Genomic DNA, 55,310 nt, shown 5'->3' with positions numbered 1-55,310 from the left:
AACATGGACCTCACGCCGCAGGCCATCACCGCGTTCATGCTCGGCCTGAACAACAAGATTTCCACCTTCGCCCTGCAACGGGAGATCAACGAGTTCCGTGGCGAGCCGATGCTGGCGATCCTGCCCGGCGTGGCGCTGCAAGAGCTGTGGAGCATGATGGGCACCGCCGAAAAAGCGCTGTTCGTGATCTCACTGTTCGTGGTGCTCACCGGATTGATCGGCATGCTCACGGCGATCCTTACCAGCCTCAACGAACGGCGCCGCGAAATGGCGATCTTGCGTTCGGTGGGCGCACGTCCCTGGCATATCGCGACACTGCTGATCTTCGAGGCCTTCGCCCTGGCGTTGTCTGGCGTGGTGGCGGGGGTTGGCTTGCTCTACGTGTGCATCGCCGCCTCGCGCGGGTATCTGCAGGCCAACTACGGCCTGGACCTGCCGATGTCGTGGCCCAGCGAATATGAATGGACGCTGCTCGCCGGTATCCTGGGCGCCGCGCTGTTGATGGGCAGCGTGCCCGCGTGGCGCGCCTATCGGCAATCCCTGGCCGATGGCCTGTCCATACGTTTATGAGGAAGGCCTTGATGCGTCGCATCCTGTTTGCATTGTTTCTGCTGATCGCCCTGCCCGCGTGGGCCGCCGAGCCCAAAGAGCTGACGTGGTCGGAGCTGATTCCACCGGATGCCGAACCGGAAGTGCCGAACATGCAGCCGCTGCACAACCTTTCCAGCATGGCGGATGCGCTGGAGTCGGCGCCGGCTGCCAAGCAGGAAATGCCCAACGCGCCAGTGGTGCCTGCGCTCAACGGCCAGCACATTCGCTTGCCCGGTTACATCGTGCCTCTGGAAGTCAGTGAAAACGGGCGCACCACCGAATTCTTGCTGGTGCCGTATTTCGGCGCATGCATCCATGTGCCGCCGCCGCCGTCGAACCAGATCGTGCATGTCAAAAGCGAAATCGGCGTGAAGCTCGATGAGCTGTACCAGCCGTACTGGATTGAAGGTGAGATGCAGGTCAAACCGTCCACCAGCGAGCTGGCCGATGCCGGTTACCAGATGGAAGCCGAGAAAATTTACATGTACGAGCTGCCTGAATAAGGCTGATCGCCCTTTCATTGAGCTGAGTCAAAAGACCGGACGGAACGATCTTTACCATTGGACGTACAACTTTTAAACGTCCTTTGGAGCTCCCATGAACAAGTCTCTGCTCGGCGCGTCCCTCTTCGCGCTCGCCCTCGTCGCCCCCGTTGCACACGCTCACGAAGCCGGCGACATTCTGGTGCGCGCCGGTGCAATCACCGTGAACCCGAAGGCGGACAGCGGCCACGTCAAAGTTGACCAGGGCCCGTTGGCAGGCACCAACCTGGGCGGCAAAGCGACCATGAGCAGCGACACCCAGCTGGGCCTGAACTTCGCCTACATGCTGACCAACCACGTCGGTATCGAACTGCTGGCTGCCACGCCGTTCGAGCATGATGTGAAGATCAAAGGCACCGCCCTGAGCCCCGCCAACGGCAAGCTCGGCACCCTGAAACACCTGCCGCCAACCTTGAGTGTCGTGTACTACCCACTCGACAACAAGTCGGCCTTCCAACCGTACGTGGGCGCCGGTATCAACTACACCTGGATCTACGACGAACACGTCGGCAGCCGTGCCCAAGGCGCAGGTTTCAGCAACTTCAAGGCTGAAAACTCCTGGGGCTGGGCCGCGCAGATCGGTGCGGACTACATGATCAACGACAAGTGGATGATCAACGCCCAGGCGCGCTACATCGACATCAGCACCAAGGCCACCGTGGAAAACAATGGCGTGGCGCCTGGCACCCGCGCCAAGGTCAATGTGGACGTGGACCCGATGGTTTACATGGTGGGTATTGGCTACAAGTTCTAAACCACACTGCCCCCCCTGTAGGAGCCGGCTTGCCGGCGATAGCATCACCACGGTTTAACTGAAAGACCGAGGTGTCTGCATCGCCGGCAAGCCGGCTCCTACGCGTTTGGGGTCAGGTATGGCGGTAGAACCGATCCAGCAACGCCGGCAACCCCGCCCGCCATGCCCGTGGCTTGATGCCGAAGGTGTGGAGGATTTTCTTGCAGGCGAGCACCGCGTGTTGCGGTTCTTCGCTCGCATCCGGCCGGGCCGCGTGCGCCTGGGCGGTAGGGGATTCAATCGCCAGCGGGTGAAAGTTGCGCGCTTCGGTGAGGATCGCCTGGCCCAGCGCCAACGGCGTGGTCGCCTCTTGGCCGGCGTAGTGATAGGTGCCCCATAGCGGCGCCGCGCAATCGAGCTGCTTGAGCACCGAGATGATCACCCGCGCTGCATCGTCCACGGGCGTCGGGTTACCGCGACGGTCGTCCGCCATCAGCAATTCATCCGGTTTCTCGGCACGAGCCAAAAAGCGCCCGAGGGTGCCATCGACACTGTCATCCAGCAGCCAGCCAAACCGCAACAACACATGTTGCGGGCAAGTGGCGCGCACACTCTGTTCGATACGCCACAACGCCTGGCCGCGCAGGCCCAGGGGCACCGGCTCGTCCTTTTCGCTGTAGGCGGTGGCGCGGGAGCCATCGAACACGCGGTAGCTGGACGGTTGCAGCAGGGTAATGTTGTGGTGCTGGCACAACTCGGCCAGGCGTTCGATAGCGAACTCCTGGGCGGCCAGACGGGTTTCGCTGACCGCTTCGGCCTGGAACCAGTCGAAATAGTAGGCGAGGTTGATCAACGCATCGGGACGGGTGTCGTCGAGCAATTGGGTGAGGCTCGCGGCATCCCAGCCGTCTTGGGGCGGTTTGGGTGCGAGGAAACCGATGTCTTCCTCTGCACCGAGGCGAATCAGCGCCTGCCCGAGGGCATTCCCGCCGCCCAGTAACATAAGGCGCATTCGCATAGATTGAGCAGGCCCGGTCTGTTTGGAACGAAGGTTTTCTGGTCTTGGCCAGAATCGTTGCATTTTGCGGGTTTGTAGCGCAACCGTCACGGATTAACTGTCTTCGCGCCCGCCTCCGTCGGTTCATGCTCAAGGGCCGCCCGCGCAGGCACCATGACCTGCTGTGGATAAGTTTGCGCGAAATGCACCTCGTCACAGTTATCCACAAGCTTTTTCAGGCGCTGGTTGAATGCACGGCTTACTGCATATTGCCCGCCCGACACCGTGCGAAATTGCGCCGTGAGCACCACGCCGTTGAGGTCCATCTTGTCGACGCCGAACACCTCCAGCGGTCCTTGCAGGTTGTACTTGAGGAACACATCATCCCGGATTGACTGCCCCGCCTCGCGGATCAGCTCCACCGCCTTGTCCACGTCCGTGTCGTAGGTGAACTGCACCGAGAAGAACGCGTAGGCAAATTGCCGCGATTGGTTGGTGACCGCCTTGATCTGTCCGAACGGCACCGAATGCACAAAACCCTTGCCATCGCGCAGTCGCAGGGTGCGGATGGTCAGGCCTTCGACGGTGCCGGCGTGGCCGGAGTCAAGCACCACCCAGTCGCCGATGGACAGCGTGTCTTCGATGATGATGAACAGCCCGGTGATCACGTCCTGCACCAGTTGTTGCGAGCCAAAACCAATGGCCAAGCCGACCACACCTGCACCGGCCAGCAGCGGCGCGACGTTGATGCCGAGGTTGGCCATGGTGGTGATCGCACAAATCACCACCAAAATGATCTTCACCGCATTGCGCAGCAGCGGCAGGATGGTTTTCACCCGCGTGCTCGGTTGGCGACTGGAGCGCTTGTTGACCGGCGGTTTCAGCGCTTCCTGGATCGCCGTGTCGAGCACCACCCAGAACAGCCAGGTCATCAGCAGGATCAGGCCGATGCTGCTGAGGGAATCGCTGATGGCCCGGCCCACCGAGTTGCGCTGGGCGAACTCGAACAGCGACACGCCCCAGATCCGCCCGAGGATTTCGATAAACGCGATGGCCATGACAATGCGCAGGATCGCGTGCAACAGGCTGAGGAAGCGTTCCTTGTACGCACTGCTGCGTTGGATCGCCACTTGGCTGCGCGACTTGAACAGGTGTTGCAGCACGGTGCTGAGGAACACCGTGCCGATCAGCAGGATCGTGGTGAACAGCGCACAACGCAGGACTTTCTGGTTGTCGTCACCGGCGCCGATCAGGTTGATCGCCGACACCAGCACCATCAACAGGATCGGCCAGTACCACAGGCCGGAAAATATTCGCAGCGACTGTTGCAGTGCCGGGTGTTTTAAGCGCTGAGCCAGTGGCCGATTGCGGATCAGATGGGCGACCGGACGACGCAGCCGGATCACCAGCATGCCGAAAATCACCGCCGCAAACAGCCCGGTAAACACGGCAATGCTGCTGGTGATATTGCCGCCCAGCTGACGGGCGATTTGTGGGCTGGTCAGCGCATCGCTAAGGGCGGCGAGGAAGCCGATCAGGAACAGCGGTTTGGGGCAGTAGCTGCGAATGATCCGTACCGCCGGGCGCTTGTGTCCGACGTTGAACATCACAATGACGCACAGCAGCATTGATGTGGAAAAGATGCCGCTACTGGTGGCGTAGGCAAAGCACAGCGCCAGCGCTCGGCCCACGGAGGTGGGTAGGAAGTGACTGACATACAGGGTCAGCGGCAGGCATATCAACGCGGGAACCGTATAGGGGATCACATACCCGAGCACCGCCAGCAGGCGTCCGCGCCGCTCGAAGAAGGAACGGCGGCCCAGGCGCTGTACGATAAATCGCCCCAACAGCGTCATCGCCACAAATGCGCCGACCCACACGCCGGACAGCAGCAGGAAATCCCCCGCCACACTCCAGGGGGAGCGTGCTGTGGTCTGGTCGACCAGCCGCCCCACCTCGTCGGCCGCTCGGTCCGCGCGCAGGCGCCACTCGTCGATCAGGTTCTGATTGAGGTCGAGCTTTTGCTGTACGTCATCAATGCTGGAACTGATCGCCCCCAGCAGCCCGCCCTCCACCAGCAATTCCGGCTTGGCCGGCGCTTCAGGTTCCGGCGCGGTGGCCGCCGCTTGCAGCGCGCCACTGCCGCAAAACAGCAGCGCGCCGAGCAGTAATGCAGTCTTGAGATTCAGCAAAACACCGAGCTCCTTCAGAAGGGTCTGTAAGGAACTGACGGGTTTGCGCTTTGATCGTTCCCCTTCAGCGGCATCTTTATGCCGTCTGTAGGACGCTGGAAACTTTCCGTCAAAAATCACAGTCAGCCATAAACGGGGGCCAGGCCCCCACTTCTTTCACAGGAGCAATCATGGCTGCGATTCCCGACTGGGTGCCCATCACCCCCAGCGTCGCCATCACTCGCTTCACGGTGCTGACGGTCAATATCCACAAGGGCTTCACCGCCCTGAATCGACGTTTCATCCTGCCCGAGCTGCGTGAAGCGGTGCGCAGCGTGGGCGCGGATATGGTGTTTTTGCAGGAAATCCACGGCACCCACGAACGCCATCCACAGCGCTTCAGCGACTGGCCGAACATGCCGCAGTACGAATTCCTCGCCGACAGCATCTGGCCGCAGTTCGCCTACGGCCGCAATGCGGTCTACCCCCACGGTGACCACGGCAACGCGCTGCTATCGAAATTCCAGATCGTGCGCTACGACAACCTCGATATTTCCCAAAGCGGCCATGAAAACCGTGGCCTGCTGCATTGCGTGCTGCGCCTGCCGGGCACGGGCCAGGAGATCCATGCGATCTGCATTCACCTGGGTTTGCGCGAGGTGCATCGCCAGCAGCAATTGCGTTTGATCGAGCAGCGTATCAGCGAGATTCCAGCCGATGCGCCGCTGGTGGTGGCCGGTGATTTCAACGATTGGCGCCAGAAGGCCGACCTCAGCAAGGCCGGCCTGAAGGAGGTGTTCGTCGAGGTTAACGGCAAGCCCGCACGCACCTTCCCGGCGCGCCTGCCGTTGTTGCCGCTGGACCGGATTTACGTGCGTAACTTGAAGGTGCATAACCCTCGTGTGCTGACAACGCGGCCCTGGTCTCATTTATCAGACCATGTGCCGCTGTCGGTGGAGATCGAGCTATGAACGTGGCCGTTGAACATATCTCCACCGACCAGCCTCCGGACGAAGCCAAGGCCCGCGACCTGGACTACGGCTGGCAGAGGGGTAACCAGGTCGAATTGCTGGAGAACGGCGAGGCGTATTTTCCCAAGGTGTTCGAAGCCCTGCGCGCGGCCCGCCGGGAAATTCTATTGGAGACCTTCATTCTTTTCGAAGACAAGGTGGGCCATGAGCTGCACGGTATCCTGATCGAGGCCGCGCAGCGTGGAGTCAAGGTGGTGGTGAGCCTCGATGGCTTTGGCTGTGGCGAACTGAGCCCATCGTTTCTGGGCGAGTTGGCGGACGCAGGAGTGACGGTGCAGATGTTTGACCCGGCGTCCAAGACCTTGGGTATTCGCACCAACTGGTTTCGTCGCCTGCACCGCAAGATTGTGGTGGTGGATGCGGAAATAGCGTTTATCGGCGGGATCAATTTTTCTGCCGATCACTTGGGGGACTTCGGCCCCGAAGCCAAGCAGGATTACGCCGTTCAAGTGATAGGACCGGCAGTGGCCGACCTCCATCATTTTGCCCTGGCGCAAAGTGGTCGCCAGTTGCGCACACGACGTGGCTGGCGACGGCGCCAGCAGCGGCCTTCGCTGTGGTCTACCGACCAGGGTGATGGCCTGGTGCGCTTGATTTACCGCGACAACGTGCAGCATCGCGATGACATTGAAGAGGCGTACATCCACGCGCTGAGCAAGGCGCAAACACGCGTGGTGATCGCCAACGCCTACTTCTTCCCCGGCTACCGCCTGCTGCGGGAAATCCGCAACGCTGCGCGCCGTGGCGTGCAGGTGCAACTGATCATGCAGGGCCAGCCCGACGTGCTGCTGGCCAAGCTGGCGGCGCGGATGCTCTACGACTATCTGCTCAAAGATGGCGTGGTGATCCACGAATACTGCCAGCGCCCGCTGCACGGCAAGGTGGCGTTGGTGGATGACGAATGGAGCACCGTGGGTTCGAGCAACCTCGACCCGCTGAGCCTGTCGCTGAACCTGGAAGCCAACGTGTTGATTCGTGACCGCGCGTTCAATCAACAACTTTACGAACGCCTGGAAACACTCGCCAAAGACCACTGCCAGACCATGCCGGAGAACCGCAAGCCGCGCCTGTGGCTGTGGCGGTTGACCGTGGGCTTCCTGGTGTTTCATGTGATGCGCCACTTCCCGGCGTTGACGGGCTGGCTGCCGGCGCACAAGCCACGCTTGAAACCCATCGAGAGCCAGGCCAATGACCGCTGAATCCCGATTCAAGCGCTGGAAGAAACCGCTGACCATCGCCTTCTTCCTGGTGCTGATCGTGCTGTTCACCCTGCTCGCGCGGCGCATCGATTGGAGCGAAGTGGTGCAGACCCTGGGCGACTTCAAGGTGCGCACACTGGTGATCGCAGGCGCGCTAACGCTGTGCAGTTTTCTGGTGTACGCCAGCTTCGACTTGATCGGCCGCACCTACATCCGCCAGAACCTGGTGTGGAAGCAAATCCTGCCGGTGGGCATCATCAGCTACGCGTTCAACCTCAACCTGAGCGCGTGGGTGGGCGGCATCGCCATGCGTTATCGGCTGTATTCGCGCTTGGGCGTGAGCACCGGCAATATCGCCAAGATCCTCGGCCTGAGCCTGGCCACCAATTGGTTTGGCTACATGGCGATTGCCGGGGTGGTGTTCAGCAGCGGTCTGGTGACCATGCCGCCGGGGTGGAAGGTCAGCACCACTGCCTTGCAAGGCATTGGTGCGTTGTTGGTGCTGGCCAGCCTGGGTTATCTGGTGGCCTGCCAGTTTTCGAAGAAACGTGCGTGGACGATTCGCGGCATGGAAATCAACCTGCCGTCAGTGCGCATGGCGTGCTTGCAGTTGCTGCTGGGCGCGTTGAATTGGTCGCTGATGGCGGCGGTGATTTTCACCCTGCTGCCGGCCAAACTGGACTATCCACTGGTACTGGGCGTGTTGCTGATCAGCGCGATTGCCGGAGTGCTCACCCATATTCCGGCAGGGCTGGGCGTGCTGGAGGCGGTATTTATTGCACTGTTGCAGCATGAGGCGTCGCGGGGCAGTTTGCTGGCTGGGTTGATCGCGTATCGGGCGATTTACTTCATCTTGCCACTGCTGATCGCGCTGGTGATGTACCTGGGCGTAGAAGCCAAGGCGAAGGCGTTGCGGGTGAAGAAGACACCCGCCTGAGCCCTTACTGGGACTGGATGATGCTCAACCGCTCGCCCACCACCATCTCGGTGATCCAGTCCACCAGGATTGAGGTGTAGGCCTGCTGGGACACCGGATCGCTGAGGGAATGGTCGGCGCCGTCGATGATTCGGTGGGTCAGGGAGTGGGTCTGCTGGCACGCCGCGCGGTAGCTCATGATGGTGGCGTGGGGCACGTGGTCATCGGTTTCCGATTCGACGATCAACACATCACCGGTAAACGCCGAACACGCGTGCAAGGCGCGATTGGTTTCGGCGTGGACCAACGTACTGCGGTAATCCATCAGGTCGGCCTTATCCAGATCACGCTTGGGTTTGAGCCATTCCTGATCGCGGTACAGCGCCGGTACGCGCAGCGCCAGCCAGCGCACCGGGCGCAATGAGGTGAGAATCGCCGCGAGGTAGCCGCCGTAACTGGTGCCCACCACTGCCACCGCCGAGGTGTCGATGGCCGGGTGGGACAGCAGTCGGTCATAGGCCGCCAGCAGGTCGCGCAGGTTGTCTTCGCGGGTGACGCGGGACAATGGAATGCCCGTGCCGGCGTGCCCGCGCAGGTCGAAGGTCAGGCATACACAACCCAAGCCGGCGATGCCTTTAGCCCGCTCGAGGTCTCGCTCCTGGCTGCCGCCCCAACCGTGCACAAACAACACGCCGGGGACTTTGGACTTGGGACTGAGGAAGGTGCCGCTCATCTGTTCGTCGTCGATATCGATCGCAATGCTTTCGCTTCTAGCCGTCATAAGAGGTAACCGTCACGTACTTGAGAAGAAACTCGCTGCTTTCCGCCGGGCCGCGATACACCTCGATGGCATTGGCCGGCAGCGGTTGGTCCACATAGGTTTCCACCGAGGACACATGGATCGCACGCAGGCCAGGGTTGTTGATAAAACTTTGCAGAGCTGCGACTTCGGCGCTGCTCGCCCCGCCCATGCGCCAGGACTGTTCGAGCACGCCGCTGCGGCGTTGGCCATTACTGTCGAGGCCTTGGGCGATGTCGTAGTTGCGTCGCGATGCGTAGAAGCCGGGGTAAGCTTCATCCGCAACAGTGTCGAAGACCTGGGCTTGCTCGATGGCTTCGCGTACGTCGTCGGCCAGTTCGAGTTGCAACAGGTCTTCGTAATAGCCGGGCACGACCAGCAGGTTGGAACCGCCGTAGACCTCTTCGCCCTGCCCGTCTTTCGTCAGGTATTGCTCGCCGCAGTAGCTGAACACGTGGTCGCCGATAAAACTTTGGCCAACACTGTGAGTGACCACATCGTGCAGGTCCTGCTCCAGAACAACCCCTTCGTTAAAGAGTTTCGCGGCGTCGGATCGCGCCAGCACGGCCTCGAATTCATCCAGGCTGTGGATAACTTCCTGGCCTCGGCCCGCGCAGGCGTGCACGGGTTTCAAGCGGATGGGGCCGCTGTGGAGCAAGCGTGTGGCTGCGAGCCGCGCGTCTTCCAGTGCGAAGACGCTCAAGCCGTCCAGCACGACATTGCGTACACGCTCGCAGAACAACGCCGACCAACCTTCCGGCGCTTTAGCGTCAGGGCCGAGCAAGCCATGACTGATGGCTTTGGTGCAGATGAAGTCGTGGTCGACGTAACCGCCCCACAGATCCTCCGGTCCCTTGATATTCAGCGCTCGGGCCTGGGCCGGGCCGACGAGAGTCTGTGTGGGCAGCAGGTACAATGCCCGCCCCGCGTGCAGATCAGCGTCGTAGCTGCCGCCGAATTTGAGCCCGAGAATCTGCGCCAACCAGCGCGCCAGGGCGCGATTGGTTTCGACCTCATGCCGAGGCGCACCCTCACGTGTGGAGTGCGCAACCACCAGCTTCTTGCGTTGAGTCGGGGTCATGCGTCCCCCTTGGCCATCCCGCCATGTGTGTAGAGAGAACGTTGCAGAGATCAGGCCAAGGCGCGTTCGGACGGGATTGCATTCAAATCAATCGGTTGCCGAAAAACCGATGGCAGTTGGCCTGCTTTATTCTGCACGACGACCCGTTAACGCGGCGGCGTTCTGCACGATTCACACACCGAAACGGCTGCGGTAGTCGCTGGGCGAAAGACCGGTGATCTTCTTGAAGGTAGCGCGAAAGGCACCGGGGTCCTGGTAACCCACGGTCCATGCGATATGGTCGATGGTGCCGTTGGTGAACTCCAGCATCTGCCGCGCCTTGCCCACCCGCAAGTGCTGACAGTACTCGGTGGGTTTCAAGCCCGTCGCGTTGCGAAAGCGCCGCAGGAAGGTGCGCTCTTCCAAACCCGCTTCCTGGGCCATTACCGTAAGGGAAACATCCACCGCGCCACTGGCTTGAAGCCAGTGCTGAACCTTGAGGATGGCCGCGTCACCGTGGCCGAGTATCGGCGCGAAGTTGCTGCGGCATTGGCTGGCGCTGTCACTGTGCTCGATCACCAGGAAACGCGCGGTATCGGCCGCGATGCTCGGCCCCATCAGGCGATCGACCAGCCGCAGGCCGAGTTCGGACCAGGCCATCAAGCCGGCGGTGGTGATCAGGTCGCCGTCATCGACGATGGGCTTATCCGCCTCCAGGCGCACCGCCGGGTAACGGACCGCGAAGGATTTGGCGGACGACCAATGCGTGGTTGCACTGCGTCCGTCGAGCAAGCCGCTGCGCGCCAGCATGATCGAGCCAATGCACACACCGCCCAGTACCGTGCCTGCCGCGTGTTGCTGGCGGATCCATTCCAGCAGCGCGGGCGGCGCCTGGTCTTCGGTGAATTCACCTATCGACGGCGGCACCAATACGGCCATCATCGGCTGGTCAGGGCCGGGATGGCTGCTGAATACGCGCGCCGGTTTGCCGGTAACATCTACCTGCCAATGGCTGACCCGCAGCAACGGCAATTGCGCGGACTGATGCTCGGCGGCGATGCGGTTGGCCACGCCGAACAGGTCGGTCAAGCCATGCACGGCCGCCAACTGCGCACCTTGGTAAATCAACACGCCCAGCTCGACGACCGCCATTGTCAGTTTTCCCCCTGTTATTGTCGGTGCAGCCAATCCCCGGTGCGGGCGCCAGCTAAGATACTGGGCCCATCAACCCATCACGAGGCAACACACATGGCCAAGCAAGCGCTCATCCTAATCGATATCCAGAACGACTACTTCCCTCAGGGCAAGTGGCCACTCGACGGCGTGGACGCCGCGGCAGACAAGGCCGCGCAAGTGCTGCAGGCGTTTCGCCAGGCGGGTGATGCGGTGATTCATGTACGCCATGAGTTCACCTCCGAGGACGCGCCATTCTTCACGCCGGGTTCCGACGGTGCGCACCTGCACAGCAAAGTGCTGAACGAAGGCAATGAGCCGGTGGTGCTTAAACACTTTGTGAATGCGTTTCGCGAAACCAACCTGCGCGAACTGCTGGAGCAACGCAGCATCACGGACCTGGTGGTGGTCGGCAGCATGAGCCATATGTGCATCGACGCGGTGGTACGTGCAGCAGCGGACCTGGGCTATAAGGTCACGCTGATCCATGACGCCTGCGCCACGCGGGATCTGGAGTTCAATGGCAAGGTGATCCCGGCTGCGCAGGTGCATGACGCTTATATGGCATCACTGGCGTTCGGCTACGCAACCGTAGTATCGACCGATGAGTTTCTCGCCCCCGTGTAGGAGCCGGCTTGCCGGCGATAGCGTGACCACGGCCTACGCAGTGGCAATGATGAACAGGCGCGGAAACGGCAGCAGCACAGTGCCGTCAGCCAGGGCTGGATAGGCCTGAGTAATTCGCGCCTGATATTCCTGCAGGAAGGCAGCTTTTTCGCTGTCAGTCAAAGGGGCGAGGAAGGGTCTCAGGGCCGACGCCTTGAACCACTCCACCACCGCTGCGTGATCCGCCAATGGGTGCTGATAGGTGGTGCGCCATACATCGACGGTACTGCAATGTTTGCTCAGCAGTTCGTAGTAGTAGCTCGCGGTGTGGCGCTCGTTGTGTTTGACCGTTCCGATCTTGGCCGACCACGGCCCCTCGGCCGCGACTTCGCGGGCGAGCCGGTGGGCGGGTTCGTCGAGGTTGTCCGGGGTTTGCACTGCCAGCGTGCCACCCGGCGCCAACTGGTGGACCAGATGCGGGTAAAGCGTGGCGTGGTCCGGCAACCATTGCAGGGATGCATTGGCCAGGATCACATCGAAAGTTTGCGCAGGTTTCCAGTCACCGATATCTGCCAGTTCAAAGTTCAGCGCCGGCAGCCTTTTGCGGGCGTCGGCCAGCATGTCGTCGGAGCTGTCCATGCCGGTGACGTGCGCTTGCGGGAAGCGTTCGGCCAGCACCTCGGTGGAGTTTCCGGGGCCGCAGCCCAAGTCCACGGCGGTGCGGACGTCAGTGTTTGGAATGGCCGCCACCAGGTCGCGAACGGGACGGGTGCGCTGCTGTTCAAACATCGTGTATTGCTTGGCAGACCAGGTCATCACGGCTTCCTTCTTTTTGAGGTTGGCCACAGCCTAAATCTTGTGAGGCATGAGAACAAATGCCAGGATTGACGCCATCCCATACTTGAAAAGTATCCCTATGCTGGAGCTTCGCCAACTCAAGGCCTTCGTTGCCATCGCAGAAGAAGGCTATATCACCCGCGCAGCCGAACGCCTAGGCATGCAGCAGCCACCGTTGACGCGGATGTTGCAAAGCCTTGAGGCCGAATTGGGTGTAGTCCTGATGGAGCGCCTGCCCCGTGGCGTGCGCCCCACCACCGCCGGGCTTGCGTTGCTGGATGAGGCGCGGGAGATCCTTGTGCACGCTGAAGGGATTGCAGAGGTGGTACGCCGTGCCGCACGCGGTGAACGTGGCCGGCTTGCCATCGGCTTCACCAGCTCGGCGGCGCTCCATCCTTTTGTGCCGAGTGTGCTGCGGCTGTTTCGCGAAACCTTTGTCGGCGTCACAGTGGTGCTGGAGGAAGCTGGCACCGGCGAGCTGCTGGACGCATTGGTACACGAAAAACTCGACGCGGCGTTTATCCGCTCGCCTCTCAGCGGGACCCAGTCGCTGCAGGACGAACCCATCCTGGTGGAGCCGATGCTGCTGGCGCTGCCCACCGATCACCCGCTGGCGCTTGGTGCAGGCTCTCCCCTACCCTTGAAGGCACTGGCGACCGAATCCTTCGTGCTTTATCGCCGCCGCGTGGGGTTGGGGTTGTATGACGCGATTCTGGTCGCGTGTCGTGAAGCGGGGTTCAGCCCGCAAGTGGTGCAGGAAGCCCCACGCATGACTGCGACATTGAGCCTGGTGGCGGCGGGACTTGGCGTGTCCATCGTGCCAGCGTCGATGCAGCGGTTGCGCGGGGACGGCATCGTGTATCGGGAGCTGACGGAGTGCCAGAGCCTGGTGGCGCCGCTGCACCTGGCGACGCGGATAGGGGATGCATCGTCGGTGCTCGAGAGATTCCGAGCGTTGGTGATCAGCACGGCTTCAAAAGACGCATCCCATCCCGACACGCCGCCCGCGAAACTGGACTAGTCTTTCGTTTTCGACCCACTCAAGCTTCGCGTTCTGTTGGTCGTCAATGCAGATGCCAGCGCAGTGTCCACGGACGAATTTACTGGCTAACCCCCCATTAAATACGTTCAAGTTGGAGCTACGCCATGGCTTATCTTAAAACTCGCGAAGGTAACGATCTCTACTACAAGGACTGGGGCAGCGGCCAACCCGTTGTGTTCTGCCACGGATGGCCGCTCAATAGTGATAGTTGGGAATCGCAGATGCTGCATTTCGCCAACAACGGTTTTCGCGCCATTGCACATGACCGCCGAGGGCATGGCCGTTCAAGCCAGCCGTGGGACGGCAATGATATGGACCATTACGCAGATGATTTAGCGGAGCTGATCGAGCATCTGGATCTGACAAATGTAATCCTTTTCGGTTTCTCCACCGGAGGCGGCGAAGTGGCACGCTATATCGCGCGCCATGGCACTGGGCGTGTGGCAAAGGCCGGTTTGATCTGCGCCGTAACGCCATTGATGCTCAAAACCGCCAGCAACCCCCAAGGGACACCCATTGAAGTTTTCGACGGCATGCGTGCCAACTCCATCGCCAACCGCTCGCAGCTCTACCTTGATCTGGCCAGCGGCCCATTTTTCGGATTCAACCGGGCGGGAGTTACTCCCTCTCAAGGCTTGATCAATTCATTCTGGATGCAGGGGGTCATGGGCGGGCACAAGAATACTTTTGACAGCATCAAGGCATTTTCAGAAACCGACTTTCGCGAAGACTTGAAGCATTTCACTATACCCACGCTCATCATCCACGGTGGAGACGATCAAATCGTGCCGATCCAGGCTGCGGCTCTGGAGAGCAAGCGCTTGATTCCACACGCTCAGTTACTGGTGTACGCAGGCGCACCCCATGGGCTAACCGACACGCACAAGCAGCGAGTCAACGGAGATATGTTGCGTTTTGCACAGCTCTGAACCGTTAGCGATGCAAAAAAAAACCGCACGGCCTTCTCGGCGGTACGGTTTTTTAGTTTGCAGCTTTTGGCTTTAATGCACCCTAGAACGGGATATCGTCATCAAAGCTATCGAAATCCGGAGCCGGCTGCGGAGCGGCCTGTTGTGGCGCTGGACGCGACTCACGCTGTGGCTGCTGGCTTGGCTGTGGGCGCGACTGCTGTGGACGCGGTGCCGAGTTGGACATGCCGCCCTGACCCTGTTGGTCGCCCTGTGGACGGCCGCCCAGCAGTTGCATGGTGCCTTGCATGTCGACCACGATTTCAGTGGTGTAACGCTTGATGCCGTCTTTTTCCCACTCGCGGGTTTGCAGCTTGCCTTCGATGTACACCTGCGAACCTTTACGCAGGTACTCACCAGCGATCTCAGCAACTTTGCCGAACATCGACACACGGTGCCATTCAGTTTTCTCGACCTTCTGGCCGGTTTGCTTGTCGGTCCACTGTTCGCTGGTCGCCAGACTCAGGTTGGTCACGGCGTTACCGTTAGGCAAGTAGCGAACTTCGGGATCCTGGCCGCACGTACCGACCAATATGACTTTGTTAACCCCACGGGCCATAACGTTCTCCTAGGCTGGGCGCGCTGTCGGCACTGGGTTGACCAGTTGCTCAAGCGTCGCGCGATCCAATAATTCGGTGTCCAATTTGATGTAAATGGCCGCCTCTTCCGCGACCACGACTGCATCTGTTACCCCTACGACTGCCTTGAGGCGCTCTACCAGACCGCTTTCGCGGATCGCCTCGGGCGATAGCGGCAAACGCAGACTTGTGACGTAGGGAGGTTCGCGCATGGTAACAGCAAAGGCCAGCCAAAGTGCAGCCAGCCCGGCGCATCCGAGGAAGACAACCGACAAACCGCCATGCTGGAACATCCAGCCCCCCATGATGCCGCCCAGTGCAGAACCGAGGAACTGGCTGGTGGAATACACCCCCATCGCCGTGCCCTTGCCACCGGCCGGTGAAACTTTGCTGATCAGCGAAGGCAATGAAGCCTCCAGCAGGTTGAACGCGGTGAAAAACACCACCGTGCCGATTACCAGCGCCCGCAGGCTGTCGCCGAACTGCCAGAAGAATAGCTCAGTGAGCATCAGCGTCGTGACGGCGCCGAGCAGGATTCGTTTCATTTTGCGTTTTTTCTCGCCATAGATGATGAATGGGATCATGGCGAAGAACGAAATCAGCAGCGCAGTGAGGTAGACCCACCAGTGCTGCTCCTTGGGCAGGCCGGCTTTTTCAACCAGCGCCAGGGGCAAGGCGACGAAGCTGCACATCAGCATCGCGTGCAATACGAAGATACCTAAATCCAGGCGCAGCAGGTCCGGGTGCTTGAGCGTCGGCAAGAGCGCCTTGCGTGCGACGCCCGACTCGCGATGCTGCAATGTGCCGGTGGAGCGCGGCACCATGAAGGCCACGATCACGATGCCGAACAGCGCCATACCGCCGGTGGCGAGGAACAGTCCATGCAAGCCGAACGCACGGGTCAGCAAGGGACCGACCACCATGGCCACGGCAAACGACAGGCCGATAGTCATGCCGATCATGGCCATGGCCTTGGTGCGGTGTTGTTCGCGGGTCAGGTCCGACAGCAAGGCCATCACCGCCGCGGAAATCGCTCCGGCGCCTTGTAGGATACGTCCGGCAATCACGCCCCAGATGGAGTCGGACTGAGCCGCGAGCACACTGCCGAGGGCGAACACGATCAGCCCGAGATAGATGACTGGGCGGCGACCAATACGGTCGGAAATGATCCCGAAGGGAATCTGGAAAATCGCCTGGGTTAGACCGTAGGCGCCAATGGCCAGGCCAATCAATGCGGGGGTCGCGCCTGCGAGATCCATTCCATAGGTCGCCAGCACCGGCAACACCATAAACATGCCCAGCATACGGAAGGCGAACACCAGGGCCAGACCGCTTGCCGCTCGGGTCTCGCCGCTACTCATGCGTTCGCTGTGGGGATCGTGCATGGAAAAACCTCGTGTGAACCGGCGGCGATTCTACCAGTCCCATCGATTGAGAGGGTATATGCGGCGGTTTGCCGCGCAGCTTTCATCTAAGGCTGCAAGCGGCCTTTTGACAGTGTATATTCATCCAGTCTTTAGCCGTATACTCCGGCATTATTTACGCCCGCCGTGCGAGGCCATCTTGGACAAGATCCTGATTCGTGGGGCTAGAACCCACAACCTGAAGAACATCGACCTGACCCTGCCCAGGGACAAACTGATCGTCATCACCGGTTTGTCCGGGTCCGGCAAATCGTCCCTGGCGTTCGACACGCTGTATGCCGAAGGCCAGCGTCGCTATGTGGAATCGCTGTCGGCCTACGCTCGCCAGTTCCTGTCGATGATGGAAAAACCCGACGTCGACACCATTGAAGGCCTGTCGCCGGCGATCTCCATCGAACAGAAGTCGACCTCCCATAACCCGCGCTCCACCGTGGGCACCATTACCGAAATCTACGATTACCTGCGCCTGCTGTATGCACGCGTGGGTATTCCGCGTTGCCCGGACCACGACATTCCCCTGGAAGCCCAGACCGTCAGCCAGATGGTCGACCTGGTGCTGGCCCAGCCGGAAGGGGCCAAGCTGATGCTGCTGGCGCCGGTGATCCGCGAGCGCAAGGGTGAACACCTTTCCGTCTTCGAAGAGCTGCGGGCCCAGGGTTTTGTGCGCGCGCGCATCAACGGCAAGCTCTATGAGCTGGACGAAGCGCCGAAGCTCGACAAACAGAAGAAGCACTCGATTGACGTGGTCGTCGACCGCTTCAAGGTGCGCGCCGACCTGCAACAACGCCTGGCGGAATCCTTCGAAACCGCGTTGAAGCTGGCCGACGGCATCGCCTTGGTTGCACCGATGGACGACGAGCCGGGCGAAGAGATCATCTTCTCCGCGCGCTTTGCCTGCCCGATCTGCGGCCATGCCATCAGCGAACTGGAACCCAAGCTGTTTTCCTTCAACAACCCGGCCGGCGCCTGCCCGACTTGCGATGGCCTGGGCGTGAAGCAGTTCTTCGACATCAAGCGCTTGGTCAACGGTGACCTGACGCTGGCGGAGGGGGCGATACGTGGCTGGGACCGGCGCAACGTCTATTATTTCCAGATGCTCGGGTCGTTGGCGTCGCACTACAAGTTCAGCCTGGAAGTGCCGTTCAACCAACTGCCGGCGGATCAGCAGAAGGTCATCCTGCACGGCAGCGGCTCGCAGAACGTCGACTTCAAATACCTGAACGACCGTGGCGACATCGTCAAACGCTCCCACCCGTTCGAAGGCATTGTGCCGAACCTGGAGCGTCGCTACCGCGAGACCGAATCGGCTAGCGTGCGTGAAGAGTTGGCGAAATTCCTCAGCACCCAGCCTTGCCCGGATTGCCGCGGCACTCGCCTGCGTCGTGAGGCGCGGCATGTGTGGGTGGGCGAGAAGACACTGCCGGCGGTGACCAACCTGCCAATCGGCGATGCCTGTGAATACTTTGGTGTGCTTAAGCTCACCGGCCGCCGCGGGGAAATCGCCGACAAGATCCTCAAGGAAATTCGCGAGCGATTGCAGTTCCTGGTCAACGTAGGCCTGGACTATCTGTCGTTGGATCGCAGTGCCGATACTTTGTCCGGCGGTGAAGCCCAGCGGATTCGCCTGGCCAGCCAGATTGGCGCTGGTCTCGTGGGTGTGTTGTACATCCTCGATGAGCCTTCGATTGGCTTGCACCAGCGCGACAACGATCGCCTGCTGGGCACGTTGAAACACCTGCGTGACATCGGCAACACGGTGATTGTGGTCGAGCACGATGAAGATGCGATCCGCCTGGCGGATTACGTGGTCGATATCGGCCCCGGCGCGGGTGTGCACGGCGGGCATATTGTCGCCGAAGGTACGCCGGCTGAAGTCATGGCTCACCCGGACTCGCTCACCGGTAAGTACTTATCTGGCCGTGTGAAGATCGAAGTGCCGGCCAAACGTACACCGCGTAACAAGAAGCTGGCGCTACACCTCAAGGGCGCACGCGGCAACAACTTGCGCAATGTCGACCTGGAAATCCCACTGGGCCTGCTGACCTGTGTGACCGGCGTTTCCGGCTCGGGTAAATCGACGCTGATCAACAATACGTTGTTCCCCTTGAGTGCCACCGCCCTGAATGGCGCGACCACCTTGGAAGCGGCGGCCCACGACAGTATCAAAGGCCTGGAACACCTGGATAAGGTGGTCGATATCGACCAGAGCCCGATTGGCCGAACGCCACGTTCCAACCCGGCGACCTACACCGGCTTGTTCACCCCCATCCGTGAACTGTTTGCCGGGGTTCCGGAATCCCGCTCAAGGGGTTACGGGCCGGGCAGGTTCTCGTTCAACGTCAAGGGCGGGCGCTGTGAAGCGTGCCAGGGCGATGGCTTGATCAAGGTGGAGATGCACTTCCTCCCGGACATCTACGTGCCGTGCGACGTGTGCAAGAGCAAGCGCTACAACCGCGAAACCTTGGAAATCAAGTACAAGGGCAAGAGCATCCACGAAACCCTGGAGATGACCATCGAAGAAGCACGCGTGTTCTTCGACGCGGTCCCGGCGTTGGCGCGCAAGCTGCAAACACTGATGGACGTGGGCTTGTCCTACATCAAACTGGGGCAGTCGGCGACCACGCTGTCGGGTGGTGAGGCGCAGCGGGTGAAGTTGTCTCGCGAGCTGTCCAAGCGCGACACCGGCAAGACTCTGTATATCCTTGATGAGCCGACCACCGGCCTGCACTTCGCGGATATCCAGCAATTGCTGGACGTGCTGCACCGCCTGCGCGACCACGGTAATACCGTGGTGGTGATCGAGCACAACCTTGATGTGATCAAGACGGCCGATTGGCTTGTAGACCTGGGGCCGGAAGGCGGCTCCAAAGGTGGCCAGATCATTGCCGTGGGCACGCCGGAGCAAGTCTCCGAAATGCCGCAGTCGCACACCGGTTACTACTTGAAACCATTGTTGGAGCGCGACCGGGCCTGACTTTTTCGGGCCCAATGAAAAGCCCCTGTCACTTTGCGGTGACAGGGGCTTTTTTGTAGCCAGGAATCAGAACTGCGATTGCAGGTAATTCTCCAGGCCAATCAGCTTGATCAGGCCCAACTGCTTTTCGAGCCAGTAGGTGTGATCTTCTTCGGTGTCATTCAACTGTACCCGCAGGATTTCCCGGGTGACATAGTCGTTGTGCTGCTCACAGAGCTCGATGCCTTTGCAGAGCGCGGCACGGACCTTGTACTCGAGGCGCAGGTCGGCAGCGAGCATGTCAGGGACCGTAGTACCGACATCCAGATCATCAGGACGCATACGCGGCGTGCCTTCGAGCATGAGGATACGGCGCATCAGTGCGTCGGCGTGCTGTGCCTCTTCTTCCATCTCGTGGTTGATACGTTCGTAGAGCTCGGTAAAGCCCCAGTCTTCGTACATGCGCGAATGGATGAAATATTGGTCACGAGCAGCCAGTTCGCCCGTCAGCAACGTGTTGAGGTAATCGATTACGTCGGGGTGACCTTGCATCGCCCTACATCTCCCTGCTTGAAAGTCTGTAGTTTGAACCATGATGACTTGAAGGTCACGGGATCAACGGCAGAAAAGTGATGTTTTTCGGAGAAAAGTAGCTGAAATAACGCAAAAACCGCCCAAATGAGGGCGGTTCTGCTTATCGTTTAGAGTCAGTTAAGCGATACACCCAACGCCTTTGCGATTGCTTCTCCATAAGCCGGATCGGCCTTGTAGAAGTGCTGCAGTTGGCGCTGAACCACGTCACTGGAAACGCCACCCATCGCGCCGGCAATGTTGTTGGTGAGCAAGGCTTTCTGCTCATCGTTCATCAGGCGGAACAGCGCACCGGCGTGGCTGTAGTAATCGGTGTCTTCGCGGTGATCGTAGCGGTCAGCCGCGCCGCTCAGGGCCAGTGCAGGCTCTGCGTACTGTGGTGCTTGCTTAGGTGCATCGGCGTAGCTGTTTGGCTCGTAGTTAGGCGCCGCGCCACCATTGCTGCCGAAGGCCATCGAACCATCACGCTGGTAGCTGTTTACTTGGTTACGCGGAGCATTCACCGGCAGTTGCTGATGATTGGTGCCAACGCGATAGCGGTGGGCATCGGCGTACGCGAAAACACGACCTTGAAGCATACGGTCTGGCGACAGGCCGACGCCTGGAACCATGTTGCTTGGGCCAAAGGCAGCTTGTTCCACTTCAGCGAAGTAGTTTTGCGGGTTACGGTTCAGTTCCAGCTCACCGACCTCGATCAGCGGGAATTCCTTCTGCGACCAGGTTTTGGTCACGTCGAAAGGGTTCTCGTAATGAGCGTTGGCTTGGGCCTCGGTCATGATCTGGATGCAGACGCGCCATTTCGGGAAGTCACCGCGTTCGATCGCACCGAACAGATCGCGCTGCGCGTAATCTGGGTCAGTACCGGCCAGGCGTGCAGCTTCAGCCGGCGCCAGGTTTTTGATGCACTGCTTGGTCTTGTAGTGCCACTTGACCCAGTGACGCTCACCCTTAGCGTTGATCAGGCTGTAGGTATGACTCCCAAAGCCGTGCATGTGGCGGTAGCCGTCAGGGATGCCACGGTCCGAGAACAGGATAGTGACCTGGTGCAGCGCCTCAGGGGAGTGCGACCAGAAATCCCACATCATTTGCGCGCTTTTCAGATTGCTTTGCGGCAAACGTTTCTGGGTGTGGATGAAATCCGGGAACTTCAAAGGATCGCGAATGAAGAACACAGGGGTGTTGTTACCCACGATGTCCCAGTTACCTTCTTCGGTGTAGAACTTTAAAGCGAAACCGCGTGGATCGCGCTCGGTATCAGCCGAACCACGCTCACCGCCAACGGTGGAGAACCGCAGGAAGGTTGGGGTTTGCTTGCCAACGGACTCGAACAGCTTGGCGCTGGTGTATTGCGTGATATCTGTAGTGACCGTGAAAGTACCGTAAGCACCCGAGCCCTTGGCGTGCACACGACGCTCGGGAATGTTTTCACGGTTGAAATGAGCGAGCTTCTCGATCAGGTGAAAATCGTCGAGCAGCAACGGGCCACGCGGGCCGGCGGAACGGGAATTCTGGTTGTCCGCAACGGGGGCGCCGCTCGCGGTGGTAAGGATTTTATTCTGGCTCATGCTCAATTTCCCTCAGGTCGGACTTGGAACTGCCGGCTAATCGGCTTGGGAGGAGTATTGATCATCAACATGACGTCTACAAATTCATTAAATTGTAGGCATCAATAGATATTTTCTACCGAACACTCCACCCCCCATAGTGCCGAGCACAACCCACGGAAGCTTGTATCAAGCGCGCTTTTGTTACAGACACAAAAAACCGGGCACTAGGCCCGGTTCTTCGATGCAGCTTGTCGTCTTACTCGGCGCTTACAGCTTCGCCGGCAGTAGCACGATCAACCAACTCGACGTACGCCATAGGCGCGTTGTCGCCAGCGCGGAAACCGCACTTGAGGATGCGCAGGTAGCCACCCTCACGGGTAGCGTAACGCTTGCCCAGGTCGTTGAAGAGCTTACCAACGATAGCTTTCGAACGAGTACGGTCGAAAGCCAGACGGCGGTTAGCCAGGCTGTCTGTCTTGGCCAAAGTGATCAGCGGCTCAGCAACGCGACGCAGTTCTTTAGCTTTCGGCAGTGTAGTTTTGATCAGCTCGTGCTCGAACAGCGACACCGCCATGTTTTGGAACATGGCCTTGCGGTGCGAGCTGGTACGGCTCAGGTGACGACCACTTTTACGATGACGCATGGTTCATTCCTTACCAAACTCACGTTCGGTGATTACGACGATCAGGCAGTCGCCTTGTCGTCCTTCTTAAGACTTGCAGGCGGCCAGTTGTCGAGGCGCATGCCGAGGGACAGACCGCGGGAGGCCAGAACGTCCTTGATTTCAGTCAAGGATTTCTTGCCCAGGTTCGGAGTCTTCAACAGTTCTACTTCGGTACGCTGAATCAGGTCGCCGATGTAGTAAATGTTTTCCGCCTTAAGGCAGTTAGCCGAACGTACAGTCAGTTCCAGATCGTCAACCGGGCGAAGCAGGATCGGATCGATCTCGTCTTCCTGCTCGATTACCACTGGTTCGCTGTCACCTTTGAGGTCGACGAACGCAGCCAACTGCTGTTGCAGAATGGTTGCAGCGCGGCGGATAGCCTCTTCAGGATCCAGAGTACCGTTGGTTTCCAGATCAATAACCAGCTTGTCCAGGTTAGTACGCTGTTCGACACGGGCGTTTTCCACCACGTATGCGATACGGCGAACCGGGCTGAACGAAGAGTCAAGCTGCAAGCGACCAATGCTGCGGCTTTCGTCTTCATCGCTCTGACGCGAGTCGGCCGGTTCATAACCACGACCACGAGCTACGGTGAGCTTCATGTTCAGGGCGCCGTTAGACGCCAGGTTAGCGATTACGTGATCGGGGTTAACGATCTCGACATCATGATCCAGCTGAATATCGGCAGCGGTAACCACCCCCGAACCCTTCTTCGACAAGGTCAGCGTAACTTCGTCACGGCCGTGCAGCTTGATAGCCAGACCTTTAAGGTTCAACAGGATTTCAATTACGTCTTCCTGTACACCTTCGATGGCGCTGTACTCGTGGAGCACACCGTCAATCTCGGCCTCGACTACTGCACAGCCGGGCATTGAGGACAACAGGATGCGGCGCAGCGCGTTGCCCAGGGTGTGGCCAAAACCACGCTCGAGAGGCTCGAGAGTAATTTTGGCGCGGGTTGGACTGACAACCTGCACATCAATATGGCGGGGTGTCAGGAACTCATTTACCGAAATCTGCATGGATGCACCTATTTTCTAGCCCTTACTTGGAGTAGAGCTCGACAATCAGGCTTTCGTTGATGTCGGCGGACAGATCACTGCGAGCAGGAACGTTCTTGAAAACGCCCGACTTCTTCTCAGTGTCTACTTCTACCCATTCTACGCGGCCACGTTGGGCACACAGATCGAGAGCTTGGACAATGCGAAGTTGGTTTTTTGCTTTCTCGCGAACTGCGACCACGTCACCAGCACGAACCTGGTAGGACGGAACGTTTACGGTCTGACCGTTAACGCTGATCGACTTGTGCGATACCAGCTGACGGGATTCGGCACGAGTCGAACCAAAGCCCATACGGTATACAACGTTGTCCAGACGGCATTCGAGCAGTTGCAGCAGGTTTTCACCGGTTGCACCTTTCTTGCCAGCAGCTTCTTTGTAGTAGCCGCTGAACTGACGCTCGAGAACGCCGTAGATACGACGGACCTTCTGCTTTTCACGCAGTTGGGTGCCGTAATCGGACTGGCGACCGCGGCGTTGGCCGTGGATACCAGGTGCTGCTTCAATGTTGCACTTCGATTCGATCGCGCGCACGCCGCTCTTCAGGAAGAGATCGGTGCCTTCGCGACGAGCGAGTTTGCATTTTGGACCAATGTAACGAGCCATTCTTTACAATCTCCTGGATTACACGCGGCGCTTCTTCGGCGGACGGCACCCGTTGTGCGGGATTGGCGTCACGTCGGTGATGCTGGCGATCTTATAGCCACAGCCGTTCAAAGCACGGACAGCAGACTCACGACCTGGACCTGGACCCTTGACGTTAACGTCGAGGTTTTTCAGGCCATATTCCAGCGCAGCTTGACCAGCACGTTCAGCAGCTACTTGAGCAGCAAACGGGGTGGACTTGCGGGAACCGCGGAAACCCGAACCACCGGAGGTAGCCCAAGAAAGCGCGTTACCTTGACGGTCGGTGATGGTCACGATTGTGTTGTTAAAAGAAGCATGGATGTGGGCGATGCCATCAACCACTGTCTTTTTAACTTTTTTACGAGGACGAGCAGCAGGTTTTGCCATGATAATTTTCCTGTCGATTCGCTGGGGCGATTACTTGCGGATCGGCTTACGCGGACCTTTACGGGTACGCGCGTTAGTCTTGGTACGCTGACCGCGTACTGGAAGACCACGACGATGACGCAGACCGCGATAGCAACCGAGGTCCATCAAACGCTTGATTTTCATGTTGATTTCGCGACGCAGGTCACCTTCAGTGGTGAACTTCGCCACTTCGCCACGCAGCTGTTCAATCTGCTCGTCGCTCAGATCCTTGATCTTAGCGGCTGGGTTTACCCCAGCAACTGCGCAAATTTTCTGCGCAGTAGTGCGACCAACACCATAGATGTAGGTCAGCGAGATAACAGTGTGCTTGTTATCTGGAATGTTAACGCCTGCAATACGGGCCATTCAGTGGGACTCCAATTGACAGCTACCTACGCCCCGGAAGCCAAGAAATAGGGCGCGAGATAATATCGCTGTAATAACAAATAATCAACCCGGCAGCGCACTAGCTGCCGGGCTTCAAGCGGATCACACTCAGCCTTGGCGCTGTTTGTGACGCGGTTCCGCGCTGCAAATTACTCGAACAACACCTTCGCGGCGAATAATCTTGCAGTTACGGCACAGCTTTTTCACCGATGCACGAACTTTCATCACCAACTCCTCGAACCTTATGGGGTACTCAGCGCAACATGCCGCTGCCGTAGCCCTTCAGGTTGGCTTTCTTCATCAGGGATTCGTACTGGTGCGAAACGAGGTGCGATTGTACTTGGGACATGAAGTCCATCACAACCACGACCACGATCAGCAACGAGGTCCCGCCAAGGTAGAACGGAACGTTTGCTGCAACCACCAGGAACTGGGGCAACAAGCACACGGCCGTCATATATAGAGCACCGAACAGGGTCAAACGAGTCAAAACGCCATCAATGTAGCGTGCAGACTGCTCACCTGGACGGATGCCCGGAATAAAGGCACCGGACTTCTTCAGGTTTTCCGCTACGTCTTTCGGATTGAACATCAACGCCGTATAGAAGAAGCAGAAGAAAATAATCCCTGCACTAAACAGCAGAATATTCAACGGCTGACCAGGAGCGATCGACTGAGAGAGGTCCTGCAGCCAGCCCATATTTTCGGACTGACCAAACCAGGTACCCAACGAAGCCGGAAACAGCAAAATGCTGCTCGCGAAAATTGCCGGAATAACACCGGCCATATTCACTTTCAGCGGCAAGTGGCTGGTCTGCGCAGCAAAGACCTTACGGCCCTGCTGACGCTTGGCGTAGTGAACAGCAATACGACGCTGGCCACGCTCAATGAACACCACAAAACCGATAATCGCTACTGCCAACAAACCGATGGCAACCAGGGCGAAAATGTTGATATCACCCTGACGTGCAGACTCGAAAGACTGCCCAATCGCTCTCGGAAGACCGGCGACGATACCTGCGAAAATCAACATCGAGATACCGTTGCCAACACCACGCTCAGTAATCTGCTCACCCAGCCACATCATGAACATCGCACCAGCCACAAATGTGGATACCGCGACGAAATGGAAGCCAAAGTCACCAGTGAACGCAACGCCCTGCCCTGCCAAGCCAACGGACATGCCGATAGCTTGAACCAAGGCGAGGACGACAGTGCCGTAGCGGGTGTACTGGCTAATCTTACGACGGCCAGCTTCACCTTCCTTCTTCAACTGCTCCAGCTGCGGGCTGACGGCGGTCATCAGTTGCATGATGATCGATGCCGAAATGTACGGCATGATCCCCAGTGCAAAGATACTCATCCGCTCCAGCGCGCCGCCGGAAAACATGTTGAACAAGCTAAGAATGGTCCCCTCATTCTGTCGAAACAGGTCTGCGAGTCGGTCCGGGTTGATACCTGGAACCGGGATGTGTGCGCCTATTCGGTAGACGATAATCGCCAGGAACAGAAAACGCAGACGAGCCCAAAGTTCAGACATACCGCCTTTGCCGAGCGCTGAGAGAGCACCTTGCTTAGCCATTTATTCCTCGAACTTGCCGCCAGCTGCTTCGATAGCCGAACGCGCACCTTTGGTGGCGCCGATTCCCTTGCCGATAGTGACAGCGCGAGTCACTTCACCGGACAGCATGATTTTCACACGCTGTACGTTGACGTTGATCACGTTGGCATCTTTCAGGGTCTGCACAGTAACGATGTCGCCTTCCACTTTAGCCAGCTCGGACAGACGCACTTCTGCGCGGTCCATGGCTTTCAGGGATACGAAACCGAACTTAGGCAGGCGACGATGCAGCGGCTGTTGACCGCCTTCAAAGCCTGGAGCGATGGTGCCACCGGAGCGGGAGGTTTGACCTTTGTGGCCACGGCCACCAGTCTTACCCAAACCGCTACCGATACCACGGCCCGGACGATGCTTTTCGCGACGGGAACCCGGCGCTGGACTCAGATCATTGAGTTTCATCGATTAACCCTCTACACGCAGCATGTAGTAAGCCTTGTTGATCATCCCGCGATTCTCGGGAGTATCCTGGACTTCTACAGTGTGACCGATGCGACGCAGACCCAGACCTTTAACACACAGTTTGTGGTTAGGGATGCGGCCGGTCATGCTTTTGATCAGCGTTACTTTAACGGTAGCCATGATCAGAAGATCTCCTTGACAGTCAGACCACGCTTGGCAGCGATGGACTCAGGAGATTGCATAGCTTTCAAACCTTTGAAAGTGGCGTGAACCACGTTTACCGGGTTAGTCGAGCCATAGCACTTGGCCAGAACGTTCTGAACGCCAGCAACTTCGAGGACAGCACGCATAGCGCCGCCAGCGATGATACCGGTACCCTCAGAAGCAGGCTGCATGTACACCTTCGAAGCGCCATGGGCGGACTTCATTGCGTACTGCAGAGTGGTGCCGTTCAGATCAACTTGGATCATGTTGCGACGAGCAGCTTCCATTGCCTTCTGGATCGCAGCAGGCACTTCACGTGACTTGCCACGGCCGAAGCCAACACGGCCTTTACCATCACCTACCACGGTCAACGCGGTGAAGGTGAAGATACGGCCGCCTTTAACGGTTTTGGCTACGCGGTTAACTTGAACCAGCTTCTCAATGTAGCCTTCGTCGCGCTTTTGGTCGTTATTTGACATAACTTAGAACTCCAGCCCAGCTTCACGAGCAGCATCAGCCAGCGCTTTCACGCGACCGTGGTACTTGAAGCCAGAGCGGTCGAAAGCCACTTGCGAGACGCCAGCGGCCTTAGCACGCGTAGCGACCAGCTGGCCAACCTTTGTGGCCGCGTCGATGTTGCCAGTGGCACCATCACGCAGTTCTTTATCCAAAGTCGAGGCGCTTGCCAGGACTTTGTTGCCGTCGGCCGAGATGACCTGGGCGTAGATGTGCTGCGACGAGCGGAACACGCAGAGACGCACGACTTCGAGTTCGTGCATTTTCAGGCGTGCTTTGCGAGCGCGACGCAGTCGAGTAACTTTTTTGTCGGTCATTTGCTATGCCCTACTTCTTCTTGGCTTCTTTACGACGGACGACTTCGTCCGCGTAGCGCACACCTTTGCCTTTGTACGGCTCTGGTGGACGGAAGTCGCGGATCTCAGCGGCCACTTGACCTACCAGCTGCTTGTCGATGCCCTTGATCAGGATATCGGTCTGGCTAGGGGTCTCAGCAGTGATGCCCGCTGGCAGTTCGTAATCCACAGGGTGCGAGAAGCCAAGGGCCAGGTTCAAAACCGTGCCTTTTGCTTGCGCTTTGTAACCAACACCGACCAGCTGGAGCTTACGCTCGAAGCCTTGGCTTACGCCTTGGACCATGTTGTTTACCAACGCACGCGTGGTACCGGCCATTGCGCGAGTTTGTTGATCGCCATTGCGAGCAGCAAAACGCAGCTCACCAGCTTCTTCAACGATCTCAACGGACGAATGGATGTTCAGTTCAAGAGTACCCTTGGCACCCTTCACCGAAAGCTGTTGGCCTGCGAATTTGACTTCGACACCGGCTGGCAGCTTAACGGGGTTCTTAGCGACGCGAGACATGCTTATCCCCCCTTAGAACACAGTGCAAAGAACTTCGCCGCCGACACCGGCAGCGCGCGCAGCACGATCCGTCATCACACCTTTGTTGGTGGAGACGATAGACACGCCCAGACCGCCACGAACTTTCGGCAGATCTTCAGCGGACTTGTACTGACGCAGGCCTGGACGGCTAACGCGCTTCACTTCCTCGATGACCGAACGGCCTTCGAAGTACTTCAGCTCGATGGACAGCAGTGCTTTTACATCGCTGCTGATCTGATAACCCGCAATGTAGCCTTCGTCTTTCAGGACTTTGGCAACAGCTACCTTCAACTTGGAAGATGGCATGCTTACGACGGACTTTTCAGCCATCTGGGCATTACGGATACGAGTTAGCATGTCCGCTAACGGGTCCTGCATACTCATGGGCTAGACGCTCCTAATACAAAAAAATTAGCCTTGCGGCTACATATGTCGCCGAGAATCTCCGGGTAAAAAACACGGGCTCAGGCGAGCCGCGTATTTTAGACACACTCCGGAAATGAAACAAGCCCCAAAAGGGGCTTGTTCCAGATTCAAGGTCACCGGCGGTCAGTATCTTGCGATATTGGCCACCCGGACGTTGAAAGTACTTACCAGCTGGCTTTAACCAGACCTGGTACGTCACCACGCATTGCCGCTTCACGCAGTTTGTTACGGCCGAGGCCGAACTTGCGGTAAACGCCGTGTGGACGACCGGTCAGGCGGCAGCGGTTACGCATGCGCGAAGCGCTTGCGTCACGTGGCTGCTTCTGCAGAGCAACTGTAGCTTCCCAACGTGCTTCTGGACTTGCGTTCAGATCAACGATGATTGCTTTCAGTGCTGCACGCTTCTTGGCGTACTTGGCAACCGTGAGCTGACGCTTCAGCTCGCGGTTTTTCATGCTCATCTTGGCCATGGTCCTACTCCAATCAGTTGCGGAACGGGAATTTGAAAGCACGCAACAGGGCGCGACCTTCATCATCGTTCTTGGCAGTGGTGGTCAGGGTGATGTCCAGACCGCGGAGAGCATCGATCTTGTCGTAGTCGATTTCCGGGAAGATGATCTGCTCTTTCACGCCCATGCTGTAGTTACCACGACCATCGAAGGACTTGGCATTCAGGCCGCGGAAGTCGCGCACCCGAGGCAGGGAGATCGACAGCAGACGATCCAGGAATTCGTACATACGCTCACGGCGCAGGGTCACTTTGACGCCGATCGGCCAACCTTCACGGACTTTAAAGCCAGCGATGGATTTCCGAGCGTAGGTCACAACGACTTTCTGGCCGGTGATCTTTTCCAGGTCAGCAACAGCGTGCTCGATGACTTTTTTGTCGCCGATCGCTTCACCCAGACCCATGTTCAGGGTGATTTTGGTAACGCGCGGAACTTCCATCACGTTCCCAAGCTTAAGTTCTTCCTTAAGCTTAGGGGCGATTTCCTTCCGGTAAATCTCTTGTAGTCGTGCCATGGTCTAATCTACCTAGCAGTGTTCAAGCATCAACCGCTTTTTGGGTCGACTTGAAGACACGAATTTTCTTACCGTCTTCTACTTTGAAACCAACGCGGTCAGCCTTGTTGGTTTCGCCGTTGAAGATGGCGACGTTAGAAGCGTCCAGCGGAGCTTCTTTCTCGACGATACCGCCCTGCACGCCCGACATCGGGTTAGGCTTGGTATGACGCTTAACCAGGTTCAGACCACCGATAACCAGACGGTTATTAGCGAGAACCTTAAGCACCTTACCGCGCTTACCTTTGTCTTTGCCGGCGATCACGATGATCTCGTCGTCACGACGAATCTTTTGCATGTCGGATCTCCTTACAGCACTTCTGGGGCGAGCGAGACGATCTTCATGAACTTCTCAGTACGAAGTTCACGGGTCACTGGCCCAAAGATACGGGTGCCGATCGGCTCTTGCTTGTTGTTCAGAAGAACAGCAGCGTTGCCATCAAAGCGGATAATGGAGCCATCAGCACGACGTACGCCGTGACGAGTGCGGACTACAACAGCAGTCATCACTTGGCCTTTTTTCACTTTACCGCGAGGAATTGCTTCCTTGACGGTAACTTTGATGATGTCACCGATACCAGCGTAACGACGATGGGAGCCACCCAGCACCTTGATGCACATAACACGGCGAGCGCCGCTGTTATCGGCCACATCGAGCATGGATTGAGTCTGAATCATATAATTTCTCCGACCCCTAGTCCTTAGACTTCCACAGCGCGTTCGAGAACATCAACCAGTGCCCAAGACTTGGTCTTGGCCAGCGGACGAGTTTCACGAATAGTGACTTTGTCGCCGATGTGGCACTGATTGGTTTCGTCGTGCGCGTGCAGCTTAGTCGAACGCTTAACATATTTACCGTAGATCGGGTGCTTAACGCGACGCTCGATCAGAACGGTGATGGTTTTGTCCATCTTGTCGCTGACAACACGGCCAGTCAGCGTACGGACAGTCTTTTCGGCTTCAGCCATGATCACTTACCTGCCTGCTGGTTGAGCACAGTCTTCACGCGAGCGATGTCACGCTTAACTTGCGAGAGCAGATGCGACTGCCCCAACTGGCCAGTTGCTTTCTGCATGCGCAGATTGAACTGGTCGCGCAGCAAGCCGAGCAGTTGCTCGTTCAGCTGCTGTGCGGATTTTTCACGAAGTTCATTCGCTTTCATCACATCACCGTCCGTTTAACAAAGGAGGTGGCGAGCGGCAGCTTTGCAGCAGCCAGGGCGAAAGCCTCACGCGCCAGCTCTTCAGAAACACCCTCGATTTCATACAGGACTTTGCCTGGCTGAATCTGGGCTACCCAGTATTCCACGTTACCTTTACCTTTACCCATCCGCACTTCGAGAGGCTTCTTGGAGATCGGCTTGTCCGGGAATACACGGATCCAGATCTTGCCGCCACGTTTTACGTGACGGGTCAGAGCACGACGCGCTGACTCGATCTGACGAGCGGTGAGACGACCACGAGCTACAGACTTCAGCGCGAACTCGCCGAAGCTGACTTTGCTACCGCGCTGAGCCAGACCACGGTTGTGGCCTGTCATCTGCTTGCGGAACTTCGTACGCTTAGGTTGCAACATTTGGCGTACCCCTTACTTAGCAGCTTTTTTACGAGGCGCTGGTGCTTGTGGTTTCAGTTCTTCTTGGCGACCACCAATTACTTCGCCTTTGAAGATCCAAACCTTTACACCGATCACACCGTAAGTGGTGTGAGCTTCGTAGTTGGCATAGTCGATGTCGGCACGCAGGGTGTGCAGTGGCACACGACCTTCGCGATACCATTCAGTACGTGCGATTTCAGCACCGCCGAGACGACCGCTCACTTGGATTTTGATGCCTTTGGCACCAATGCGCATGGCGTTCTGTACAGCGCGCTTCATAGCGCGACGGAACATTACGCGACGCTCCAGCTGCTGAGCTACGCTCTGCGCAACCAGCATACCGTCGAGTTCCGGCTTGCGGATCTCTTCGATATTGATGTGCACAGGCACACCCATTTGCTTGGTCAGGTCCTGACGCAGTTTCTCAACATCTTCACCTTTCTTCCCGATAACGATACCTGGACGAGCGGTGTGGATGGTGATACGTGCAGTTTGGGCCGGACGATGGATATCGATACGGCTTACGGACGCGCTTTTTAGTTTGTCTTGGAGATACTCACGCACCTTCAGATCAGCGAACAAATAGTCCGCATAAGTCCGACCGTCTGCGTACCAGACGGAGGTGTGCTCCTTGACGATTCCCAGGCGAATGCCAATGGGATGTACTTTCTGACCCATCTCTTCGACTCCGTTACTTGTCAGCAACCTTGACAGTGATATGGCAAGACCGCTTGACGATGCGATCAGCACGGCCTTTGGCACGTGGCATGATGCGCTTCAGCGAACGCCCTTCGTTGACGAAAACGGTGCTGACCTTCAGGTCATCAACGTCTGCGCCTTCGTTATGCTCGGCGTTGGCTACGGCCGACTCCAGCACTTTCTTCATGATCTCGGCGGCTTTCTTACTGCTGAAAGCCAACAGGTTGAGCGCTTCGCCCACCTTCTTCCCGCGGATCTGGTCGGCGACCAAGCGGGCTTTCTGGGCGGAGATTCGAGCGCCCGACAACTTAGCGGCTACTTCCATTTCCTAACCCCTTAACGCTTGGCTTTCTTGTCTGCCACGTGCCCACGATAAGTGCGGGTACCGGCAAACTCGCCTAGTTTGTGGCCGACCATGTCTTCGTTCACGAGAACTGGGACGTGCAAGCGACCGTTGTGTACAGCGATGGTCAGACCGACCATTTGTGGCAGGATCATCGAACGACGCGACCAGGTCTTAACTGGTTTGCGATCGTTCTTTTCCGCCGCCACTTCGATCTTCTTCAGTAGGTGAAGATCAATAAAAGGACCTTTTTTCAGAGAACGTGGCACTGTCGTATCCCTCTATTTACTTGCGACGACGGACGATCATTTTGTCGGTACGCTTATTACCACGAGTCTTCGCGCCCTTAGTCGGGAAGCCCCATGGCGATACCGGATGACGACCACCAGAGGTACGACCTTCACCACCACCGTGTGGGTGGTCAACCGGGTTCATGGCAACACCACGAACGGTTGGGCGAACGCCACGCCAGCGTTTGGCACCAGCTTTACCCAGCGAACGCAGGCTGTGCTCGGAGTTCGAGACTTCGCCCAGGGTCGCGCGGCATTCAGCCAGCACTTTACGCATCTCACCAGAACGCAGACGCAGGGTCACGTAGACACCTTCACGAGCGATCAGCTGAGCCGAAGCACCAGCGGAACGAGCGATTTGCGCGCCTTTACCTGGCTTCAATTCGATGCCGTGTACGGTGCTACCAACTGGAATGTTGCGCAGTTGCAGAGCGTTGCCCGGCTTGATCGGTGCCAGAGCACCTGCGATCAGCTGGTCGCCAGCGCTCACGCCTTTAGGGGCGATGATGTAGCGACGCTCGCCATCTGCGTACAGCAGCAGAGCGATGTGAGCAGTACGGTTTGGATCGTATTCGATACGCTCGACAGTGGCAGCGATGCCATCTTTGTCGTTGCGACGGAAGTCGACCAGACGATAATGCTGCTTATGGCCACCACCGATGTGACGAGTGGTAATACGACCATTGTTGTTACGACCACCAGACTTCGATTTTTTCTCGAGCAGCGGTGCGTGAGGAGCGCCTTTATGCAGCTCCTGGTTGACCACCTTGACCACAAAACGGCGGCCAGGGGAAGTCGGTTTGCATTTAACGATTGCCATGATGCACCCCTTCCTTACTCAGCACTGCTGCTGAAATCGAGATCTTGGCCTGGCTGAAGGGAGATAACTGCCTTCTTCCAGTCATTACGCTTGCCCAGACCGCGAGCAGTGCGCTTGCTCTTACCCAGAACATTCAGGGTAGTAACACGCTCTACTTTCACGCTGAACAGGCTTTCGACGGCCTTCTTGATTTCCAGCTTGGTTGCGTCAGTTGCAACCTTGAAAACGAACTGGCCTTTCTTGTCAGCCAGAACCGTAGCCTTTTCGGAAACGTGCGGGCCAAGCAGAACTTTAAATACGCGTTCCTGGTTCATCCCAGCAGCTCCTCGAATTTCTTCACGGCCGACACGGTGATCAACACCTTGTCGTATGCGATCAGACTAACTGGATCGGAACCTTGCACGTCACGTACATCAACGTGTGGCAGGTTGCGAGCAGCCAGGTACAGGTTCTGATCAACAGCTTCCGACACGATCAAAACGTCGGTCAGGCTCATGTTGTTCAGTTTGCCCAGCAGATCTTTGGTTTTCGGGCTTTCAACAGCGAAGTCCTGAACCACGACCAGACGGTCAGTACGCACGAGTTCAGCAAGGATGGAGCGCAGAGCTGCGCGGTACATCTTCTTGTTGAGCTTCTGCGAGTGATCCTGTGGACGAGCTGCGAAAGTGGTACCACCGCCACGCCAGATTGGGCTACGGATAGTACCGGCACGAGCACGGCCAGTACCTTTCTGACGCCAAGGGCGCTTACCGCCACCACGAACGTCGGAACGGGTCTTTTGCTGCTTGCTACCTTGACGGCCGCCGGCCATGTAGGCCACGACTGCTTGGTGAACCAGCGTCTCGTTGAACTCGCCGCCAAACGTCAGTTCGGAAACTTCGATCGCTTGAGCGTCATTTACATTTAATTGCATGTCAGCTTCCCCTTAACCGCGAGCCTTGGCCGCCGGACGTACAACCAGGTTGCCGCCAGTAGCGCCAGGAACAGCACCCTTGACCAACAACAGATTGCGTTCAGCGTCGACGCGCACTACTTCGAGGGACTGCACGGTCACGCGCTCAGCGCCCATATGACCGGACATTTTCTTGCCCTTGAATACACGACCAGGAGTCTGGCACTGGCCAATAGAGCCCGGGACGCGGTGGGAAACGGAGTTACCGTGAGTGTTGTCTTGGCCACGGAAATTCCAACGCTTGATCGTACCCTGGAAGCCTTTACCTTTGGACTGACCGGTTACATCAACCAGTTGACCAGCAGCGAAGATTTCAGCGTTGATCAGATCGCCAGCCTGGTAGTCGCCGTCTTCGAGACGGAACTCCATAACAGTGCGACCAGCTGCAACGTTTGCTTTAGCGAAGTGACCTGCTTGAGCAGCAGTCACACGCGAAGCACGACGCTCGCCGACAGTGACTTGCACTGCACGATAGCCATCGGTCTCTTCAGTTTTGAACTGGGTGACGCGATTCGGTTCGATCTCAATGACCGTGACCGGAATGGAGACACCTTCTTCGGTGAAAATACGGGTCATACCGCATTTACGACCGACTACACCAATAGTCATGTTGTAAACCTCATGAGTGTACGGGGCTTTCACCCGCTATGGCCGCCCATTTCAGAGCGTTACACGACTAAGACCCGAGTCTTAGCCGAGGCTGATCTGTACTTCCACACCGGCCGCCAGATCGAGCTTCATAAGTGCATCAACGGTTTTATCCGTTGGCTGGACGATGTCCAGTACGCGCTTATGAGTACGGATCTCGTACTGGTCGCGCGCGTCTTTGTTGACGTGCGGGGAGACCAGAACGGTGAACCGCTCTTTACGGGTAGGCAGTGGAATTGGACCACGCACTTGTGCACCAGTACGTTTCGCGGTTTCCACGATTTCCTGGGTGGATTGGTCGATCAGGCGATGGTCAAAAGCCTTCAACCTGATACGGATTTGCTGATTTTGCATTGGATTTCAGACTCCGGCTGCTATTCCCAGCGAGCGCAATACGCCCGTTAAAAGGAGGCGCAATTCTATAGACGGCCCTGATAGGTGTCAACCCAATAAAAAAGGCCCCCGCTGAGCGGGGGCCTTTTCAAAACATCAGAGCTATCTCAGAAGAGATAATTACTCGATGATTTTAGCTACAACGCCAGCACCAACGGTACGGCCGCCTTCACGGATTGCGAAACGCAGGCCGTCTTCCATAGCGATGGTTTTGATCAGGGTGACAACCATTTTGATGTTGTCGCCTGGCATTACCATTTCTACGCCTTCCGGCAGTTCGCAGTTACCAGTTACGTCGGTAGTACGGAAGTAGAACTGTGGACGGTAGCCTTTGAAGAACGGAGTGTGACGACCGCCTTCTTCTTTGCTCAGCACGTACACTTCAGCTTCGAACTTGGTGTGCGGCTTAACCGAACCTGGCTTAACCAGAACCTGACCACGCTCAACGTCGTCACGCTTGGTACCACGCAGCAGAACGCCGCAGTTCTCGCCAGCACGACCTTCGTCGAGCAGTTTACGGAACATTTCAACACCGGTGCAGGTGGTGACGGTAGTGTCACGCAGACCAACGATTTCCAGTGGATCTTGAACCTTAACGATACCGCGCTCGATACGACCAGTTACAACAGTACCGCGACCGGAGATCGAGAATACGTCTTCGATTGGCATCAGGAACGGCTTGTCGATAACACGGACTGGATCTGGGATGTAGCTGTCCAGAGTCTCAACCAGTTTACGAACGGACGTGGTGCCCATTTCGTTGTCGTCTTTGCCTTCCAGAGCCATACGAGCAGAACCGATGATGATCGGAGTGTCGTCGCCTGGGAAGTCGTAAGTGCTCAGCAGATCGCGCACTTCCATCTCAACCAGTTCCAGCAGCTCAGCGTCGTCTACCAAGTCAGCCTTGTTCAGGTAAACCACGATGTACGGAACGCCTACCTGACGGGACAGCAGGATGTGCTCACGGGTTTGTGGCATCGGACCATCAGCGGCCGAGCAAACCAGGATAGCGCCGTCCATTTGAGCAGCACCGGTGATCATGTTCTTCACATAGTCAGCGTGACCTGGGCAGTCAACGTGAGCGTAGTGACGGATCAGCGAGTTGTATTCAACGTGCGCGGTGTTGATGGTGATACCACGAGCTTTTTCTTCTGGTGCGCTGTCGATTTTATCGAAATCAACGATTGCGGAACCGAAAACTTCGGAGCAAACGCGAGTCAGAGCAGCAGTCAGAGTGGTTTTACCGTGGTCAACGTGACCGATGGTGCCAACGTTGACGTGCGGTAGGGAACGATCAAATTTTTCTTTAGCCACGACAATTAACTCCTTGCCTAAAGGACTGAATCAGCCTTGTTTTTTGGATACAGTTTCAGCGATGTGCGCCGGAGCTGTGTTGTATTTTTTGAATTCCATAGAGTAGCTTGCGCGACCCTGGGACATGGAGCGAACGTCGGTCGCATAACCGAACATCTCACCCAACGGAACCTCGGCGCGAATCACTTTGCCGGAAACCGTGTCTTCCATACCCAAGATCATGCCGCGACGACGGTTAAGGTCGCCCATGACATCACCCATATAGTCTTCAGGTGTAACAACTTCTACCGCCATGATTGGCTCAAGCAACTCACCACCGCCCTTCTGGGCCAGTTGCTTGGTTGCCATGGAAGCAGCCACCTTAAACGCCATCTCGTTGGAGTCGACGTCGTGGTAAGAACCGTCAAAAACGGTTGCTTTCAGGCCGATCAGCGGATAGCCGGCAACAACACCGTTCTTCATCTGCTCTTCGATGCCCTTCTGGATAGCAGGGATGTATTCCTTAGGAACAACACCACCTACTACTTCGTTCACGAATTGCAGACCTTCCTGACCTTCGTCAGCAGGAGCAAAACGGATCCAGCAGTGACCGAACTGACCACGACCGCCGGACTGACGAACGAACTTGCCTTCGATTTCGCAATTCTTCGTGATGCGCTCACGATAGGAAACCTGAGGCTTACCGATGTTGGCTTCGACGTTGAACTCACGGCGCATCCGGTCAACCAGGATGTCCAGGTGCAGCTCGCCCATGCCGGAGATGATCGTTTGACCAGTCTCTTCATCAGTCTTGACGCGGAAAGATGGATCTTCCTGAGCAAGCTTGCCCAGAGCGATACCCATTTTTTCCTGGTCATCCTTGGTCTTAGGCTCTACGGCAACCGAAATAACCGGCTCCGGGAAGTCCATGCGAACCAGGATGATTGGCTTGGCAGCGTCGCACAAAGTCTCACCCGTGGTGACGTCCTTCATGCCGATCAGGGCCGCGATGTCACCAGCGCGTACTTCCTTGATCTCTTCACGGGCGTTTGCGTGCATTTGCACCATACGACCCACGCGCTCTTTCTTGCCTTTAACCGAGTTGATCACGCCGTCGCCGGAGGCCAACACGCCCGAGTAAACGCGGACGAAGGTCAAAGTACCCACGAATGGGTCAGTTGCGATCTTGAACGCCAGAGCCGAGAACGGCTCGCTGTCATCGGCGTGACGCTCCATCTCTTCTTCCTCATTATCAGGGTTGGTACCCTTGATAGCAGGAATGTCGGTTGGAGCCGGCAGGTAGTCGATAACGGCGTCGAGAACCAGGGGAACACCCTTGTTCTTGAAGGAAGAACCGCAAACAGCCAAGACGATCTCGCCAGCGATAGTACGCTGACGCAGAGCAGCCTTGATTTCCACGTTGGTGAGCTCTTCACCTTCGAGGTACTTGTTCATCAGCTCTTCGTTGGCTTCGGCAGCAGCCTCAACCATGTTGTTGCGCCACTCGTCAGCCAGTTCCTGCAGCTCAGCAGGGATAGGCTTACGAACAGGAACCATACCTTTGTCGGAATCATTCCAGTAAACAGCTTCCATGTTGATCAGATCGATCTGACCCTGGAAGTTGTCTTCGGAACCGATAGCCAATTGGATTGGCACCGGGGTGTGACCCAGACGCTGCTTGATCTGACCGATCACGCGCAGGAAGTTGGCACCAGCACGGTCCATCTTGTTTACATAAACAAGACGTGGAACGCCGTACTTGTTGGCTTGACGCCATACGGTTTCCGACTGAGGCTCAACACCCGAGGTACCGCAGAACACAACGACAGCGCCGTCGAGTACGCGCAGGGAACGTTCAACTTCAATGGTGAAGTCTACGTGGCCCGGAGTATCGATTACGTTGAAGCGATGCTCGTCTTTGTACTGCTTCTCGGAACCTTTCCAGAAGGCGGTGATAGCAGCAGAAGTAATGGTAATACCACGCTCCTGCTCCTGAACCATCCAGTCTGTGGTCGCGGCGCCGTCATGCACCTCGCCCATTTTGTGACTTTTGCCGGTGTAAAACAGTACGCGCTCGGTGGTGGTGGTTTTACCAGCATCCACGTGAGCAACGATACCGATGTTACGGTAGCGGCTAATCGGAGTAGTACGAGCCATAAAGCCCTCGCAAAATTAGTGAAGCTAAGATTAGAAGCGGTAGTGCGAGAAAGCTTTGTTAGCTTCAGCCATACGGTGCACGTCTTCACGCTTCTTAACAGCAGCACCTTTACCTTCAGCAGCGTCCAACAGCTCGCCGGCCAAACGCAGAGCCATAGACTTCTCGCCGCGCTTACGGGCGAAGTCTACCAACCAGCGCATTGCCAGAGCGTTACGACGGGACGGGCGAACTTCGACCGGAACCTGGTAAGTAGCACCGCCTACACGGCGCGACTTCACTTCGACCAGCGGAGCGATGGCGTCGAGAGCTTTCTCGAAGATTTCCAGGGGATCGCTGTTCTTGCGTTCTTTAACCTTTTCCAGCGCGCCATAAACGATACGCTCGGCAACGGCTTTCTTGCCGCTTTCCATCACGTGGTTCATGAACTTGGCCAGGATTTGGCTTCCGTATTTTGGATCGTCAAGCACTTCGCGCTTGGCTGCTACGCGTCTTCTTGGCATGGATAAGCCCTCAAACGGTCTTCAGGTTCGTTCGGAATCGGTGCCCTTGCGGGACGCCTCCGACCTTACTCTTATCGACTCAGAAAATAAGATGATTCAGTTTTACAAAAAGCCGCTACTACTTAGGCTTCTTGGTACCGTACTTCGAACGACCCTGGTTACGACCTTTAACGCCGGAAGTATCCAAGGAGCCGCGTACGGTGTGGTAACGAACACCTGGCAAGTCTTTTACACGACCGCCGCGGATCAGTACCACGCTGTGCTCTTGCAGGTTGTGACCTTCACCACCGATGTACGAGGAAACCTCGAAACCGTTGGTCAGGCGCACACGGCATACTTTACGCAGTGCCGAGTTAGGTTTTTTCGGCGTGGTGGTATACACACGGGTGCATACGCCACGACGTTGCGGGCAGTTCTGCAGCGCAGGTACGTCGGATTTCTCGACGATACGCTTACGCGGCTGACGTACCAGCTGGTTGATAGTTGCCATCTACTAGCTCCACTGTTGTCTTGCGACGCTATTGTCTTGCAAGAAAAGCAAAATGGCAGGAACGAATTCCCGCCAAATTTAGGGGTACAAGAGTCTAAAGAGGATCTTGCCCCCAGTCAAGGCAAGGCCCCGACATCCCCACTCACCGAACCGGGGCAAAAATGCCTCGATCCGACGAATGGGGCTGCCGGGGCCCAGACTTATCTAGTGCAGAACTCAGTTACCGCTAGAGTTCAGCGCTTCGGTCAGTGCAGCTTCCACTTCACTGGCGCTTACGCGCAGCGGCTTGTCAGCATCACGGCGACGCTTACGCTCGCTGTGGTAAGCCAAACCGGTACCGGCTGGGATCAGACGACCCACAACCACGTTTTCTTTCAGGCCGCGCAGGTAATCGCGCTTGCCGGTTACCGCTGCTTCGGTCAGTACGCGAGTGGTCTCCTGGAAGGAGGCCGCCGAGATGAACGACTCAGTGGACAACGACGCCTTGGTGATACCCAGCAGCACGCGGGTGAACTTGGAGACAAACTTGTCTTCCGCGCCCAGACGCTCGTTCTCTACCAGTACGTGAGTCAGTTCCATCTGGTCGCCCTTGATGAAACTGGAATCGCCGGATTCAGCGATTTCAACTTTACGCAGCATCTGACGCAGGATGGTCTCGATGTGCTTATCGTTGATCTTCACGCCTTGCAGGCGGTAAACGTCCTGGATCTCATTAACGATGTACTTGGCCAGCGCACTCACACCCAGCAGACGCAGGATGTCGTGTGGATCGCTCGGGCCGTCGGAGATAACTTCGCCGCGGTTTACCTGTTCGCCTTCGAAGACGTTCAGGTGACGCCACTTCGGAATCAGCTCTTCGTACGGATCGGTACCGTCGTTCGGGGTGATGACCAGGCGGCGCTTGCCCTTGGTCTCTTTACCGAACGCGATGGTGCCGCTGACTTCAGCCAGAATCGACGCTTCTTTCGGACGACGAGCTTCGAACAAGTCGGCAACACGCGGCAGACCACCGGTGATGTCACGGGTCTTCGAAGTTTCTTGCGGGATACGCGCGATAACATCACCGATCGCGATCTTCGCACCATCCGCTACACCGACCAGGGCGTTGGCTGGCAGGAAGTACTGAGCGATTACGTCAGTGCCTGGCAGCAACAAGTCCTTGCCGTTGTCATCGACCATCTTCACGGCAGGACGGATGTCTTTACCGGCAGCTGGGCGATCTTTCGCGTCGAGTACTTCAATGTTGGTCATACCGGTCAATTCGTCAGTCTGACGCTTGATCGTGATGCCTTCTTCCATGCCCACGTAGGTCACGGTACCTTTCATTTCGGTAACGATTGGGTGAGTGTGCGGATCCCACTTGGCCACGATTGCGCCAGCGTCGACCTTGTCACCTTCTTTAACCGAAATCACAGCACCGTACGGCAGCTTGTAACGCTCGCGCTCACGACCGTAGTCATCAGCGATTGCCAGCTCACCGGAACGGGACACAGCAACCAGGTGGCCATCCACTCGCTCAACGTGTTTCAGGTTGTGCAGACGGACGGTACCGCCATTCTTCACCTGAACGCTGTCGGCTGCCGAGGTCCGGCTTGCCGCACCACCGATGTGGAACGTACGCATGGTCAGCTGGGTACCCGGCTCACCGATGGACTGGGCAGCGATAACGCCGACCGCTTCACCGATGTTCACCTGGTGACCACGAGCCAAGTCACGGCCGTAGCACTTGGCGCAAATGCCGTAGCGGGTTTCGCAGCTGATCGGCGAGCGAACGATCACTTCGTCGATGCTGTTGAGTTCGATGAACTCGACCCACTTCTCGTCTACCAGGGTGCCGGCAGGAACGATAACTTCCTCGGTACCTGGCTTGAATACGTCACGGGCAATAACACGACCCAATACGCGCTCACCCAGCGGCTCTACAACGTCACCGCCTTCAATGTGCGGAGTCATCAGCAGGCCGTGCTCGGTGCCGCAATCGATCTCGGTCACAACCAGATCTTGTGCAACGTCTACCAGACGACGCGTCAGGTAACCGGAGTTAGCGGTTTTCAACGCGGTATCCGCCAGACCTTTACGAGCACCGTGAGTCGAGATGAAGTACTGAAGTACGCTCAAACCTTCACGGAAGTTCGCTGTAATAGGCGTTTCGATGATGGAGCCGTCCGGCTTGGCCATCAGGCCACGCATACCGGCGAGCTGACGGATCTGCGCAGCAGAACCCCGTGCGCCCGAGTCGGCCATCATGTACATCGAGTTGAAGGACTCTTGATCGACTTCCACGCCGTGACGGTCGATAACCTTCTCTTTCGAGAGGTTGGCCATCATTGCCTTGGACACTTCGTCGTTCGCCTTCGACCAAAGGTCGATCACTTTGTTGTACTTCTCGCCCTGGGTTACCAGGCCGGAGGCGTACTGGCTTTCGATCTCTTTCACTTCATCAGTAGCAGCATTGATGATGCGCGCTTTTTCATCCGGGATAACGAAGTCGTTAACACCGATGGAAACGCCGGAGATGGTCGAATAAGCAAAGCCGGTGTACATCAACTGGTCAGCGAAGATCACGGTCTCTTTCAAACCAACCACGCGGTAGCACTGGTTGATCAGCTTGGAGATCGCCTTTTTCTTCATCGGCAGGTTGACGACGTCGTACGACAGACCTTTTGGCACAACTTGATACAGCAGCGCACGGCCGACAGTGGTGTCGACAATACGGGTGCCGCTCACGCTGCCGCCATCACGGTCGTTGACGGTTTCGTTGATCCGCACTTTGACCTTGGCGTGCAGTGCGGCTTCGCCGGCACGGAACACACGGTCAACTTCTTGCAGGTCAGCGAACACACGACCTTCGCCCTTGGCGTTGATCGCTTCACGGGTCATGTAGTACAGACCCAATACAACGTCCTGCGACGGAACGATGATTGGCTCACCGTTGGCTGGCGACAGAATGTTGTTGGTCGACATCATCAACGCGCGCGCTTCCAACTGGGCTTCCAGTGTCAGCGGTACGTGCACGGCCATTTGGTCGCCGTCGAAGTCGGCGTTGTACGCAGCACAGACCAGAGGGTGCAGCTGGATAGCCTTACCTTCGATCAGTACCGGTTCAAACGCCTGGATACCCAGACGGTGAAGGGTCGGTGCACGGTTGAGGAGAACCGGGTGTTCGCGGATCACTTCAGCGAGAACGTCCCAAACCTCTGGCAGTTCACGCTCGACCATTTTCTTGGCCGCTTTGATGGTGGTCGCGAGACCGCGCATTTCCAGCTTGCCGAAGATGAATGGTTTGAACAGCTCAAGGGCCATCTTCTTAGGCAGACCGCACTGGTGCAGACGCAGGGTCGGGCCTACGGTAATTACCGAACGACCGGAGTAGTCAACACGCTTACCGAGCAAGTTCTGACGGAAACGACCTTGCTTACCCTTGATCATGTCAGCCAAGGATTTCAGAGGACGCTTGTTCGAACCGGTGATAGCGCGGCCACGACGACCGTTGTCGAGCAAGGCATCGACCGCTTCTTGCAACATACGCTTTTCGTTGCGCACGATGATGTCCGGAGCGGACAGATCAAGCAGGCGCTTCAAACGGTTGTTACGGTTGATCACGCGGCGGTACAGGTCGTTGAGGTCGGACGTCGCGAAACGACCACCGTCCAACGGTACCAGCGGACGCAGGTCTGGCGGCAGAACCGGCAGAACGGTCAGCACCATCCACTCTGGCAAGTTGCCGGAACCCTGGAAGGCTTCCATCAACTTCAGACGCTTGGACAGCTTCTTGATCTTGGTCTCGGAGTTGGTTTGCGGAATTTCTTCGCGCAGGCGGCCAATCTCGTGTTCCAGGTCGATAGCGTGCAGCAGTTCACGGACAGCTTCGGCACCCATGCGGGCATCGAAATCGTCGCCGAACTCTTCCAGCGCTTCGAAGTACTGCTCGTCGTTCAGCAGCTGACCTTTTTCAAGGGTGGTCATGCCTGGATCGATAACGACATAGCTCTCGAAGTAGAGAACGCGCTCGATATCACGCAGGGTCATGTCCATCAGCAAGCCGATACGGGACGGCAGCGATTTCAGGAACCAGATGTGGGCAACCGGCGAAGCGAGTTCGATGTGCGCCATGCGCTCACGACGAACTTTAGCCAGTGCAACTTCAACGCCGCACTTCTCGCAGATCACACCACGGTGCTTCAAGCGCTTGTACTTACCGCACAGGCACTCGTAATCCTTAACCGGGCCAAAGATCTTGGCGCAGAACAGGCCGTCACGCTCAGGTTTGAACGTACGGTAGTTGATGGTTTCCGGCTTTTTAACTTCACCGAACGACCACGAACGGATCATCTCAGGCGATGCCAATCCAATACGGATGGCGTCGAACTCTTCGACTTGACCCTGGTTTTTCAGCAAATTCAGTAGGTCTTTCAAGGCCTTTCCTCCTGGCGGAGCAGAGAGCGGGCTAAACAGCCCCGCTCTCGATTCGCGTCACGTGTTATTCGGTTTCCAGATCGATATCGATGCCGAGGGAACGAATTTCTTTGATCAACACGTTGAAGGACTCGGGCATGCCCGGCTCCATACGGTGATCGCCGTCCACGATGTTTTTGTACATCTTGGTCCGACCGTTCACATCGTCCGACTTCACTGTGAGCATTTCTTGCAGAGTGTAAGCAGCACCGTATGCTTCCAGTGCCCAGACCTCCATCTCCCCGAAACGCTGACCACCGAACTGAGCCTTACCACCCAGCGGCTGCTGGGTAACGAGGCTGTACGAACCGGTAGAACGAGCGTGCATCTTGTCGTCTACCAAGTGGTTCAGCTTCAGCATGTACATGTAGCCAACAGTAACCGGGCGCTCGAACTTGTTGCCGGTACGGCCGTCGAACAGCTGCATCTGGCCGCTTTCTGGCAGGTCTGCCAGTTTCAGCATGGCCTTGATTTCGCTTTCCTTGGCACCGTCGAACACCGGGGTAGCCATTGGAACGCCGCCGCGCAGGTTCTTCGCCAGATCCAGGATTTCCTGGTCGGAGAAGGTGTCCAGCTCTTCGTTGCGACCGCCGATCTCGTTGTAGATCTCGTGCAGGAACTTACGCAGGTCTGCGACCTTGCGCTGCTCTTCGATCATACGGTTGATCTTCTCGCCCAGACCTTTGGCTGCGAGGCCCAGGTGGGTTTCAAGGATCTGACCAACGTTCATACGCGAAGGTACGCCCAACGGGTTGAGGACGACGTCGACCGGGGTGCCATTGGCATCGTGCGGCATGTCTTCAACCGGCATGATCACGGAGACCACACCCTTGTTACCGTGACGACCGGCCATCTTGTCGCCCGGCTGGATGCGGCGACGGATTGCCAGGTAAACCTTGACGATTTTCAGCACGCCTGGAGCCAGGTCATCGCCCTGCTGCAGTTTGCGCTTCTTGTCTTCGAACTTGTCGTCCAGCAGACGGCGGCGATCAACGATGTAGGCCTGAGCCTTCTCGAGCTGCTCGTTCAGAGCGTCTTCAGCCATGCGCAGTTTGAACCACTGGCCGTGCTCAAGACCGTCGAGGATTTCGTCGGTGATGTCCTGACCTTTCTTCAGACCTGCGCCGCCTTCAGCCTTGTGGCCTACCAGGGCGGAGCGCAGACGTTCGAAGGTCGCGCCTTCAACGATACGGAACTCTTCGTTCAGGTCCTTGCGGATCTCGTCGAGCTGAGTCTTCTCAATGGACAGTGCACGAGCATCACGCTCAACGCCGTCACGGGTGAAGACCTGTACGTCGATGACAGTGCCTTTGGTACCGGTAGGTACACGCAGGGAGGTGTCTTTAACGTCGCTGGCTTTTTCACCGAAGATGGCACGCAGCAGTTTTTCTTCCGGAGTCAGTTGGGTCTCGCCTTTCGGAGTGACCTTACCGACCAGGATGTCGCCTGCGCCTACTTCAGCACCTACGTAAACGATACCGGCTTCGTCCAGTTTGTTCAGTGCAGCTTCACCCACGTTCGGGATGTCTGCAGTGATTTCCTCTGGCCCAAGCTTGGTGTCACGTGCCACACAGGTCAGTTCCTGAATGTGGATCGTGGTGAAACGGTCTTCCTGAACAACACGCTCGGACAGGCAGATGGAGTCTTCGAAGTTGAAGCCGTTCCATGCCATGAACGCGATGCGCATGTTCTGACCCAGTGCCAGTTCACCCATGTCGGTGGACGGGCCGTCGGCCATGATGTCGCTACGCTGAACGCGATCACCCTTGCTCACCAGCGGACGCTGGTTGATGCAGGTGTTCTGGTTTGAGCGGGTGTATTTGGTCAGGTTGTAGATGTCGACACCGGCTTCGCCCGTTTCAACTTCGTCATCGGCAACACGAACCACGATACGGCTGGCATCAACAGAGTCGATCACGCCGCCACGACGAGCCACGACGCAAACGCCGGAGTCACGGGCTACGTTACGCTCCATGCCGGTACCTACCAGCGGCTTGTCAGCGCGCAGGGTCGGTACAGCTTGACGCTGCATGTTGGAACCCATCAACGCACGGTTGGCGTCATCGTGCTCCAGGAACGGGATCAGCGACGCTGCAACCGAAACTACCTGCTTCGGCGATACGTCCATCAAGGTGACGTCTTCCGGCGCCTTGACGGTGAACTCGTTCAAGTGACGAACAGCTACCAGCTCGTCGACCAGGACTTTCTTGTCGTTCATCGTGGCCGAAGCCTGAGCGATCACGTGATCAGCTTCTTCGATGGCGGACAGGAAAACGATCTCGTCGGTGACCAGAGCGTCTTTCACCACACGGTACGGGCTCTCAAGGAAGCCGTACTGGTTGGTGCGCGCATAGGCAGCCAGGGAGTTGATCAGACCGATGTTCGGACCTTCCGGCGTTTCGATCGGGCAAACACGACCGTAGTGCGTCGGGTGTACGTCACGAACTTCAAAGCCAGCACGCTCACGGGTCAGACCGCCCGGGCCCAGTGCGGAAACACGGCGCTTGTGGGTGATCTCGGAGAGCGGGTTGTTCTGGTCCATGAACTGGGAAAGCTGGCTGGAACCGAAGAACTCTTTCACCGCTGCAGCCACTGGCTTGGCATTGATCAGGTCTTGCGGCATCAGGCCTTCGCTTTCAGCCATCGACAGACGCTCTTTGACCGCACGCTCAACACGTACCAGGCCAACGCGGAACTGGTTCTCGGCCATTTCGCCTACACAGCGAACACGACGGTTACCCAGGTGGTCGATGTCATCGACGATGCCTTTACCGTTACGGATGTCGACCAGGGTCTTCAGTACCGCGACGATGTCTTCCTTACACAGCACGCCCGAACCTTCGATTTCGGTACGACCGATACGACGGTTGAACTTCATCCGGCCGACCGCAGACAGGTCATAGCGCTCAGGGCTGAAGAACAGGTTGTTGAACAGGGTCTCGGCAGCGTCTTTGGTTGGTGGCTCACCAGGACGCATCATGCGATAGATCTCGACCAGCGCTTCCAATTGGTTGCTGGTGGAGTCGATCTTCAGCGTGTCGGAGATGAACGGACCGCAGTCGATGTCGTTGGTGTACAGGGTCTCGATGCGAACAACCTGAGCCTTGGCGATTTTGGCCAGGATCTCGGTGTTCAGCTCGGTGTTGCACTCAGCCAGGATTTCGCCTGTAGCCGGGTGAACGATGACCTTGGCGGTAGTACGACCCAGGACGTAGTCCAGAGGCACTTCCAGCTCTTTGATACCGGCTTTTTCGATCTGGTTGATGTGGCGCGCAGTGATACGGCGGCCAGCTTCAACAATGACCTTGCCTTTTTCATCCTGGATGTCCAGGACGGCAATTTCACCACGCAGACGCGAAGCGATCAGCTCCAGCTTGAGGGTTTCATCCTTCAGGCTGAATACGTTGGTGGTGTAGAAGGCATCCAGCACTTGCTCAGTGGTGTAGCCGAGCGCGCGCAGCAGTACCGAGGCCGGCAGCTTGCGACGACGGTCGATACGCACGAACACGCAGTCTTTCGGGTCGAACTCGAAGTCCAACCACGAACCGCGGTACGGAATGATCCGCGCGGAGTACAGGAGCTTGCCGGAGCTGTGCGTCTTGCCGCGGTCGTGGTCGAAGAACACGCCCGGGGAACGGTGCAGCTGGGAAACGATCACACGCTCGGTACCATTGATAACGAAGGTACCGTTCTCGGTCATCAATGGGATTTCGCCCATGTAGACTTCTTGCTCTTTGATGTCCTTGATCGCTTTGTTCGACGATTCTTTGTCGAAAATGATCAGGCGCACTTTTACCCGCAAAGGTACGGCGTAAGTAACACCGCGCAACACGCATTCTTTGACATCAAATGCCGGTTCGCCCAGGCGATAACCGACGTACTCCAGCGCAGCATTGCCGGAGTAGCTGATGATCGGGAAAACGGATTTGAAGGCCGCATGCAGGCCCACGTCGCGGAACTGATCTTTGGTCGCTCCCGCCTGCAAGAATTCACGATACGAATCCAGCTGGATAGCCAGAAGGTACGGGACATCCATGACGTCCGGCAACTTGCTAAAGTCCTTGCGGATACGTTTTTTCTCAGTATATGAGTAAGCCATCAGCGTTCCCCAGCTTGGTCACCTGCTTGTTTGGCCCTCCCGACGGGAGCAGCCAGAAAATCTCGCAAACCCCATGGTTTGCACCACCGCATCGGGTGGCTACAGCGCGTTAATGGCGGCGACCGAGTCGACAGCCAAGAACGGAAAAAGGCCGGTGGCAAGAGCCACCAGCCATCAGCCTTCAGCTTAACGCTTGGGCTGGAGACGCAAGGTCGATGCTTACTTCAGCTCGACTTTAGCGCCTGCTTCTTCCAGTACTGCTTTGGCTTTTTCAGCTGCGTCTTTGGCAACAGCTTCCAGAACCTGGGCAGGAGCGCCGTCAACTACAGCCTTGGCTTCTTTCAGGCCCAGACCGGTCAGTTCACGTACTGCCTTGATCACGTTTACTTTCTTCTCGCCAGCTTCCAGCAGCATGACGTTGAATTCGGTTTGCTCTTCAGCAACAGCAGCAACAGCGGCTGGGCCAGCGGAAGCAGCGGCAGCGGAAACGCCGAATTTTTCTTCGAAAGCTTTGATCAGCTCAACAACCTGCAGAACCGACATTTCAGCTACGGCGTTGAGGATATCGTCTTGGGAGATAGACATTGCTGTATTTCCTGAATTGGGGGACGGCCTACTCGGCCATCGAAATAAACAAAAAACCGCGAGAGAAGTTGCTCAGCCTTAGGCTGCGGCAGCTTCTTTTTGCTCGCGAACTGCGGCCAGAGTACGAGCCAGCTTGCTGGTAGCGCCTTGAATCACGCTCATCAGCTGCGAAATAGCTTCGTTACGGGTCGGCAGTGTTGCCAGTACGTCGATTTGGTTAGCTGCGAGGAACTTGCCCTCGAACGCAGCTGCCTTGATCTCGAACTTGTCCTGACCCTTGGCGAACTCTTTGAACAAACGGGCAGCAGCGCCAGGATGGTCGGTGGAGAACGCAATCAGGGTCGGGCCGGTGAACACGTCGTTGAGGACACTGTATTCAGTGTCAGCAACAGCGCGCTTGAGCAGGGTGTTACGTACAACACGTACGTATACGCCAGCTTCACGAGCCTCTTTACGGAGTCCGGTCATAGCGCCTACTGTCACACCACGGGCATCAGCCACGACAGCGGACAGAGCAGCTTTGGCAGCCTCGTTGACTTCAGCGACGATGGCCTTCTTGTCTTCGAGATTAATTGCCACGGGTTTAACTCCTGCTTGTTACCGTTTCATCTGGCCGGAGCCGGATGTCGTTTTGGTGTCTGATTCGGTAAGGAACCGGGAGCACCATCTGCGTAGGCTTGTGGTTTAAGACTTGCGTCGCCTACGGTCTTGGATAGCCCCCGCCAGGCAGGGACCCCAATTTTTTCAATTGGCGCGATCTCTCGCGCCAACTTGTGTCTTATACGTCCAGCGAGCCTTGGTCGATGACCAGACCTGGGCCCATAGTGGTGCTCAGGGTAACGCGCTTGACGTAGATACCTTTCGAGGAAGCTGGCTTGATACGCTTCAGATCAGCGATCAGGGCTTCAACGTTTTCCTTCAGCTTGACGGCATCAAAGCCGACTTTGCCAACGGAGGTGTGAATGATGCCGTTTTTGTCGGTGCGATAACGAACCTGACCAGCTTTGGCGTTTTTAACCGCGGTCGCTACGTCTGGAGTTACGGTGCCGACTTTAGGGTTAGGCATCAGGCCACGCGGACCCAGGATCTGACCCAACTGACCTACAACGCGCATTGCATCCGGGGAAGCAATAACGACGTCATAGTTCAGGTCGCCGCCTTTCATTTCGGCAGCCAGGTCGTCCATGCCAACGCGATCAGCGCCGGCGGCCAGAGCAGCTTCAGCTGCTGGGCCTTGAGTGAAGACAGCTACACGTACAGTCTTGCCAGTACCGTGTGGCAGCACAGTTGCGCTACGAACGACCTGGTCGGATTTACGTGGGTCAACACCCAGGTTTACAGCAACGTCAACGGACTCGCTGAACTTGACAGTCGACAGCTCGGTCAGCAGGGCAGCAGCGTCTACAAAGTTGTAGGACTTGCCCGCTTCGATTTTGCCGGCGATAGCCTTTTGGCGCTTGGTCAGCTTAGCCATTACACACCCTCCACGTTAAGGCCCATGCTACGAGCAGAACCGGCGATGGTACGCACGGCTGCATCCATATCAGCTGCAGTCAGATCCGCGTTTTTGGTTTTCGCGATTTCTTCCAGCTGAGCACGAGTTACGGTGCCAACCTTAACGGTGTTAGGACGAGCGGAACCGCTAGTCAGACCAGCAGCTTTCTTCAACAGAACCGAAGCCGGGGTCGACTTGGTTTCGAAAGTGAAGCTACGGTCGCTGTATACAGTGATGATCACTGGAGTCGGCAGACCTGGCTCAAGACCCTGAGTACGGGCGTTGAAGGCCTTGCAGAATTCCATGATGTTCACGCCGTGCTGACCCAGAGCTGGACCGACAGGTGGACTAGGGTTGGCCTGAGCGGCCTTCACTTGCAGCTTGATGTAAGCGGTAATCTTCTTGGCCATGAGGCACTCCAATTACGGGTTCAAACGCCTCGAAAGGCTCCCCGGTTACTTGCGCGTTTATCCCAGTGACGACAAAACCCCACAGCCTACGGCTGCGGGGTTGGGATGCTTGCTCAGCTAGACCTTCTCGACCTGGCTGAACTCTAGCTCTACCGGAGTAGAGCGACCGAAAATGAGCACCGCCACTTGGATCCGGCTCTTTTCGTAGTTAACTTCTTCGACAGTACCGTTGAAATCAGCAAACGGACCATCTGTGACACGAACAACCTCACCCGGCTCGAACAACGTCTTCGGCTTGGGTTTGTCGCTACCATCAGCAACGCGACGCAGAATCGCTTCCGCCTCTTTGTCAGTGATAGGAGCAGGCTTATCAGCGGTACCGCCGATGAAACCCATGACACGAGGGGTATCCTTGACCAAGTGCCAAGTACCTTCATTCATGTCCATCTGAACCAGCACGTAGCCAGGGAAGAACTTGCGTTCACTTTTACGCTTCTGGCCATTCCGCATTTCAACCACTTCTTCAGTGGGAACCAGAATTTCGCCGAAGCCATCTTCCATGCCTGCCAGCTTTACGCGCTCTAGCAAAGAGCGCATAACATGCTTCTCGTAACCCGAGTAAGCATGCACAACGTACCAACGCTTAGCCACGGGACACCCTTAGCCAACAATCAAGGAAACAAGCCAGCCGAGCAGGGAATCAAGCCCCCACAACAGCAACGCCATAACCAGAACAACAGCCACAACGATCAACGTGGTCTGCGTGGTTTCTTGGCGAGTCGGCCAAACGACTTTACGAATTTCGGTGCGAGCTTCCTTTACCAGGACCGCGAAAGACTTGCCTTTAGCAGTCTGCAGGCCTACAAAGGCAGCTACAACAGCAAGGGCAAGCAAAGCGAGCACGCGGTACAGGATCGGCGAAGCAGAATAGTACTGATTGCCAACAACGCCTACGACCACCAAGGCGACTACAGCGAGCCACTTGACCAGATCGAAACGAGAGCTTTGAGCTTCAGCCTTAGGAGTCATCTATGAAGATCCTGTGAAAAGAAAGCCAGATACACCACGTGAATCTGGCAGGTCAGGAGGGAATCGAACCCCCAACCTACGGTTTTGGAGACCGTCGCTCTGCCAATTGAGCTACTGACCTAAAACAAAATCAGGCCGACCATTATGCAGGCCTGAAAAAGACTTTACAACAACCAACCCCACTAGACTTGAAATCACCTGGCGATAAAGCCAGACACAACACCAACAAGCCGAGGCAGCTGTTAAAACAAAGGCAGATATTTTCATATCTGCCTTGTTATATGGAGCTCTTGAGCGGATTTGAACCGCTGACCTCACCCTTACCAAGGGTGTGCTCTACCAACTGAGCTACAAGAGCAAAACACCTTGCACAACCTGCAAACTTGGAGCGGGTAGCGGGAATCGAACCCGCATCATCAGCTTGGAAGGCTGAGGTTCTACCACTAAACTATACCCGCGGAGCTTGCAGCTCACGCTAAAAATGGTGGAGGGGGAAGGATTCGAACCTTCGAAGTCGTAGACGTCAGATTTACAGTCTGATCCCTTTGGCCGCTCGGGAACCCCTCCTAAGCGAGCCGGCATTTTACATTACGCCGACCTTCTGTCAAGCATTTTCTCATTTAAAAATATGAGGTTAGCTGCATTGACCTTTGCTTCACGCTGTAGACCTTAAAGGTCTTCACTGCGAAGCGGGCGCCATTCTATGCAAACTATTCGAGAGATGCAACGCCTTCGCACAACATTATTTTATGTTTTAACTCATTGAATTCCTTAGCAAGGTTTTCAAAAGGCAGATCCTCAGCCAGCCGTCGGCTTTCAGGGGCTACGCGCAGCCAATAGCCGGAAGCTTCAGCAGTATTCAGCAATTGAAGCTTGGCCTTTATATCCAGGCTTGTCAGCCGCTGCTCTACCGACTGAGCCTGTCGCTGATCCGCAAAACCACCGATGTACAAACAGGTATTTTGCGCCTCTGCTGCCTTTGCACGATCTCTGCGCACCACAGCATCAGAGGACTCACTGAGCAGGCGAATGTCCTGCTGCCCACCCTTATAAAGGCTCAGAGGCGTAACATCTTTGGCACGCAACGGCGCTTCTTGCTGATGCCATATGTAGTAGAAGGCGTTGAGGACAAGTAAAAGCAAAAAAAACCAACGCATAATCACCTCAGGACAAAGGACAAGCCATCGCCAAACCGACAAAAACCAGATCCGGAACGAGTCGGGCTTGCGGCACTGCACCTGCCACCAAATCGGCGTCCCCTCCGGTGAGAAACACCGTGAAATCATCGCCCCAGTAGCTTCGCGCCAACTCCAACTGAGTCAGCACAAACCCTCTGAGCATAAGCGTACAACCTCGTTCCACTGCTTCTACGGTCGTACGACCTGGAGAGAGGCGCTCTAGCGCCCTTTCAGCCGCTGCATCGTCGTAACGTATCTTTCGTGTATGAGTTCGCAGCTGATTGCGCATGAGCGGCATACCTGGACAAATGAAACCACCAAGGTGCTCGCCATCCGCCGCAATAAAATCCGCCGTGGCTGCCGTGCCAAAGTCAAGCACCAGGCATGCGCCGTGCGCCAGCTTGAATCCACCCAGCATTGCGAGCCAACGATCAAGACCCAGGCGCTCAAAATCTTCGTAGCCGTTACGCACTCCGGCCATCTCGCGCGCGGGAGCAGCACAGGAGACAGCAACGCCGAAAGCCTCATGCAGGGCCGCAACCAGCTTGCTTGTTTCTTCCAGGGCACGAACGCTCACCAGCCGGCAACGCGTCAGCAACAATCCGGGAAGCGCCACGAGGCTTTCGATCAAAGCCAGATCCGAACCAACAACTCCCTCCGAAGAAGCATTCGCGCTATCGGCATCAAGCACACGCCATTTGATAAAGCTATTCCCACAGTCGAGCTCAAGAATCATCACGCAACCTCAGGCTTAACTCACCACCACTGTATATTTTCTCAACACCATCAACGCTCAAGCGCAGTGCACCCTGGCGGTCTACGCCCAGCACAACGCCGTCGACTTGGCTGACACCCGCGATAAGGGACACCCGCCGCCCCTGCCAGGCGTGATTCTGCTCCCACTCATCTTTGAGTGCGACAAAACCACCCTTGCGGTGCCGCTCAAGGTAGCTTTGCAGTTGCAACCCCAGTTGCGCCACCAGCGCATTGCGATTCACCGGAGAGCCTGTCTGCAACTGCACCGAAGTCCATTGCTGATCCACCTCGTCAGCCCTTTGCATATTCACATTGATGCCTATTCCGAGGACAACGTGGCAGATATCAGCAGGGTCTCCTACCAACTCCAGCAAAATCCCGGCAATTTTCTTCTGCCCTACCAGAACGTCGTTTGGCCACTTCAGAGTTGCGCCCTGCACACCCGACTCGCGCAAGGCCTGCATGACCGCCAAGCCCACAACCAGGCTCAGCCCCTCCAACTGCCGCAGGCCCGACTCGATGCGCAATACGAGGCTGTAATACACATTTTGTGCAAATGGACTTACCCACTTCCGCCCCCTCCTACCCCGGCCGGCCGTTTGCTGTTCCGCAAGCACCAGGAACGGCGCCGCGCATCCGGCACCAACAAGACGCAAGGCTTCAGCGTTCGTGGAGTCAATGGAGTCAGAGATATGAACGGGCCACGCCAAGGAGGGCGCATTCAACGCAATATCTTCAGCAGTCAAGAACACCAATGGCGACGCCAACTGATACCCCTTGCCCCGAACCTTATGTATGGACAGGTTGAGTTCTGCTTCCAGGTGCTGGAGTTGCTTCCAGACAGCACTGCGGCTGACACCCAAGGCGGCGCCAAGCGCTTCCCCCGAGTGGAATCGGCCATCTTTCAGAAGTTTTAACAACGTCAGCATGCAGGTATCGCCTCACAATGAGGCACGCATAATAGCCATGCGCAGGGTCATTGCATAGAAACGCAGCCCCTTAGCTCTAAAGGTCGTCGAAATGAATCCCTTCGTGCTTTTCGACCGCCCAAAACAAAACCCCATCTGCTTTCGCAAATGGGGTTCTGGAATTTAATCTTGACGATGAC

The 55,310-nt window shown here is 57.0% G+C and carries 63 protein-coding genes and 4 tRNA genes (1 of these 67 running past the window's edge); 10 read left to right on the top strand and 57 right to left on the bottom strand.

Translation table 11 applies throughout. The features are described from left to right. The 3 genes from HX868_RS20605 to HX868_RS20595 form a co-directional block, all read left to right on the top strand. Nucleotides 1-570: the 3' portion of an ABC transporter permease gene (locus HX868_RS20605; protein WP_016978529.1), read on the top strand. Its footprint begins 696 nt before the window's first position; 570 of the gene's 1,266 nt are visible here — the last part of the coding sequence; the start codon falls outside the window, past its left edge; its stop codon occupies nt 568-570. Between the two features lie 11 nt (nt 571-581). After that, nucleotides 582-1,094: a DUF3299 domain-containing protein gene (locus HX868_RS20600; RefSeq protein WP_095013689.1), complete on the top strand. Its 513-nt coding sequence runs from the start codon at nt 582-584 to the stop codon at nt 1,092-1,094. Between the two features lie 94 nt (nt 1,095-1,188). Beyond that, the gene (locus HX868_RS20595) at nt 1,189-1,887 is read left to right on the top strand and encodes an OmpW/AlkL family protein (protein WP_016978527.1); all 699 of its coding nucleotides are present in this window, start codon (nt 1,189-1,191) and stop codon (nt 1,885-1,887) included. Between the two features lie 112 nt (nt 1,888-1,999). On the opposite strand, the gene HX868_RS20590 is transcribed toward HX868_RS20595, so the two are convergent. Together HX868_RS20590 and HX868_RS20585 are read right to left on the bottom strand one after the other, a co-directional pair. After that, entirely contained in the window at nt 2,000-2,884 is an 885-nt protein-coding gene (locus HX868_RS20590; RefSeq protein WP_177004203.1) for a sugar nucleotide-binding protein, read from the bottom strand. An 86-nt stretch (nt 2,885-2,970) separates the two neighbouring features. Beyond that, nucleotides 2,971-5,055, bottom strand: coding sequence for a mechanosensitive ion channel family protein (locus HX868_RS20585; protein ID WP_177004202.1), 2,085 nt, complete (start codon nt 5,053-5,055; stop codon nt 2,971-2,973). A gap of 170 nt (nt 5,056-5,225) precedes the next feature. Here HX868_RS20585 and HX868_RS20580 point away from each other — a divergent pair, with 170 nt between their 5' ends. The 3 genes from HX868_RS20580 to HX868_RS20570 are packed head-to-tail and all read left to right on the top strand — an operon-like array spanning nt 5,226 to nt 8,201. Next, nucleotides 5,226-6,005, top strand: a complete 780-nt coding sequence (locus HX868_RS20580) for an endonuclease/exonuclease/phosphatase family protein (protein WP_177004201.1) — start codon at nt 5,226-5,228, stop codon at nt 6,003-6,005. Beyond that, nucleotides 6,002-7,264, top strand: coding sequence for a cardiolipin synthase ClsB (gene clsB, locus HX868_RS20575; protein WP_177004200.1), 1,263 nt, complete (start codon nt 6,002-6,004; stop codon nt 7,262-7,264). Before HX868_RS20580 ends, clsB begins: the two co-directional genes overlap by 4 nt. Continuing rightward, nucleotides 7,254-8,201, top strand: a complete 948-nt coding sequence (locus tag HX868_RS20570) for a lysylphosphatidylglycerol synthase domain-containing protein (protein WP_095013693.1) — start codon at nt 7,254-7,256, stop codon at nt 8,199-8,201. The genes clsB and HX868_RS20570 overlap by 11 nt, the downstream gene beginning before the upstream one ends. A gap of 4 nt (nt 8,202-8,205) precedes the next feature. Here the strand turns inward: HX868_RS20570 and HX868_RS20565 are convergent, their stop codons facing one another. The 3 genes from HX868_RS20565 to HX868_RS20555 form a co-directional block, all read right to left on the bottom strand. After that, nucleotides 8,206-8,961 carry an alpha/beta hydrolase family protein gene (locus tag HX868_RS20565; protein WP_025857195.1) on the bottom strand — a complete coding sequence of 252 codons (756 nt, stop codon included), beginning with the start codon at nt 8,959-8,961 and terminating at the stop codon, nt 8,206-8,208. Next, nucleotides 8,951-10,060 carry a DUF3182 family protein gene (locus tag HX868_RS20560; protein WP_177004199.1) on the bottom strand — a complete coding sequence of 370 codons (1,110 nt, stop codon included), beginning with the start codon at nt 10,058-10,060 and terminating at the stop codon, nt 8,951-8,953. The genes HX868_RS20565 and HX868_RS20560 overlap by 11 nt, the downstream gene beginning before the upstream one ends. A gap of 171 nt (nt 10,061-10,231) precedes the next feature. Further along, nucleotides 10,232-11,191 carry a GlxA family transcriptional regulator gene (locus tag HX868_RS20555; protein ID WP_177004198.1) on the bottom strand — a complete coding sequence of 320 codons (960 nt, stop codon included), beginning with the start codon at nt 11,189-11,191 and terminating at the stop codon, nt 10,232-10,234. Between the two features lie 96 nt (nt 11,192-11,287). Here HX868_RS20555 and HX868_RS20550 point away from each other — a divergent pair, with 96 nt between their 5' ends. Further along, nucleotides 11,288-11,839, top strand: a complete 552-nt coding sequence (locus HX868_RS20550) for a cysteine hydrolase family protein (RefSeq protein WP_177004197.1) — start codon at nt 11,288-11,290, stop codon at nt 11,837-11,839. Between the two features lie 33 nt (nt 11,840-11,872). Here the strand turns inward: HX868_RS20550 and tam are convergent, their stop codons facing one another. Then, on the bottom strand, nt 11,873-12,634 hold the full coding sequence (tam, locus tag HX868_RS20545) for a trans-aconitate 2-methyltransferase (protein ID WP_177004358.1): 762 nt from the start codon (nt 12,632-12,634) through the stop codon (nt 11,873-11,875). 100 nt (nt 12,635-12,734) lie between these two features. Between tam and HX868_RS20540 the strand changes: the two genes are divergently transcribed. Continuing rightward, a complete protein-coding gene (locus tag HX868_RS20540; protein WP_177004196.1) occupies nt 12,735-13,676 on the top strand; it encodes a LysR family transcriptional regulator in 942 nt (313 codons plus the stop codon). A gap of 125 nt (nt 13,677-13,801) precedes the next feature. Next, on the top strand, nt 13,802-14,626 hold the full coding sequence (locus HX868_RS20535) for an alpha/beta fold hydrolase (protein ID WP_177004195.1): 825 nt from the start codon (nt 13,802-13,804) through the stop codon (nt 14,624-14,626). A gap of 82 nt (nt 14,627-14,708) precedes the next feature. Here the strand turns inward: HX868_RS20535 and HX868_RS20530 are convergent, their stop codons facing one another. Then, on the bottom strand, nt 14,709-15,224 hold the full coding sequence (locus HX868_RS20530; RefSeq protein WP_003232445.1) for a single-stranded DNA-binding protein: 516 nt from the start codon (nt 15,222-15,224) through the stop codon (nt 14,709-14,711). A 9-nt stretch (nt 15,225-15,233) separates the two neighbouring features. Beyond that, the gene (locus tag HX868_RS20525; protein WP_010206876.1) at nt 15,234-16,628 is read right to left on the bottom strand and encodes an MFS transporter; all 1,395 of its coding nucleotides are present in this window, start codon (nt 16,626-16,628) and stop codon (nt 15,234-15,236) included. 178 nt (nt 16,629-16,806) lie between these two features. Here HX868_RS20525 and uvrA point away from each other — a divergent pair, with 178 nt between their 5' ends. Further along, nucleotides 16,807-19,641 (top strand): excinuclease ABC subunit UvrA, encoded by a 2,835-nt coding sequence (uvrA, locus tag HX868_RS20520; RefSeq protein ID WP_033900046.1) that lies wholly within the window; start codon nt 16,807-16,809, stop codon nt 19,639-19,641. A 66-nt stretch (nt 19,642-19,707) separates the two neighbouring features. Here the strand turns inward: uvrA and bfr are convergent, their stop codons facing one another. The 49 genes from bfr to birA all read right to left on the bottom strand — a co-directional run bounded on the left by bfr (nt 19,708) and on the right by birA (nt 55,131). Beyond that, nucleotides 19,708-20,172: a bacterioferritin gene (gene bfr / locus HX868_RS20515; protein ID WP_003176400.1), complete on the bottom strand. Its 465-nt coding sequence runs from the start codon at nt 20,170-20,172 to the stop codon at nt 19,708-19,710. A gap of 155 nt (nt 20,173-20,327) precedes the next feature. After that, entirely contained in the window at nt 20,328-21,776 is a 1,449-nt protein-coding gene (locus HX868_RS20510; RefSeq protein ID WP_177004194.1) for a catalase, read from the bottom strand. A 238-nt stretch (nt 21,777-22,014) separates the two neighbouring features. Beyond that, on the bottom strand, nt 22,015-22,401 hold the full coding sequence (rplQ, locus tag HX868_RS20505; protein WP_003176402.1) for a 50S ribosomal protein L17: 387 nt from the start codon (nt 22,399-22,401) through the stop codon (nt 22,015-22,017). A gap of 41 nt (nt 22,402-22,442) precedes the next feature. Further along, on the bottom strand, nt 22,443-23,444 hold the full coding sequence (locus tag HX868_RS20500) for a DNA-directed RNA polymerase subunit alpha (protein WP_003176403.1): 1,002 nt from the start codon (nt 23,442-23,444) through the stop codon (nt 22,443-22,445). Between the two features lie 22 nt (nt 23,445-23,466). After that, the gene (rpsD, locus tag HX868_RS20495) at nt 23,467-24,087 is read right to left on the bottom strand and encodes a 30S ribosomal protein S4 (RefSeq protein WP_003176404.1); all 621 of its coding nucleotides are present in this window, start codon (nt 24,085-24,087) and stop codon (nt 23,467-23,469) included. Between the two features lie 18 nt (nt 24,088-24,105). Next, on the bottom strand, nt 24,106-24,495 hold the full coding sequence (gene rpsK, locus HX868_RS20490; protein WP_002555466.1) for a 30S ribosomal protein S11: 390 nt from the start codon (nt 24,493-24,495) through the stop codon (nt 24,106-24,108). 30 nt (nt 24,496-24,525) lie between these two features. Beyond that, the gene (gene rpsM, locus HX868_RS20485) at nt 24,526-24,882 is read right to left on the bottom strand and encodes a 30S ribosomal protein S13 (protein ID WP_003194635.1); all 357 of its coding nucleotides are present in this window, start codon (nt 24,880-24,882) and stop codon (nt 24,526-24,528) included. A gap of 129 nt (nt 24,883-25,011) precedes the next feature. Further along, nucleotides 25,012-25,128 (bottom strand): 50S ribosomal protein L36, encoded by a 117-nt coding sequence (gene rpmJ, locus HX868_RS20480; protein ID WP_002555468.1) that lies wholly within the window; start codon nt 25,126-25,128, stop codon nt 25,012-25,014. 28 nt (nt 25,129-25,156) lie between these two features. Then, the gene (gene secY, locus HX868_RS20475; protein ID WP_003194637.1) at nt 25,157-26,485 is read right to left on the bottom strand and encodes a preprotein translocase subunit SecY; all 1,329 of its coding nucleotides are present in this window, start codon (nt 26,483-26,485) and stop codon (nt 25,157-25,159) included. After that, a complete protein-coding gene (gene rplO / locus HX868_RS20470; RefSeq protein WP_003176407.1) occupies nt 26,486-26,923 on the bottom strand; it encodes a 50S ribosomal protein L15 in 438 nt (145 codons plus the stop codon). 3 nt (nt 26,924-26,926) lie between these two features. Continuing rightward, nucleotides 26,927-27,103, bottom strand: a complete 177-nt coding sequence (rpmD, locus tag HX868_RS20465; RefSeq protein ID WP_003176408.1) for a 50S ribosomal protein L30 — start codon at nt 27,101-27,103, stop codon at nt 26,927-26,929. A 2-nt stretch (nt 27,104-27,105) separates the two neighbouring features. Next, on the bottom strand, nt 27,106-27,606 hold the full coding sequence (gene rpsE, locus HX868_RS20460; RefSeq protein WP_003176409.1) for a 30S ribosomal protein S5: 501 nt from the start codon (nt 27,604-27,606) through the stop codon (nt 27,106-27,108). A gap of 3 nt (nt 27,607-27,609) precedes the next feature. Beyond that, nucleotides 27,610-27,960, bottom strand: a complete 351-nt coding sequence (rplR, locus tag HX868_RS20455) for a 50S ribosomal protein L18 (RefSeq protein ID WP_003186037.1) — start codon at nt 27,958-27,960, stop codon at nt 27,610-27,612. A 10-nt stretch (nt 27,961-27,970) separates the two neighbouring features. After that, complete coding sequence (gene rplF, locus HX868_RS20450) at nt 27,971-28,504, bottom strand: 50S ribosomal protein L6 (protein ID WP_003194640.1); 534 nt, start codon at nt 28,502-28,504, stop codon at nt 27,971-27,973. A 12-nt stretch (nt 28,505-28,516) separates the two neighbouring features. Further along, on the bottom strand, nt 28,517-28,909 hold the full coding sequence (gene rpsH / locus HX868_RS20445; protein ID WP_010206883.1) for a 30S ribosomal protein S8: 393 nt from the start codon (nt 28,907-28,909) through the stop codon (nt 28,517-28,519). A gap of 206 nt (nt 28,910-29,115) precedes the next feature. After that, the gene (gene rpsN / locus HX868_RS20440) at nt 29,116-29,421 is read right to left on the bottom strand and encodes a 30S ribosomal protein S14 (RefSeq protein ID WP_003176414.1); all 306 of its coding nucleotides are present in this window, start codon (nt 29,419-29,421) and stop codon (nt 29,116-29,118) included. 13 nt (nt 29,422-29,434) lie between these two features. Beyond that, nucleotides 29,435-29,974: a 50S ribosomal protein L5 gene (gene rplE / locus HX868_RS20435; protein ID WP_003194642.1), complete on the bottom strand. Its 540-nt coding sequence runs from the start codon at nt 29,972-29,974 to the stop codon at nt 29,435-29,437. Nucleotides 29,975-29,996: 22 nt separating this feature from the next. After that, nucleotides 29,997-30,311 carry a 50S ribosomal protein L24 gene (gene rplX / locus HX868_RS20430; RefSeq protein ID WP_003176416.1) on the bottom strand — a complete coding sequence of 105 codons (315 nt, stop codon included), beginning with the start codon at nt 30,309-30,311 and terminating at the stop codon, nt 29,997-29,999. Nucleotides 30,312-30,322: 11 nt separating this feature from the next. Next, on the bottom strand, nt 30,323-30,691 hold the full coding sequence (rplN, locus tag HX868_RS20425) for a 50S ribosomal protein L14 (protein ID WP_002555479.1): 369 nt from the start codon (nt 30,689-30,691) through the stop codon (nt 30,323-30,325). A 23-nt stretch (nt 30,692-30,714) separates the two neighbouring features. Continuing rightward, nucleotides 30,715-30,981, bottom strand: a complete 267-nt coding sequence (gene rpsQ, locus HX868_RS20420) for a 30S ribosomal protein S17 (RefSeq protein ID WP_003176419.1) — start codon at nt 30,979-30,981, stop codon at nt 30,715-30,717. A gap of 2 nt (nt 30,982-30,983) precedes the next feature. Next, a complete protein-coding gene (gene rpmC, locus HX868_RS20415) occupies nt 30,984-31,175 on the bottom strand; it encodes a 50S ribosomal protein L29 (protein ID WP_002555481.1) in 192 nt (63 codons plus the stop codon). Continuing rightward, nucleotides 31,175-31,588 (bottom strand): 50S ribosomal protein L16, encoded by a 414-nt coding sequence (rplP, locus tag HX868_RS20410; RefSeq protein ID WP_003176421.1) that lies wholly within the window; start codon nt 31,586-31,588, stop codon nt 31,175-31,177. The genes rpmC and rplP overlap by 1 nt, the downstream gene beginning before the upstream one ends. A 12-nt stretch (nt 31,589-31,600) precedes the next feature. Beyond that, nucleotides 31,601-32,287, bottom strand: a complete 687-nt coding sequence (gene rpsC, locus HX868_RS20405) for a 30S ribosomal protein S3 (RefSeq protein WP_003176422.1) — start codon at nt 32,285-32,287, stop codon at nt 31,601-31,603. A gap of 13 nt (nt 32,288-32,300) precedes the next feature. Then, nucleotides 32,301-32,633, bottom strand: a complete 333-nt coding sequence (gene rplV / locus HX868_RS20400; RefSeq protein WP_003103908.1) for a 50S ribosomal protein L22 — start codon at nt 32,631-32,633, stop codon at nt 32,301-32,303. Between the two features lie 11 nt (nt 32,634-32,644). Further along, nucleotides 32,645-32,920 (bottom strand): 30S ribosomal protein S19, encoded by a 276-nt coding sequence (gene rpsS, locus HX868_RS20395; RefSeq protein WP_003232420.1) that lies wholly within the window; start codon nt 32,918-32,920, stop codon nt 32,645-32,647. A 16-nt stretch (nt 32,921-32,936) separates the two neighbouring features. Then, entirely contained in the window at nt 32,937-33,761 is an 825-nt protein-coding gene (rplB, locus tag HX868_RS20390) for a 50S ribosomal protein L2 (RefSeq protein WP_003186055.1), read from the bottom strand. Nucleotides 33,762-33,775: 14 nt separating this feature from the next. Next, complete coding sequence (gene rplW / locus HX868_RS20385) at nt 33,776-34,075, bottom strand: 50S ribosomal protein L23 (RefSeq protein ID WP_002555488.1); 300 nt, start codon at nt 34,073-34,075, stop codon at nt 33,776-33,778. Next, a complete protein-coding gene (rplD, locus tag HX868_RS20380) occupies nt 34,072-34,674 on the bottom strand; it encodes a 50S ribosomal protein L4 (protein WP_003176424.1) in 603 nt (200 codons plus the stop codon). The genes rplW and rplD overlap by 4 nt, the downstream gene beginning before the upstream one ends. Before the next feature lie 12 nt (nt 34,675-34,686). Then, nucleotides 34,687-35,322, bottom strand: a complete 636-nt coding sequence (rplC, locus tag HX868_RS20375; RefSeq protein WP_003194649.1) for a 50S ribosomal protein L3 — start codon at nt 35,320-35,322, stop codon at nt 34,687-34,689. 81 nt (nt 35,323-35,403) lie between these two features. Beyond that, the gene (rpsJ, locus tag HX868_RS20370) at nt 35,404-35,715 is read right to left on the bottom strand and encodes a 30S ribosomal protein S10 (protein WP_003186070.1); all 312 of its coding nucleotides are present in this window, start codon (nt 35,713-35,715) and stop codon (nt 35,404-35,406) included. 159 nt (nt 35,716-35,874) lie between these two features. Further along, a complete protein-coding gene (gene tuf / locus HX868_RS20365; RefSeq protein WP_003176426.1) occupies nt 35,875-37,068 on the bottom strand; it encodes an elongation factor Tu in 1,194 nt (397 codons plus the stop codon). Between the two features lie 30 nt (nt 37,069-37,098). Then, nucleotides 37,099-39,204, bottom strand: coding sequence for an elongation factor G (gene fusA / locus HX868_RS20360; RefSeq protein WP_033900034.1), 2,106 nt, complete (start codon nt 39,202-39,204; stop codon nt 37,099-37,101). Between the two features lie 30 nt (nt 39,205-39,234). Further along, nucleotides 39,235-39,705 (bottom strand): 30S ribosomal protein S7, encoded by a 471-nt coding sequence (rpsG, locus tag HX868_RS20355; RefSeq protein WP_002555493.1) that lies wholly within the window; start codon nt 39,703-39,705, stop codon nt 39,235-39,237. Nucleotides 39,706-39,823: 118 nt separating this feature from the next. After that, nucleotides 39,824-40,195: a 30S ribosomal protein S12 gene (gene rpsL, locus HX868_RS20350; RefSeq protein WP_002555494.1), complete on the bottom strand. Its 372-nt coding sequence runs from the start codon at nt 40,193-40,195 to the stop codon at nt 39,824-39,826. A gap of 216 nt (nt 40,196-40,411) precedes the next feature. Continuing rightward, on the bottom strand, nt 40,412-44,611 hold the full coding sequence (gene rpoC, locus HX868_RS20345) for a DNA-directed RNA polymerase subunit beta' (RefSeq protein ID WP_016977596.1): 4,200 nt from the start codon (nt 44,609-44,611) through the stop codon (nt 40,412-40,414). A 64-nt stretch (nt 44,612-44,675) separates the two neighbouring features. Further along, the gene (rpoB, locus tag HX868_RS20340) at nt 44,676-48,749 is read right to left on the bottom strand and encodes a DNA-directed RNA polymerase subunit beta (protein ID WP_010206926.1); all 4,074 of its coding nucleotides are present in this window, start codon (nt 48,747-48,749) and stop codon (nt 44,676-44,678) included. 219 nt (nt 48,750-48,968) lie between these two features. After that, nucleotides 48,969-49,334, bottom strand: coding sequence for a 50S ribosomal protein L7/L12 (rplL, locus tag HX868_RS20335; RefSeq protein WP_016977598.1), 366 nt, complete (start codon nt 49,332-49,334; stop codon nt 48,969-48,971). A 78-nt stretch (nt 49,335-49,412) separates the two neighbouring features. Next, nucleotides 49,413-49,913, bottom strand: coding sequence for a 50S ribosomal protein L10 (gene rplJ / locus HX868_RS20330; RefSeq protein WP_016977599.1), 501 nt, complete (start codon nt 49,911-49,913; stop codon nt 49,413-49,415). Nucleotides 49,914-50,112: 199 nt separating this feature from the next. Beyond that, nucleotides 50,113-50,808 carry a 50S ribosomal protein L1 gene (rplA, locus tag HX868_RS20325; RefSeq protein ID WP_003176434.1) on the bottom strand — a complete coding sequence of 232 codons (696 nt, stop codon included), beginning with the start codon at nt 50,806-50,808 and terminating at the stop codon, nt 50,113-50,115. After that, the gene (gene rplK, locus HX868_RS20320; protein WP_003176435.1) at nt 50,808-51,239 is read right to left on the bottom strand and encodes a 50S ribosomal protein L11; all 432 of its coding nucleotides are present in this window, start codon (nt 51,237-51,239) and stop codon (nt 50,808-50,810) included. The genes rplA and rplK overlap by 1 nt, the downstream gene beginning before the upstream one ends. Before the next feature lie 117 nt (nt 51,240-51,356). Next, on the bottom strand, nt 51,357-51,890 hold the full coding sequence (gene nusG / locus HX868_RS20315) for a transcription termination/antitermination protein NusG (RefSeq protein WP_003176436.1): 534 nt from the start codon (nt 51,888-51,890) through the stop codon (nt 51,357-51,359). Nucleotides 51,891-51,899: 9 nt separating this feature from the next. After that, nucleotides 51,900-52,268 (bottom strand): preprotein translocase subunit SecE, encoded by a 369-nt coding sequence (gene secE / locus HX868_RS20310; RefSeq protein WP_177004193.1) that lies wholly within the window; start codon nt 52,266-52,268, stop codon nt 51,900-51,902. A 45-nt stretch (nt 52,269-52,313) separates the two neighbouring features. Then, nucleotides 52,314-52,389, bottom strand: a tRNA-Trp gene (locus tag HX868_RS20305). 161 nt (nt 52,390-52,550) lie between these two features. Further along, nucleotides 52,551-52,626: transfer RNA gene (locus HX868_RS20300), tRNA-Thr, on the bottom strand. A 26-nt stretch (nt 52,627-52,652) separates the two neighbouring features. Continuing rightward, nucleotides 52,653-52,726: transfer RNA gene (locus HX868_RS20295), tRNA-Gly, on the bottom strand. 24 nt (nt 52,727-52,750) lie between these two features. Next, nucleotides 52,751-52,835, bottom strand: a tRNA-Tyr gene (locus HX868_RS20290). Between the two features lie 143 nt (nt 52,836-52,978). Continuing rightward, nucleotides 52,979-53,425 carry a hypothetical protein gene (locus HX868_RS20285; protein WP_177004192.1) on the bottom strand — a complete coding sequence of 149 codons (447 nt, stop codon included), beginning with the start codon at nt 53,423-53,425 and terminating at the stop codon, nt 52,979-52,981. A 7-nt stretch (nt 53,426-53,432) separates the two neighbouring features. After that, nucleotides 53,433-54,182 (bottom strand): pantothenate kinase, encoded by a 750-nt coding sequence (locus tag HX868_RS20280; protein ID WP_095013702.1) that lies wholly within the window; start codon nt 54,180-54,182, stop codon nt 53,433-53,435. Continuing rightward, complete coding sequence (birA, locus tag HX868_RS20275) at nt 54,172-55,131, bottom strand: bifunctional biotin--[acetyl-CoA-carboxylase] ligase/biotin operon repressor BirA (protein WP_177004191.1); 960 nt, start codon at nt 55,129-55,131, stop codon at nt 54,172-54,174. The genes HX868_RS20280 and birA overlap by 11 nt, the downstream gene beginning before the upstream one ends. Nucleotides 55,132-55,310: the final 179 nt, after the last annotated feature.

Origin of the sequence: Pseudomonas reactans (genome assembly GCF_013385825.1) — a bacterium.
GTDB classification, from domain to species: domain Bacteria; phylum Pseudomonadota; class Gammaproteobacteria; order Pseudomonadales; family Pseudomonadaceae; genus Aquipseudomonas; species Aquipseudomonas reactans.
The sequence above is the reverse complement of the archived record's forward strand: the minus strand, read 5'-3'. Positions and strand labels throughout refer to the sequence as shown.

What these genes read in the sequence shown, in the direction of transcription:
- HX868_RS20600 (WP_095013689.1), top strand. Translation starts at nt 582, where the DNA reads ATGCGTCGCATCCTGTTTGCATTGTTTCTGCTGATCGCCCTGCCCGCG.
- HX868_RS20595 (WP_016978527.1), top strand. Translation starts at nt 1,189, where the DNA reads ATGAACAAGTCTCTGCTCGGCGCGTCCCTCTTCGCGCTCGCCCTCGTC.
- HX868_RS20590 (WP_177004203.1), bottom strand. Translation starts at nt 2,884, where the DNA reads ATGCGAATGCGCCTTATGTTACTGGGCGGCGGGAATGCCCTCGGGCAG.
- HX868_RS20580 (WP_177004201.1), top strand. Translation starts at nt 5,226, where the DNA reads ATGGCTGCGATTCCCGACTGGGTGCCCATCACCCCCAGCGTCGCCATC.
- clsB (WP_177004200.1), top strand. Translation starts at nt 6,002, where the DNA reads ATGAACGTGGCCGTTGAACATATCTCCACCGACCAGCCTCCGGACGAA.
- HX868_RS20570 (WP_095013693.1), top strand. Translation starts at nt 7,254, where the DNA reads ATGACCGCTGAATCCCGATTCAAGCGCTGGAAGAAACCGCTGACCATC.
- HX868_RS20565 (WP_025857195.1), bottom strand. Translation starts at nt 8,961, where the DNA reads ATGACGGCTAGAAGCGAAAGCATTGCGATCGATATCGACGACGAACAG.
- HX868_RS20560 (WP_177004199.1), bottom strand. Translation starts at nt 10,060, where the DNA reads ATGACCCCGACTCAACGCAAGAAGCTGGTGGTTGCGCACTCCACACGT.
- HX868_RS20555 (WP_177004198.1), bottom strand. Translation starts at nt 11,191, where the DNA reads ATGGCGGTCGTCGAGCTGGGCGTGTTGATTTACCAAGGTGCGCAGTTG.
- HX868_RS20550 (WP_177004197.1), top strand. Translation starts at nt 11,288, where the DNA reads ATGGCCAAGCAAGCGCTCATCCTAATCGATATCCAGAACGACTACTTC.
- tam (WP_177004358.1), bottom strand. Translation starts at nt 12,634, where the DNA reads ATGACCTGGTCTGCCAAGCAATACACGATGTTTGAACAGCAGCGCACC.
- HX868_RS20540 (WP_177004196.1), top strand. Translation starts at nt 12,735, where the DNA reads ATGCTGGAGCTTCGCCAACTCAAGGCCTTCGTTGCCATCGCAGAAGAA.
- HX868_RS20535 (WP_177004195.1), top strand. Translation starts at nt 13,802, where the DNA reads ATGGCTTATCTTAAAACTCGCGAAGGTAACGATCTCTACTACAAGGAC.
- HX868_RS20530 (WP_003232445.1), bottom strand. Translation starts at nt 15,224, where the DNA reads ATGGCCCGTGGGGTTAACAAAGTCATATTGGTCGGTACGTGCGGCCAG.
- HX868_RS20525 (WP_010206876.1), bottom strand. Translation starts at nt 16,628, where the DNA reads ATGCACGATCCCCACAGCGAACGCATGAGTAGCGGCGAGACCCGAGCG.
- bfr (WP_003176400.1), bottom strand. Translation starts at nt 20,172, where the DNA reads ATGCAAGGTCACCCCGACGTAATCGATTACCTCAACACGTTGCTGACG.
- HX868_RS20510 (WP_177004194.1), bottom strand. Translation starts at nt 21,776, where the DNA reads ATGAGCCAGAATAAAATCCTTACCACCGCGAGCGGCGCCCCCGTTGCG.
- rplQ (WP_003176402.1), bottom strand. Translation starts at nt 22,401, where the DNA reads ATGCGTCATCGTAAAAGTGGTCGTCACCTGAGCCGTACCAGCTCGCAC.
- HX868_RS20500 (WP_003176403.1), bottom strand. Translation starts at nt 23,444, where the DNA reads ATGCAGATTTCGGTAAATGAGTTCCTGACACCCCGCCATATTGATGTG.
- rpsD (WP_003176404.1), bottom strand. Translation starts at nt 24,087, where the DNA reads ATGGCTCGTTACATTGGTCCAAAATGCAAACTCGCTCGTCGCGAAGGC.
- rpsK (WP_002555466.1), bottom strand. Translation starts at nt 24,495, where the DNA reads ATGGCAAAACCTGCTGCTCGTCCTCGTAAAAAAGTTAAAAAGACAGTG.
- rpsM (WP_003194635.1), bottom strand. Translation starts at nt 24,882, where the DNA reads ATGGCCCGTATTGCAGGCGTTAACATTCCAGATAACAAGCACACTGTT.
- rpmJ (WP_002555468.1), bottom strand. Translation starts at nt 25,128, where the DNA reads ATGAAAGTTCGTGCATCGGTGAAAAAGCTGTGCCGTAACTGCAAGATT.
- secY (WP_003194637.1), bottom strand. Translation starts at nt 26,485, where the DNA reads ATGGCTAAGCAAGGTGCTCTCTCAGCGCTCGGCAAAGGCGGTATGTCT.
- rplO (WP_003176407.1), bottom strand. Translation starts at nt 26,923, where the DNA reads ATGAAACTCAATGATCTGAGTCCAGCGCCGGGTTCCCGTCGCGAAAAG.
- rpmD (WP_003176408.1), bottom strand. Translation starts at nt 27,103, where the DNA reads ATGGCTACCGTTAAAGTAACGCTGATCAAAAGCATGACCGGCCGCATC.
- rpsE (WP_003176409.1), bottom strand. Translation starts at nt 27,606, where the DNA reads ATGTCAAATAACGACCAAAAGCGCGACGAAGGCTACATTGAGAAGCTG.
- rplR (WP_003186037.1), bottom strand. Translation starts at nt 27,960, where the DNA reads ATGACCGACAAAAAAGTTACTCGACTGCGTCGCGCTCGCAAAGCACGC.
- rplF (WP_003194640.1), bottom strand. Translation starts at nt 28,504, where the DNA reads ATGTCTCGCGTCGCTAAGAACCCCGTTAAGCTGCCAGCCGGTGTCGAA.
- rpsH (WP_010206883.1), bottom strand. Translation starts at nt 28,909, where the DNA reads ATGAGTATGCAGGACCCGTTAGCGGACATGCTAACTCGTATCCGTAAT.
- rpsN (WP_003176414.1), bottom strand. Translation starts at nt 29,421, where the DNA reads ATGGCCAAGATGAGCATGAAAAACCGCGAGCTGAAGCGTCAGCTCACG.
- rplE (WP_003194642.1), bottom strand. Translation starts at nt 29,974, where the DNA reads ATGGCACGACTACAAGAGATTTACCGGAAGGAAATCGCCCCTAAGCTT.
- rplX (WP_003176416.1), bottom strand. Translation starts at nt 30,311, where the DNA reads ATGCAAAAGATTCGTCGTGACGACGAGATCATCGTGATCGCCGGCAAA.
- rplN (WP_002555479.1), bottom strand. Translation starts at nt 30,691, where the DNA reads ATGATTCAGACTCAATCCATGCTCGATGTGGCCGATAACAGCGGCGCT.
- rpsQ (WP_003176419.1), bottom strand. Translation starts at nt 30,981, where the DNA reads ATGGCTGAAGCCGAAAAGACTGTCCGTACGCTGACTGGCCGTGTTGTC.
- rpmC (WP_002555481.1), bottom strand. Translation starts at nt 31,175, where the DNA reads ATGAAAGCGAATGAACTTCGTGAAAAATCCGCACAGCAGCTGAACGAG.
- rplP (WP_003176421.1), bottom strand. Translation starts at nt 31,588, where the DNA reads ATGTTGCAACCTAAGCGTACGAAGTTCCGCAAGCAGATGACAGGCCAC.
- rpsC (WP_003176422.1), bottom strand. Translation starts at nt 32,287, where the DNA reads ATGGGTCAGAAAGTACATCCCATTGGCATTCGCCTGGGAATCGTCAAG.
- rplV (WP_003103908.1), bottom strand. Translation starts at nt 32,633, where the DNA reads ATGGAAGTAGCCGCTAAGTTGTCGGGCGCTCGAATCTCCGCCCAGAAA.
- rplB (WP_003186055.1), bottom strand. Translation starts at nt 33,761, where the DNA reads ATGGCAATCGTTAAATGCAAACCGACTTCCCCTGGCCGCCGTTTTGTG.
- rplW (WP_002555488.1), bottom strand. Translation starts at nt 34,075, where the DNA reads ATGAACCAGGAACGCGTATTTAAAGTTCTGCTTGGCCCGCACGTTTCC.
- rplD (WP_003176424.1), bottom strand. Translation starts at nt 34,674, where the DNA reads ATGCAATTAAATGTAAATGACGCTCAAGCGATCGAAGTTTCCGAACTG.
- rplC (WP_003194649.1), bottom strand. Translation starts at nt 35,322, where the DNA reads ATGACTATTGGTGTAGTCGGTCGTAAATGCGGTATGACCCGTATTTTC.
- rpsJ (WP_003186070.1), bottom strand. Translation starts at nt 35,715, where the DNA reads ATGCAAAATCAGCAAATCCGTATCAGGTTGAAGGCTTTTGACCATCGC.
- fusA (WP_033900034.1), bottom strand. Translation starts at nt 39,204, where the DNA reads ATGGCTCGTACTACTCCGATTAGCCGCTACCGTAACATCGGTATCGTT.
- rpsG (WP_002555493.1), bottom strand. Translation starts at nt 39,705, where the DNA reads ATGCCAAGAAGACGCGTAGCAGCCAAGCGCGAAGTGCTTGACGATCCA.
- rpsL (WP_002555494.1), bottom strand. Translation starts at nt 40,195, where the DNA reads ATGGCAACTATCAACCAGCTGGTACGTCAGCCGCGTAAGCGTATCGTC.
- rpoB (WP_010206926.1), bottom strand. Translation starts at nt 48,749, where the DNA reads ATGGCTTACTCATATACTGAGAAAAAACGTATCCGCAAGGACTTTAGC.
- rplL (WP_016977598.1), bottom strand. Translation starts at nt 49,334, where the DNA reads ATGTCTATCTCCCAAGACGATATCCTCAACGCCGTAGCTGAAATGTCG.
- rplA (WP_003176434.1), bottom strand. Translation starts at nt 50,808, where the DNA reads ATGGCTAAGCTGACCAAGCGCCAAAAGGCTATCGCCGGCAAAATCGAA.
- rplK (WP_003176435.1), bottom strand. Translation starts at nt 51,239, where the DNA reads ATGGCCAAGAAGATTACCGCTTACATCAAGCTGCAAGTGAAGGCCGCT.
- secE (WP_177004193.1), bottom strand. Translation starts at nt 52,268, where the DNA reads ATGACTCCTAAGGCTGAAGCTCAAAGCTCTCGTTTCGATCTGGTCAAG.
- HX868_RS20285 (WP_177004192.1), bottom strand. Translation starts at nt 53,425, where the DNA reads ATGCGTTGGTTTTTTTTGCTTTTACTTGTCCTCAACGCCTTCTACTAC.
- HX868_RS20280 (WP_095013702.1), bottom strand. Translation starts at nt 54,182, where the DNA reads ATGATTCTTGAGCTCGACTGTGGGAATAGCTTTATCAAATGGCGTGTG.
- birA (WP_177004191.1), bottom strand. Translation starts at nt 55,131, where the DNA reads ATGCTGACGTTGTTAAAACTTCTGAAAGATGGCCGATTCCACTCGGGG.